Genomic DNA, 56,341 nt, shown 5'->3' with positions numbered 1-56,341 from the left:
ACCACAAGGGCGGGCAGACCGGACGGTTACCTATTTAGCTTTGATCAAGCTTTCCTATCGCTAGAACTCAACAGTCTCGATTCCGTCATCTTGTGATAAAACTGTTTGGGGCGCTTCTAGACTTGAGAAGTGCGACTGAAGCCATTCACCAATCAGAGCGTACAAGGTTTCGCGCTGTCTTTCCCTCATGAATGTATGATCACAATCTCTGAGAAAGTGGAGGCTTATTCGATTCCCAAATTGCACCTTGGGCAAGGCATGCAAAATCTGTTCACGATAATTATGCTGATAGTCTGGCCCAGCCGTAAAAACGGCAAGCAGGTGAGCATCATTGTCGAGTGCTCCCTGATATACACCCTCCAAGAAAGCGATAGCCTCGGGACTTTCCAGATCAGGACGTGAAAACGGTTCAGATTGTATTCCCGCCTCAGCATCTTTGCCTAGTGCCCGCCCCATTCGAGACCAGAAACGACCGCGACCAGACAAAAGATTGGTCCAGACCTTTAGGTTTGTGACTCGGCGATAGAAATCGATCATGTGGTAGCGTTTGGTGCGGGGAACGGAGGGGTCTAACAAGACCACGCCTTTAACGCGCGCATCACTACTCGCGTATATAATAGACTGATCCGCACCTGAACAAAGTCCTACCATCGCAAAGCGGTGTATCGCAAATGTACGTTCAACCCAGTCTACGACCAACCTTATCGCGGCAAGATTCGTTTCGAGGAGTGTGGCGTCACCGGAAATCGCAGAGCTATCTCCTAATCCAGGAAAATCAAATCGCAAGACGGTATGGCCAGCTTTGGCGAGACGGCGTGACAGAGAGACGAATTTACGATGATGTCCGACCCTATGCACAACACCAGTATTCAGAATTACTATTGCTGGTAGTGCTGTCTCTACGACTGGTCGCGTAACAATAGCTGCGATGGATTCGTCGTAGCCGAGCCGTACTGCCCTTTCGGAAATCTGTGCGTTTAGCGCATCCATGACAATATCCGATTCAACACCGACACCGGGATAACTCCTGCATTATCGGGCCAGTCTTCATGCCACGCAGCATGATCCTCTATACGCTCGAAAGTGGACTGGCCGTTGGTCCCGTCCACATAAGCTTTCAGCCCCTTCTGGCCGGAACTCGCACATGTGACAATGACTAGGGTTTCGTTGGGCAGACCCGACAAGGTCGTTGTCAACTTGACCCCAGAAATCTCGGAAGCCACGCGAGCTGTCAACGGAAGTCCCATGACCTCTCGGCCGCCCCCATCCTCAACAGAAAACACTCCCGCAGATCCGACGCCTGGAATATTCAAGGAGTCATCGAGGTCATACAACTCTTCCATATATCTCACGCCATCAATGACGGGGTCCCACAGGACCAGGCGGTCGACCATTGATGGCATGTCTCGTGTCGTCATCACCGCTAGCGCAGCGCCAAGCCGCAAGCCAATAATTGACACTGTTTCGACTCCACTTAGCTCCCTCAACTCTCCAATTGCCCTTGCGATGTCCTCCCTTGCGCCACTCAAGTCAGCGTCTCGATCTTCCCCCGCAGAGTCACCGGTACCGTAATAATCGAAACGAAGGGCGTGATACCCAGCTTGGGATAGCAAATTGGCAAGCCGGACCATGGATCGGTGCGCATTTGCGTATTCAAAGCCCCAAGGATAGCAAAGCAAGACAGCACGATTACCTCCTCCGCCCTGCGCGGGATGGTAGGCGCCGAATAGTCGGCGGTCCGTCGAGCCAAAATAGAAGGAAATCATGCCTGTTCCTCGACAGTGCGGCGAATCTGAGCCGCAACCTGACGAAGATTTTGAAAGAACAATAATCTAGGATCAAGCTTCATTCCAAGCTGCTCTTCTACGCGCGATACTACGCGAAGTGTTAGCAGGGAGTGCCCCCCTAGATCGAAGAAATTATCCTCGGCGCCTATATTCTCTATTTGGAGAACATCGGCCCAGATCTTAGCAAAGTCACTCTCTAGTCCCGGCTCCGTAGGAACCCGGACGACATGTTGCATCGACCTGCTATAAGGATCCGGAAGTGCTTTTCGATCTATCTTGCCATTCGGCGTCATTGGTAAGGCCATGAGGTCAATTATAATGGATGGAACCATATAATTCGGCAGCCGCTCACGCGCGAGTTGCCGTGTCTCACTTGCTGTGCGCTCTTGTCCCGGCTCAAACACGACATAGGCGACCAAACGTAAGTCGTGCTGGCCCGCTTCACTCACGATCACCACGGCCTGGCGGATCGCTGGATCAGACAAAAGTGTCGCCTCAATCTCACCTAACTCAATACGCAGTCCACGGATTTTCACTTGATGGTCCATGCGACCAAGGTGATACAACACCCCTTCAGCCGACCACTTTCCGATATCACCTGTGCGATAATATCGCGGTACGGTCTCGTACGGTGCAGGATTATCACAAAATTCATCTGGTCGAAACCGGAGCTCCGTCTCTTCTGGCATAGCGTGATAACCGACGGCTACGCCTTCTCCAGCAATACAAATCTCGCCACGCATTCCGATAGGCGCCAACTTTCCATTAGCATCCACAACATAGATGCGCGTATTGGCAATGGGCTTACCGATACTAATTGCTGCGCCACCCTGCTCAACAAAACAGCCGGACGAATATACTGTCGTCTCGGTTGGCCCATACCCATTGTAAAGCTTTCCCACACGATCAAGCAACTTATCAGCCAAGTCGCGAGTAAGTGGCTCCCCCCCCGTAATTGCCGTTATGTGTTCACCGCCTTGCCAGTTCGCCTCCACGAGCATGCGCCATGCCGACGGCGTGGCTTGGACTACAGTCGCCTTGCATGCGTTCAGCGCATCGGCCAGCGCAAGCCCATCGGTTACAACTGCGCGCGAAAGAAGTTCAATACGCGCACCAACAGTGAGCGGCACTAATAGCTCGATGGCAGCAATATCGAATGACGCCGTAGTGGTCGCAGCTACGATATCTTCTTGCAGAATACCAGGCTCGTTGCGTATCGCAGCAACTAGGTTTGAAACAGCCTTGTGCTGAATTATCACCCCCTTGGGTCGACCTGTCGATCCTGAGGTGTAGATAAGATGGCTAATGTCTTCTGGAGACGATGCGCGAGCTGGGCGCGTGGCGGGTAAAATTGCCAGACCCTCCCGCTCGGTATTGATATCGAGAACAGCTACATCAGCGGGCAGCGCGAGCGTGCTTGCGAATGCGGCATCGGAAATCAGCGCTATGGCACCACTATCTAACAGTTGATACTTTAAGCGTTCGCTAGGAAAGTCCGGATCAAGAGGCAGATATGCAGCGCCAGCCTTTTGGACACCTAAAATAGCCTCAAGCAGTGCCGGACTGCGGTCTGTACACACGCCGACAATAGCGCCTCGCTTGATGCCAAGCTGTATGAGACGGTGGGCGATCTGATTTGCCCGCGCATCAAGCTCACCATAGCTGGTAGTAATCCCCGCGCAGCTCAAAGCTGGTCGCGATGGCATATGATGCGCAACGCGCTCAACCTGATCGACAATTAAGGAGCGGTCATAAGCGCAAGCTGTGGGATTGAACTCTTCGATTAGGCGTTTTCGTTCTCCCGGTGCGAAAATTGGCACCTCTCCGATAAACTGGTCAGGAGCGGCCAGCGCAGATCGGACGAAAGCTTCCAAGCGACCCAAAATATCCCTAATGGCCTTTTCGGAGTATATATCTGCGCGATATTCGATCGAACCAACCAGCTGGTTTTCCAGCGGTCGTATGAACCATGTGAAATCATGAATTGCACCACCGCCATGAATGGCCTCAGCATGTCCGCTACCAGCATTTTGCATCACAACAGCGGTCTGGAATAGTGGGGATCGATTTACGTTGCGCACTGGCTGCACACGCTTGATAACGGACTCGAATGGGATGTCCGCTCTGGCACTTGTCTCAATGACGGCCTCACGCGCCTGGGTGAGTAATTGACGGAATGTTACAGAAGGACCAGCTTCAAGACGAAGGGTAATCGAATTAACGAAAGGACCAATAATCGTCTCGAATTCCGGTCGTTGGCGGGCGCCAACTGCGGATCCGATCAAGATGTCCGCTTGCCCAGTCTGCCGATACAAGAGTGCAGCGCAAGCCGCCACAAGGCACATGTAGACTGATGCACTTTCCGATCTCGCAAAGCGATTGATGTCTGCGGTTAGGGACTCATCCCATACAAACGATACGCTCCCCCCACTGCTCCGCACGTCCGACGAAATGTCAGCATCGAAAGCACACAAATCGGGGGGAGAATTCAGATAGCGTCCCCACCAATCGACACCCTCTACCATTGAAAGTGTACCGTCTACGACGCGAGCCCATCCCGCATAATCCGCATACTGATATGTATCAGAGTATTTCGGGCCGGGAATGCCATCTAGAACTGATGACAATTCATCTCTTAGCAGCGATAAGGACCAATGATCTACGGCTATATGATGCGCAGCGATAAGCAGTGCCGTCCCATCCTCCCCGAGATCGAAAATGACCGCTCGCACTGGCGGTTCGGCGTCGAGAACAAAAGGCCGCGCCACCTGATGCTTTATCTCCCCGTCAATGCGTGATCGTTGAGCATCATGGGACAGCGCAGAAATGTCTTCAACGCTTATCGGAACAACTTCCGGATTAAAAGGCGTGGCCACAAGCATGTCGGAAAGACGTCGGAAGCCAAGATGTAAAATTTCGTGACGCGCGACGACTTCGCGCATTGCATCGACCAACCGATCGGGAGGCACCTCCGGCCCCATCGGCCAGACCGTTACAAGATTATAATCAGTTTGGTCAGGATCCAGCTGCTGGAGAAGCCACATGCGCTCCTGAAAATGCGATAGCGGAAGCGGCACATCGCGCGGTAGACGCGACAGCGGCACATCTCCATCGTTAGAATCTTTCAGAAGATCCAACAGTTCAGCCTTAAGCACTGTGATCTTATCACGCAGATCCGCCGTAAGCGTTCCCGCAGGTGCATTGACGACCAGCTTATCTTTCCTGCGCCGCACTTCAATGCCAGCAGCGCCGAGTTGGGAAAGGAGATCTGAGGCGTTCAAATCACAAACTCCTCTCGCTCGCCGTTTCCTTCTTCATCAGCTGTCGTGCGTTTTTCTATGACACAGTCTGCGAGTTCCCCGATTGTGGGCGCATCAAATACATCCCGAAGCGTAAGCTTGACACCCGCGACGCTGTTTAAGCGCGAGAGAACCCGAGTTGCCATGAGCGAGTGACCACCTCTTTCGAAGAAATTCTCATGCGCGCCCTCCATTTCGCCCCCAATTAACTCCTCCCAGATTGCAGCGATAACGCGCTCTTCTTCGCGAGCGAACCGGCTAGAAATATTGTCAGAAATAGGAATCGAAGTTCCGAACGAAGCGTCGCTTGGTAAACTACCGTTGAGGACCGTATCTAAGCCACGTTTCCATATCTCCTGACGCTGCCTCCCCGCAACCTGGGGGAGATTGTAAGGCGTAACAGCGACCTGATTTATATCCGATCCCAGAAGTCTAGCGAAAATCTCCGCCCCCGCTTCTGGTGTAATCGCCTTCTCAAGAAATCTAGCTCTTTCTGCACGGTGATTCTCGGCGACTTCAATTCGCGTAGCCATTCCCACATCGCGCCAAGCGTCCCAGTTGAAAACCATGACTCGCTTCCAACTGTCTGGCCGTATTGCCGAGTTTGGGAATGCATCAAGATACGCATTTGCAGAACTATATGCCGCATTCCCTGGTGCCGCCAAGATTCCGTTGATACTGCTCATGACGGCAATAAAGTCTAGCGGAGTATCACGAAGAAGTTCGGCCATAATGTTCAATCCGTCGACCTTCGACGACAGTGTAAGAGATACTTCGTCTGGATCATCCATGACGAAGAGCTTTCCAGCCCCGGGTGATCCAGCAGCGTGGATAATGCCATCTATCTGACCCCACTTTTGCAGCATACGATCAATAACACCGCGCATAGCATCGCGATCAGTCACATCCGCGCATTCCACGGAGACTTCTCCGCCTGCCGCCTGAATCTCCAGAATCCCTTTGATTATTTGCGAGGTCGCGTCACCATCCTTGTCGCTGGCAACAATATTGTCCCACTCGTCCCGTGGTGGCAGCGGCTTGCGCGACGTCAAAACGATCCGGGTAGATGCATTACGAGCAAGCCAAAGAGCAAGCGTTCGGCCAATTCCACCTGTGCCGCCGGTTATCAGATACACTCCCCTCTCCTTGAGAGAAGCGGGGAGTTGTTGAGACGGCGGCAACGCAACCGGCTCGAAGCGACGAAGCCAGCGCCGCTCTCGCCAGGCGACTATTGACTCAAATTTCTCTTGCGAAGCTTCAGCAAGAAGTCGACGTATATTCAGATCAGACAAAGCATCGCCATTTGCGCTGAAATCGATGTGCTGAGGCATGAGATTCTCTGACTCAACGGCAAGCATGCTGATTGGGCCGAAGACCAGCGCGGCTTGACTATCCGAAACGGGTTCGTCGAAGACAGGAATTCCTCCCCTCGTTACAACCAGTATCCTGATAGCTTCAACGCTCGAAAGTTCCGGCATTCGTGCCAACGCACCAAGTAAGTCATAACGCTTACGTCCCGGTATATTGTTATCAGTCTCTAAGCCCACAGCGATAATTACCCCACGCAGCCCCCCCGAGAGTTGGCCCGCAAAGTCTGATAGCTGGCTCTCGAAGCTTACAGAGGCTGGGTCCTTATCAACAAGTGCAAGCAATGCGCTCGCACCGCTGGCTTCAAAGCCCTTAACGAGCCTTTCTCCAGATATTGGGTTGTCAGCAACTATTAGCCAGTTGCCTGACAATGATGGTTGTATGCTGGTATTAATCGGTACGGAAGCCCAGGTCGTGGAATGCAAGTACTGCCCGAGATCTTCTAGAGGCGCGGAAGGCTCAGGCATCGGCTCTACATTAGTACGCAATAGCCCCCCACCGAGCTTAGGATCAACCCAATATCGTTTACGTTCGAACGGGTAAGTAGGTAATGGTCGACGACAAGGCGGACTGTCTCCACCATGCAATGCCTCCCAATCCAACGGGACTCCTGCGACCCACATGGCACCAGCAGCGGAGAGGACCGTGCGCATGTCGTGCTGATCATCTCTTGGGTGAGGCAGCGATGATGCTATGCGATGCCGTTCGCCATCAAGTGAAATACCCGCAAGTGCAGAGAGCGTAACACCCGGGCCCACTTCGAGCAGAAAGATGCTCGGATCCTGCGCAAGTAGTTGGAGACCTGCCTCGAACAGTACAGCTTGGCGCAAATGCTGCGCGTAGTAATCCGGTGATGTCGCCTGCTCGTCGGTAATCCACGTCCCTGTGACGTTAGAAACATAAGGAATTTTAGGCACTTGGAGCAAAAGTTTACTGGCAAACTCACGAAATGGAGCCAGGGCCGGCTCCATCATCGCGGAATGGAATGCATGCGATGTGTGAAGCCGCCTTACACCAACTCCCTCTGATTCAAGGTCGCTCAGAAAAGCTTCAACAGCTTGTTTAGTGCCGGAAATCACACTCAGATCGGGGCCATTTTCGGCCGCAATTTCAATACCATCTCGTAGACGCGCACGAAGCCGTTTGGCACTCAACTCGACAGCCGCCATTGCGCCGGCCGGCATCGACTGCATCAGACGCCCACGTTCGGCGACAAGACGCAGCGCCTCTTCCAGGGTCATAACGCCCGCGATATGGGCCGCAACGTATTCTCCAATGCTGTGACCAAGCATGGCAGCCGGCTCAACGCCCCAGCTTTTCCATAACTCAGCCATGGCGTATTCTGTCGCGAACAAAGCGGGTTGCGCAATCCAAGTTTCCGACAGCTCAACATCAGTGCCGTCGCTTAAAATCCCGAGAAGGTCGATCTCTATGGTAGACTTCAGGATATCAGCGCAACGGTCTATTGCCTCGCGATAAACCGGCTCATCAGCATAAAGATCTTGCCCCATACCAGCATGCTGGCTGCCTTGACCACTAAAAAGGAATGCAACACGCCGCGAACCACCATCATGCTGACGTGGGACGAATGGTTTGGCGAGCAATGTCGCCGCCTCTTCGCCACTTTCAGCCACAACAAAACGTCGAATCGGGAAATTCGTTCGTCCATTCTGTAACGTCCAAGCCACGTCAGCCAGCGACTCAGATCGCGCATCGTTGATGTGCGAACTCAGTCTGACCGAAGCCTCCGAAAGTGCCGTTCGCGTTTGAGCTGAAACAACTAATAGCTGGTGTTTGCGTCGAGGAGCATCCAGTTCACGAACTGGTGCCTGCTCCAACACCGCATGAGCGTTCGTGCCACCAATCCCGAAAGAACTTATTGCAGCTCGACGGGGGGTATCTGTTGCAGGCCAATGCGATGAATCTGCGCTTGCAGTGAAGGGACTGGTTTCCAGCGCGAGTCTCGGATTCGGACTTTTGAAATTGACAAGCGGGGGAATGATACCTTCGCGCAGAACTAGAACTGCTTTTATAAGGCCCGCAACACCTGCAGCCGCATCCAAATGCCCTACGTTCGCTTTCAGCGAGCCCAAGCGGCAGAATCCGATATCATCCGTTTCTTCACGGAATACTTGTGTCAGTGCGGCAATCTCGATCGGATCGCCAAGCGGAGTAGCTGTGCCGTGCGCTTCCATGTACCCAATCGTACGCGGCGATATTCCAGCCAAGGCGTGCGCCATTGCGACAACCTCAGCTTGTCCATCAATTGAGGGGGCGGTGTAACCTGCCTTCGCCCCGCCGTCATTGTTGACGGCAATACCGCGAATTACCGCATGAATTGTGTCGCCGTCTCGCTGAGCATCTGCAAGGCGCTTCAGTGTCACTACGCCGGCGCCCGCACCCGCTCGTGTGCCCTGAGCGTCAACGTCGAAAGGACGACAATGACCGTCTGGGGAGAAAATCATGCCCTCTTGGTAGAGATACCCTGCCTTGTCGGGAAAGCCGATTGAGACACCGCCAGCAAGCGCCATATCACATTCGCCACGCGACAGAGCCCTACAAGCCATTTCTACTGCAACGAGAGAAGTTGAACAGGCCGTTTGAACGGTCGCACTAGGTCCACGCAAATCCAGTTTGTAGCTAACCCGTGTGCACAAGAAATCCTTGTCATTACCAAGCATCAACTGGTAACCGCCGGCAGCCTCTACCGTTGCGGGGTCCGAAAGTATGTGCGTCAACAGGTACGTGTTCATTCCTGTACCAGCAAATACGCCAACTGGATCATCAACCTGGTTCGGCGCATAGCCCGCATGCTCCATGGCCTGCCATGCGCATTCGAGAAAAACCCTGTGTTGGGGATCGATTATGCGGGCTTCACCGGCCGACAGCCCGAAGAACTCGGCATCGAACATGTCGACATCATCCAGAGGCGAGCCCTTAGCCACAAAGTCAGGATGATCCTGCGTTGCAGTTGGTACGCCCGCACTTTTGAGGGTCTCAGCATCAAATGTCCTCAGAGACTCTTTTCCTGCAAGAATATTGCGCCAGAAAGTATCAATGTCCGGCGCATCAGGAAATCTGCCTGCCATACCTACAATGGCAATGGCATGCGGAGAAAGATCGGCGGAATTCTCCTTATTGACCATCTCGGAAGCGCTCCGCTCGTTTTTTTGCCCGCGCCAGGCGGTCTGATTGGTTCGGTAACGCGGCAGGTAAAGCAGAATTATCCCGGGCCGACTCCCATTTCGTACCGCCTGGAATAGCTGCAGCCTGTTGCGCAACGGTTGTGCGTTGGAAAAGTTCTATCAATGCAATTGTCGCACCAAGCTCATTGCGGAGTCGTTCATGCAAACGAACCAAAAGCATAGAATGCCCACCAATATCGAAGAAATTATCGTCAAGTCCGACTTGAGTGCGACCCAGCACATCGCACCATATCTCAGCCACGCCTCGTTCAGTGGGCGACATAACGAGATTGCCAACGGCCGCGCTTGGAGCCTGCTCGATTTGGGGTGCCGGGAGCGCCTTTCGATCGACTTTCAAATTTGGCGTCAGTGGCAGTGCGCCGAGCACAACAACATGCGCTGGCACCATGTAATTCGGCAGCTTGGCACGAAGTAGCGCGCGCAGAGAGCCCGGCTCAACGGTTTTGCCAGCGGCTGGCACGACATAAGCGACGAGTTCAAGATCGCCCTTGACCCGCTCATGGGCAACAACGGCGCACTCAGCGACATTCTCCAATGCACCTATTTCACTCTCGATTTCACCTAGCTCTATCCGGAATCCTCGGATCTTGACCTGGAAGTCGCGGCGCCCGAGATAAACGAGCCGTCCATCGACCGTTTCCCGCACATAATCTCCGGTGCGGTATACGCGTTCTTTCTCGCGGCCAGGGAGGTCTAGCACTTGGAATCGCTCATCTGTCAGATCCTGACGCCCCCGGTATCCGCGAGAAACCCCTTCCCCGCCGATACAAAGTTCTCCGACCGCGCCCGGAGGCACCGGTGCGCCTTGGTCATCCAGTATATATGTGCGCGTGTTCGCTATGGGCTTACCAATGCTGAGAGCGTCATCCGCATTCTCGATATGCTGCACTGACGACCAAATCGTCGTCTCGGTGGGACCATACATATTCCATAGGTCGCAACCGCGCTCCAAAAGCGATTCAGCCAGCGCCAGAGGCAACGCCTCGCCACCACAAAGCGCCTTCAGACCTTTGCGCCCCCGCCAGCCCGTCTCAATCAGCACATTCCAGGTCGCAGGTGTAGCCTGAAGGATATCCACGCCCTCCGACTCCATGAGGTCTGCAAGCGCGCGCCCATCCAGCGCTACTTCGCGTGACGCAACAACTATCCGCGCTTTCGAAGCAAGCGGTAGCCAAGCTTCCAGACCAAATATGTCAAAGGATGGCGTCGTAACAGAAAGAAGCGTTTGTGCCTCGCGGATGCCAGGAGTGTCCTTCATCGCCACGAGGAATGCTGCAAGATTGCGGTGTTCAACTTCAACGCCTTTAGGGCGCCCGGTCGAGCCAGATGTATAGATTACATAGGCGAGATCCTCCGGTGCCGTTTCACGGTCCGGCGCAGAAACAGGCATCAATTCGAGACTGCTCGCCAACTTATCAAGCACCAGCACGACATGGTCATCAGCGAATTGTCCCGCAGCGGCCTCCTCTGTCAAAATAAGATCAACATCCGCATCGCCAACAATGCCCTGGATGCGTTCCTGCGGATGTTTAGGATCCAAAGGCAAATAGCTTGCGCCCGCTTTCCATACTGCAAGGAGCGCCATCGGAAGATTGACGTTTCGCTCAAGGCTCACGGCGACAAGACTACCACGCCTGACGCCATTCTCGCGCAGCAAGTGTGCCAAGCGATTGGCCCGGATATCTAACTCGGCATAAGTAAGCGTTGTATGCGAATCCGTTACAGCCCTCAGATTCGGTACCTCCCGAACGCAAGCCTCAATCATATCCAAAGCTGTCGCCCTGCGATCAAAGTCCTTGGCCGTCCGCTCGTTTGATGTGGCAATAATTGCAACATCATCGGCGGTCAGCATCTGAAGTGCTTTGACAGGCGTTGAAGGGTCGCTAATTGCTCCGCGAAGCAGGGCCTCGTAATGTCGGTGCAATCTCGCAATGGTTTCGACGTCAAACAAATCAGTCGCAAATTCGTATTGCGTAATAAGCTCACCGCCAAACTCAACGCAGTCCAGCGACAAATCATAGCGTGAGTATCCGGTGCCCGACATCATTGGATCAACTTCGGTACCTTTGAAGCCATGCTCGATTTTCGGAAAAGTCATCAAGCTAAACAGGGCTTGAAAAATCGGGGCGTGACTGGGACTGCGCTCAGGATTTATAGTGTCGACCAGAAGGTCAAACGGAAGCTCGCCGTGCTCAAGTGAGTCGAGCACCGTACTCCGCACATTTGCAAGATATTGGCTGAAGCTCAAGTCGCCATTAATGCGGCATCGAACGACAATGTTGTTGATCAAGCAACCGACCATGCCCTCCTGGCCATCATTATTTCGGTTGGCATTGGGAGAGCCCAAAACAATATCCGACTGACCACTATAGCGGTAGAGTGTTGCTGCCCAGCCGGCCATTAAAAGCATGTATAGAGTTACGCCCTCGGATCGGGCGAGCGCACTCAGGTCAGCCAGTAATTTTACGTCGAACCGTTGAGTGAAATGTCCGCCGTTGAATGTCTGGTTCGCTGGACGCCTATGGTCATTTGGCAGTTCGATTACTGCGGGCGCATCCTTCAGTTCTGTGCGCCAGAAATCGATATGTGATGCCCATTCGGGCGAGACAGCCATGCGACGCTCCCTACGGGCATGCTCTGTGGCCTGCGCCTTGACCTCGGGCAAGCGTGCCTCGCGGCGCTCGGTCAAGGCATCGTAGATTTCGACAAGCTCACGGTGCATGACGGCCATCGACCAACCATCAACAATGATATGATGCGCGAGAAGCAGAGATGCATACTCGCCTTCTGATAAGCGCACTAGTGTGTAGCCAAAAAGCGGGCCTGTAGCGAGATCAAAAGGTTGTCGCAAGCGCTCGCCCATTATGCGCTCGACTTCCTGCTTACGGCGCTCTGGAGCAACGTGCTCAACTTCAAGGTATTCAAAATAGGGCATCAAGTCGTCAACCGATTCCGCAACCGGATTCCCATCACGCTCCACAAACCGCATACGTAACGCGTCATGACGCTTTGCAAGGAGCTTGAACGCCTCGTGGATGAGCGCCGGCTCAAGGGCACCATACATCCAGGCGCCAGCCGCAACATTGAAAGCCGTGCTGGTCGGATCAAGCCGATTCAGAAACCAAAGGCGTTGCTGAGCATAGGAAAGTGGAAGATTGGTCTTCTTGCCCATACCCGCTCTAGTGGCGGCCGCGTCCGACTTGAGCATCTCCATAACAGCTGGCTTGATTGCGATTAGTTCCTCACGCAGTGAGTTGTCGATTGCTCCTTTGGGGGCATTAATGCGCAACTGATCGCCATCAAGCGACAAAGCAACTCCTCTTTCAGCCAACCTGCCGAATAGCTCATGCACATCCATGTCGGATTTCCCTTGCTCACGAACCAGCCCCTGCAAAGGTCTTGCCGCTTTCTTGGTCCGCACAGAAATCGATGAATCCCTCGAAAATTCTGCAATCAGCTCCTCAAAAATGCTTGCGAATTCCTCAATGGTCGACCTGTCGAAAAGATCAGTGTCAAAGCTCCAGCTTCCCGTCAGACCGCCATCTATCTCCTCGAAACGCAAAGAAAGGTCGAATTGCCCCTCCATCTGCGAAAACAAATATAGCTCATCAGGAAAAATAGCGCGGGTTTTTGCGTCGCTGGATGTTTGCATCCCTGCATTAACATGGTCGAAAGATAGAAAGGTGAACAGGACGTCAAAAAAAGGCATCCGTGTGGCATCGCGGGGAGGGTTCAGCGCGTCCACAATTCTCAGAAGCGGCATGTCCTGATTGTCCAGCGCGTCGAGCAATCGCTCGCGCGCCTCCATCATCAGGTCGTTAAATGAACACTCCTGCGATACGGTTAGACGTATTGGAAGAGGGTTTGCGAAATGCCCGACCGTCGTTTCAAATCGGTCATTCTCGCGCCCATAAAATGGGGTTCCGATAATAATATCGTCTTGTTCACTGATACGTCCTAGCAGCACCGCCATCAGCGCTATCAATACTGCAGATCTAGTTGCGCGCGCGCGTGTGGCCATGGCATCAAGCGATGCTATTTGCGCTGAGGACAGAACCCTCTGCAAAGTGTCACCACGGAACTGCCGGTTGAAGGGTCGTGGTCTGTTAGTCGGAAGGGCAAGCGTTGGAAGGGGAGGCTTGAGCCGCTCCTGCCAGTGCGCCAACAGCGCTTTGCCCCTGGGCCCCGAAAGGCTGGCTCTCTGCCAATCGACAAAGTCGGGAAAGTCCGCAGCTTGGCGCGATAGTTCTGCCGTTTCACCCGCCGCAGCTTCAATATAGAATTGTTTAAGATCATGGCAGGCTGTTGCTGCACCCGTTGCATCACATACAATGTGATGCGCCCCGAAAAGAATGATATGATCTTGGGGCGCTAAACAGACCAAGGCCAATCTGCAAACAGGGCCCGTGGCGAGGTTAAATGGGCGTTTGTGCACACTCTGTACATGCGCCAGCGCATCCGCCTCCCCCGGCCCTTGCAACCTGTAGCATTCGAGGTGAACTTTCTGGCGAGGCGGAATTCTCTGCACGGGATTGTTTGCGACGACCGGAAAGCTCGCACGCAAAGCACTATGGCGATCTACCAGCTTTTGAAAAGCCACCTCCAATAAACCAGCGTCAATAGGTGCGCGCACCCGCATGGCCGTTCCAAGATTGTAGGTTGGGCTGAGAGGAGCTTGACGATGCACGAACCAAAGAGATCGTTGCCCATCGGTAAGCGGGAGATCACGTATTACGTCCTGATTTGTTAGAAATTCCACAATTGCCGAATGATTTTCGCGTATCGTGATTTTGTCTATTTCGCTTAGAGCTCCCTTGGGACCCCGAAAACGAATAGCGCCGTCGACCACCCAGAGTGCGACGCCAATATTGGAGAGACCTTCTATAAAACTGCCGACGTCCATGCTACTTAAACAATCGCAATCGACTTAGCTGGAACGAAATGATTTCAAGTTGCGCCCCCCCGCCTCACTGCAATCCGAATCCCTTTACACTACACTCAAAGACAAGCATCCAAATTTCAACCGCTGAGAGCCCCGCAGTTCCAGTACAATTAATTGCTCTAACGCGAACCCGCTGCGCCCCACAGCACGGCAGCCTATCCGATGCAGTGCCACATCGCGTCTAAATGAGTCAACGATACGAAAGCCTAATTCGTGACCGCAGAAATTTCCCAAACGTGAAACAGTCCCATAGTGATACAGATTTGCCCGCATTCAAAACCATTTCGATGTCACAGCTTGTCGAATCTGCACTGGAAGCGCCCGGCGATAAACCTTCATGGCGCCCAAAACGCGACGAATTGCATCTCTGGCTGTTTAACATAGCGCGACCGCCTCTGAGCACCGAAGAACTTATTGATGTATTGAGCGCAGATGAGGTGCTGCGCGCCAAACGTTTTCATTTTGCGGACCACAGGTCACAATTCATCGCGGCACATGGCTTAATGCGCCTGATACTAAGTGTATGTGGAAGCGGGTTAGCAAAAAGCCTGGCTTTTAGTGTCGGCGAGAACGACAAACCCAGCTTGGTCGCAACAGAACAAACGCAACCACTAAGCTTTAATCTGTCTCATTCAGGCTGTTGGGGGCTACTGGCAATTGCAGCAACGGGCGATATCGGTGTGGATATCGAAGAAATCCGAAGCTTGGATGGCATGGAAACACTGGCCGCAGATACCTTTACGCCCAGCGAGGTTGCTGAACTTGCAAAACTTCCTGTGACAAGGCGCCTGGACGGTTTTTTTGCCTGCTGGACGCGCAAGGAAGCCTTGATCAAGGCTGACGGTCGAGGGCTAGAAATTTCACTAGATAGTTTTGAGGTGAGCGCGGATCCTGACGCGCCCGCCGCACTATTAAGAGCTGACGGCGCCGCCAAGGCGATTAGCAAATTCGGAATTTGGGATCTGCCAATTATTCAAGGCTATCGTGCTGCTGTGGCCGCCCCTCTCGCTCTATACGATTTCAAATACTATTGCATAATCTAACGATGCGGCATGTACTTTGCTTGTCACACAGCCCTGTGTGTGCCTTGTCCTGACCGGCGCTGAAACAACATTTCATTTAGCCGGGTGAGCCTCATGGATAAAGTCAGGACCGCCGTGATTATCGCCACGGCAGACAAATATGTCTCCACTGCGATTACGCTAGTTACAACAGCGATTATCGCACGCCTTATAAATCCCGCTGAATTTGGTGTTACGGTACTCGGCGGGGCCGTACTCCTGATGGCGAATACGCTGCGCGACGTTGGCACCTCCTCCTACATCATTCAGGCGCAGGAACTGACGCTTCCTAAGCTTCGCGCCGCATTTACGCTAAATCTTTTCCTGACCCTCACCATTCTTCCATGCTTGGTTTTCGCTGCCCCGGCATTGGCGAGCCTGCTGAACTCTCCCGGCCTGGATATCTATCTTAAAATTTGCGCCATTCCTTTCGCAGTGGGTGCCATTGTCTACCCACTGCATGCGCTACTCGCGCGCGACTTCGCATTTGGGAAGCTTGCGATAATCAATATCACCTCCACAATTTTCAATTCCACTGCACTTATCTGCGCGGCAATCGCTGGCGCAAGTTATCTGAGCTTTGCATTCGCGCAAGTTGTCTCGGCGCTTGTCGGAACAGCGCTGCTCATCTACTTCCGCCCCAGCTTTGAAATCTTTCGGCCGTCGTTCAGCGCATGGAAGACGGTACTTTCATTCAGCCTGTTCAGCGCCTTTACCGGAATCGTGCAGCGGGCGACCGAAGTCTTGTCCGTTGTGGCAGTCGGTGCGTTCATGCCCCCAGCCATGGTCGGGCTTCTCAGCCGCGCCTCAATGATCGCGCAATTTCCCGAACGAACTGTAATGGCAGGCGTCACCGCTGCGGCCTTGCCCGCATTCTCCGAAGCGGCCCGCGAAAAAGGTGATCTCAGGAAATATTACCTAGCTGCCTTAGAACGTATAAGCGGACTGATATGGCCCTGCCTCGCATTGATGATTGTACTTGCTAACCCGCTGATCCGTCTTTTTCTGGGAAATGACTGGCTCGAAACCATTCCGCTGGTCCAAATCATCGCCGGCGCACTGCTGCTCAATTTTCCACCCGGCCTCAACTATCCAATATTGCTGGCTGTCGGCGCAGTACGACCCGCATTGTTGTTGGCAGTCCTGCAGGCGAGCGTCGTGCTCCCAGTGATTACCATCAGTGCGCAATACGGAATCCAAGCTGTGGCATGGGCCACATGGCCTATCGTGGCGATCAACGTGGTGATGTCGACATGGTTTGTGCAAGCTTATGTAATCAGATTTAGCTGGCTCGACATCGGGCGCGCGCTTTCCCGGAGCACAATTGCGACCATAGCAACAGTTGCCGGTCCTATTACAATTGTGTATCTCGCAGGCGGTAGCGCGAGTATCGGTCTTAAAGAGAGTGTACTTGCGACAGGCGTAGGTGGGGTCAGCTGGATTGGCTCTCTATATCTGCTCAAGCATCCAATATACGCGGAATTTGCCCGCATTCTGAAGGCAGTTCGCCGAAAGATCTTAAGAATATTGCTACCGCCATTCGAGACTTCCTGAGAAAGTAGCGTAACGCCAGCGAGATAATGAGGCAGTCGCTATAAAATTTTGCAAAAGTTAAAGCACTTAAACAACGACAGTATTGTAGCGTTCCCACAAGCTTATTTTGACCGTAACAGTTTCAATGGCAAAGTGCATTTCAAGATGATACCCGGTCGGGCATTCCCTAATGCACTTTGGGCTGGGAATTCGGTGTGGGACATAGTAGAATTATGAGTATTCGAAACATAGCTACTCAACGTGGCACACAGCCAGGCGCAAGCTGGTTTTTTCGTTCTTCGCTTACAGCTGAAATGCGCATCCGCTTGTTCTGTTTTCCATGCGCAGGCTATGGGGCCGCTATGTACCGCTCATGGCAATCCCAAGCGCCTTCGTGGTTGGAAATCGTGCCAGTTCAACCTCCTGGCCGCGCCAACCGGCTCAGAGAACCCGCGCTGGACAGCTTTCCAGAGCTGGTTCAGTCAATCCTTCCAGAATTCTCCACGCTACTAGATCGCCCCTACGCTTTTTTTGGGCATAGTATGGGGTCTGTTTTTGCTTCTGAGCTTGCCGCTGAGGTCGTAAGGCGGGAAATGCGCTCACCGCTTCACCTCTTTCTTTCCGCAAGACAGCCGCCCAACTTACCTAGTCCCGTTGGACCTCTCTCACATCTCGACGACATGGCGTTTGTTGAAGAGGTGAACAAGCGATATGGGGGCATTCCGCGCGAGATCATTGAGGCACCAGAAGTTCTGGAAATGCTTCTGCCAACCTTGAAGGCAGATATTCGTACGCTTGAAAAGATCGAATGTACTGCACCAAAGCCGTTACCAATCTCCATCAGTGCTCTAGGCGGCAAGAGCGACAGACTAGTTCCTGAAAACCTTCTTGCTGGATGGGAATCCTGGACAGAAACCGACTTCCGTCTTCAGTTATTTGAGGGAGGACATTTTTACTTGGACGAGCAGCGATCGGCACTGATTTTGCACATTCAGGACGTTTTGGAAGCAAAGTCGCGTGCAATCATACCGACCCAAAATCTATGAGCGTCAGCTCAGCATTGTAGAGGGTGAAAGCGATGGCGCTTGAAGTAACTCGATCTGTTGCAATCATCGGGATGGCATGTCGCTTTCCTGGCGGCGCGAATACGCCTGATGCCTTCTGGCAGATGCTATATGAAGGCCGCGATGCTGTTGGTGAAATTCCTTCAAGCCGTATGGATGTGAAGCAGCTTTATTCAGACACACCTGCAACGCCCGGTCGCATCATGACGCGCTTCGGTGGCTACTTGGATGGAATCGAACAATTCGATGCTGGCTTTTTTCATATATCTCCTCGTGAAGCTGAGCGCATGGATCCGCAGCAACGCCTGCTTCTCGAGACAGCGTGGGAAGCTATTGAAGACGCTGGCATAGACGCGCGCACATTGGCGGGACGGCCTGTAGGCGTCTATGTTGGCCAATGGCTGAGCGATTTCGAAATGCGAATGCTCAGCGACCCAACCGCAACAGATTTCGAAATGACGACAGGCAGCGGCAGATATACGGCGTCCGGTCGCGTGTCTCACTTCCTTAACCTGATGGGCCCAAGCCTGACACTGGACACCGCCTGCTCCTCGTCACTCACCGCAGTGCATCTTGCCATGCAGAGCCTGCGATCTGGAGAGTCTGAGCTTGCATTTGCTGCGGGCGTAAATGTGATCCTGAGTCCACATATCACTGTAGGATACTCGCAGAGCCGTATGATGGCGCCTGACGGACACTGCAAGTTTGGTGATGCCTCGGGTGATGGTTACGTGCGTAGTGAGGGTGCCGGTATCGTCTTGCTAAAGAGACTTGACCGCGCGCTGGAGGATGGAGATCAAATCCATGCTGTCATTCGCGGTAGCGCCGTCAATAATGATGGTAACTCAGGCAGCTCTTTCGGCACACCCAGTCGCAGTGGACAAGAAGCCCTACTCCGTCGCGCATTGATTGATGCAGACCTGCCAGCCGCTTCTGTAGGCTATATTGAAGCACATGGAACAGGCACGCGCTCTGGCGACCCTGTCGAGCTGGGCGCGCTAAGTGCAGTTTTTGGAGGCGACCGAGAAGAGGCTCTGCGGGTAGGGTCGGTCAAAACCAATATTGGGCACACTGAGGGCGCCGCCGGCATGGCCGGATTGCTCAAGGCGGCGCTTGCCGTAAAAAAACGCCAAGTCCCGGCCAGCCTCCACTTCAATACCCCAAACCCGGACGTCGACTGGCTATCTGCACCCCTCGAGATAGTGCGTGAACGCCAAACTTGGAATAATCCAGATAGGATCGCAGGGGTCAGCGGATTTGGGATTGCCGGCTCAAATGCTCACTTGCTGATACAGAACCCTCCAGCAATGACCGAAAGTTCAGTAGCGAAAACTCTATGTGCTCGACCGGTCATCCTGCCAATCTCGGCTGAGAGCGTTGTCGCGCTTCGCCAACTGGCGGGCTTATATGCAGAAATAATCCGCTCAAAGACGGAATTATCTATTGATGAAATCTGTGCGGCCGCCGGCAGCAACAGAACACGCCTCAGCCATCGAGCTGCCTTTGTTGGTCATGACCGTAATGAATTGATTTCATCACTTGAAAAATTTAGGGACGGCGGTGATGATGCCATCCAGGGGCAATCCTGGACGGACAAACCGGCGGTCACGGCTTTTGTCGCCCCGGGACAAGGTGGTCAATGGATTGGAATGGCTAGGTCGCTAATCGAAAGCGAACCTGTTTTTCGTCAATCTATTGATGCGTGCGAACAGGCGCTGGCACCACTCGTGGCATGGTCCCTAAAGGAACAGCTTCAGCTTGAGTCTGATGATGACGGATATCAGCTCGACGAAATTGAAGTAATTCAACCTGTCCTCGTCGCGCTTGCCTTCAGCTATGCGCAGCTGTGGAACTCCTTTGGCGTAAAGCCGATGATGACGATCGGCCACAGCATGGGCGAGGTGTCTGCAGCAGCCATATCGGGCACACTGAGCCTGCAAGACGCTATGCGCGTCGTCGTTGCCCGCAGCACCCTTATGGCTCGCACGAGCGGCGAAGGCGGAATGGCATTGGTTGAGTTGACTAAAGCCGACCTTGAAAAGCGCCTGAAGCCTTACCTCGGAAAATTATGTGTGGCCGCAATAAATAGCCCACGCGCGTGCGTGATATCTGGCGAAGTGGTTTCTCTGGAATCGGCCCTTGAGGAATTATCAGCCGACGGCGTTTTTTGCCGTAAAGTCAAAGTGGACGTTGCATCGCATGGTCCACAAATGGCAACGCTAGCACCTGAACTTGAAGCAATGCTAGACGACATTGCGCCATCCGATTCCGCTGTACCTATGCTCTCAACCGTAATCGGAACCGCGATTCCTGGTACAAAATATGATGGGCGCTACTGGGCGAGAAACCTGAGCGAGCCTGTCCGTTTCCTTGACGCTGTTGAGGCCTCGCTTGAGGCTGGCGCAACCGCATTTCTTGAGCTTGGTCCCAATCCAGTTTTGCTAACGTCCATCGAACAGACGCTCAGCCACCATAATGTGGATGCCGTACTTGCCGCAAGCGAACGCCGCGACAGTCCTGCAATGAATATAATTGCCGAAGGAATCGCCAAGCTCTGGACACATGGCGCAGAAATAGACTGGCGCGCCTATTCAGGAACCGCTCGTCACGACGTGCCGCTTCCACATTATCCTTGGCAACGATCACGACATTGGCATGAAGCCGCAGAAATGATGCCCGCCCAAAGCAGTCATAAACGTCCGCGTCTGAACAACGACACCCGCAGTATGTTACACGAGATTGCGTGGAGAAAAGCGCCAGCGCCCGATGTCGTCAGCGCGCAAGGGCAGACTTGTTTAATAATCGGCTCCGATAATGCAGACTCAAACTCGCTGACGGCAGCCATTGAAGAGGCTGGCGCTGACGTCGATTGCATGAGTTTTGAGACCGCACATGGCGTACTCAGCTCCGGACGCTCATATGACTACATTGTATCGATAGCTCCCGATAAGGGCGCGGGGTTTCTACCGATCCAGTTGCTTCAAATTTTGCGCCAGAGCAAAGTACCGTCTCAGCAAGTCGTTATTCTAACGCGAGGCGCCACTATGGCAGGTTCGCCTTCGCAGCGCATGGCTATCGATCAGGCATCACTTGTAGGTGCTATGCGCGTCGTGTCCGATGAACATCCTGAATTCACCTTTCGCTTGATTGATGGCGATCCTGCGACTTCATTCTCTGAACAGTTTAACGCGTTGGTAAATCAAGCTTTGGGGGCCAGCTCGGAACCTGAAATTGCTTATCGGAATAGCGAATGGCTAGTTCCACGACTTCGTCAATATACGGATAATATCGCTTTCGCGAAAAATTTCGAGTTGAAGAAAAATGAAGCCTATTTGATTACCGGAGGTCTAAGCGCGTTGGGCCTGCGTGCCGCCAACGTACTTACGAAAGCGGGAGCGCGTCATATTATTTTAATTTCGCGGCGCCCTCTTCCTCCTCGCCAAGATTGGCGAAGCGTAGCCGAGGGAACCGAAAACTGGGACAGGATTGCCGGCATCCTTGCGCTTGAGGCTGCAGGTGTTCTGGTAGAAATTGCGTCCTTTGACATTGCAGATTGCGACGCACTGCGTTCGTTCCTTTCAGGACGCGAGGCTGAAATGCGCGCCCCAGTGAACGGGGTTATACATTTGGCTACCGCGTATGATACGCGACTGGCAGCTGAAACGAGCCAAGAAAGCTTTGATTTAGCGATTGCGCCGAAACTCAAAGGCGCTCGCGTTCTTGACCGTGAATTCCCAGATGTAGATATGTTTGTGCTGTACTCGTCTACTATGACCTTTTTACCCCATCAGGGTCTGGCTGCCTATGCGGCAGCAAATTGCGGTCTGGACGCCTTGGCCGCGGATCGACATGCACGTGGAAAAGCCGCCACAAGCATCGCATGGGGACCGTGGAAACATCTCGGCCGCGCAGCACTTGACCATGTCGCTGATGAATTTGAGGCCCGCGGTGAGCTCTCATTAGACCCGCTTGAGGGAGATGCGTTGCTTGAGTGGCTCATCTGCCACTCGCCGTCGCTCGTCAGCGCTTTCCGCATGGACTGGCCGGCTTTTTGTCGATCCCGGCAAGGCCGCGCAGACCATCTGTTTGATGAGCTAATCGCCGAAGAGACCGAATCTGCCACCGATGCCTCACCTTTTGAAAGTCTGTCCTTGGACGACCGACGGTCCGCAGCGACGATATTTGTCTCTACGATTATAACGAAAGTTCTGAAATTACGCCCTGAAGACTTTGATCTGAATCGCCCCCTCGGTGACTTGGGACTTAACTCCCTGATGGGTATCGAACTGCGGAATGCACTCGAGAAGTCGGTCGGGCGACCTCTGCCGGCAACGCTAGCCTGGTCATACCCGACAGCTAAAGCCATCATTGAATTTTTATCTGCAAGTCCACATGAGAAACATACTCATGCCGTAGTCCCGGAACCCAAATCCTCAGTTTCGCCAAATGAGCTTGGGACGAGCATTTCAGCTATCGAAGACTTAAGTGATGATGAAGCCCTTGCTGCGCTTCTTGAAGGACGCAAATGAGCAAGATTGAAATAAACACAAACAAAACATCTGCTGTCAAACTTGCCTTGATGGCGCGCAGCGCGCGCGAACAGGTCGGTGCGACGCTGGCGGCTGATCCTATCGCAATTGTCGGTATCGGGTGCAGGTTCCCGGGCGGGGGGAATGATGCCGAGAGCTTTTGGTCCTTTTTGCTTGAAAGCCGCACAACAGTGTCTCCTATTCCACCAGACCGCTGGGACGCTGGAAAATGGTATGGTGAAGGACCTGATGCTGTTGGTTTAAGCACGGCTGCAGGTGCGTCTTTTCTCAACTCCGTCGACATGTTTGACTCAGGATATTTCGGCATCCCCCCACGTGAAGCTGATCAGATGGATCCTCAGCAGAGGATATTCCTTGAAGTAGCAGTGGAAGCGATGGAAGACGCAGGTTTTCGTTTCGAAGATCTGCGGCGCTCCCGCACCGGAGTTTTTGTGGCCAGCTACCATAATGACTATGCGCAGATGCTGTATCGAGACCCTGCAGCGATGGATCAGCGAACTCTGACCGGTACACTACACAGCGTCTTGGCCAATCGGCTGTCATACATTTTCGATCTACGCGGCCCGAGCATTTCAATTGACACAGCCTGCTCGTCTTCGTTGGTGGCCGTACATTTGGCCTGTCAAAGCTTGCGCACTGGCGAAAGCAACCTAGCGCTAGCAGGTGGTGTGTCAGCAATCTTGGCGCCGGAACTTATGGTCAGCATGTCACGGCTCGGATTTCTTGCACCTGATGGCCTTTGCAAGACATTTGACGCTAGCGCCAATGGTTTTGGCCGCGGCGAAGGCTGCGGCGTAATCGCCTTGAAGCGACTTTCCGACGCTTTAGCGGACGGCGACCGAATTTGGTCTGTTATTCGCGGCTCAGCCGTCAATCAGGATGGAGAGTCAACCCTTCTCGCAGCTCCCAACGTTCAGGCACAGGCCGCGCTGGTACGCGAAGCCGTTGCAACCTCCCGCGTCGATGCGAAAGATATCGTTTATATCGAGACCCATGGCACTGGCACCATTCTCGGCGACCCAATTGAAGTTGATGCGTTGGCGGAAACAATTGGTACCAAAGAAGAGGACAGCCCCACCTGTCTGCTGGGGGGCGTGAAGGCTAATATAGGACATCTCGAAGCGGCTGCTGGTGTGGCCGGTGTCATCAAAGCCGCCCTCGTCCTAAATAGGCGTGAAGTACCTGCACAGCCCAGTTTCAAAAAACTGAACCCGCATATCAATCTGGACTCGACACGCTTTGAAGTCGCTTCCAAGCATCAACCATTGCCTAAGTCAGCTGGCGCCCCTCTTGCTGGCGTCAGCTCATTTGGCGTCGGCGGCACAAACGCACACGTTATTCTTGAAGGCGCACCACAATTCAGTACACCAACGATAGAGGCACGAAGCGATGACATCTGGACGTTGCCACTTTCAGCACACACACCGGAAGCATTAAAGCAGAGCGCGGCATCCTGGCAGACTGTACTCGCAAATTCCGCCCCGTCCCTGACCGACTTGTGCTTCACTGCAGCCGAGAAGAGGTCGCACCATGCCCATCGCCTGGCCATAGCAGCTCCAACCCGCGATGCACTTGCCCGGAAATTAAAACATCGCGCGGCCGGAAGCTTTGAATCTCCCTGCCCGAAGATTTGTTTTGTTTTCTGTGGCCAAGGACCACAGCAAGCAGGAATGGGCTTGTCTCTAGCAGCTCGCGAGCCTGTTTTTGCGAAGCATCTGGAGGCGTGCGATGAACTTATACAGCAATATGCTGGCTGGTCGCTTTTGGAGGAGCTTGCACGGGAAGACACAGATAGTAGGCTAAAGGAAACTGCATTTGCGCAACCCGCGCTTACAGCACTGCAAACGGGTCTTGTGGCATTACTGAAGTCCTGGAACCTGGAGGCTAATACCGTCGTGGGCCACAGTGTCGGCGAAATCGCTGCCATGCATTCGGCCGGGCTATTGTCACTCGATGAAGCGATCCGGATCGCCTGTCATAGAGGCAAGATCATGCAGGCCGCAGACGGCACCGGCGCCATGGCATCCGTGCTACTGGATTCTGCAACCGCCGCAGAAGCAATAGCTCCGTTTGGCGCTGCGCTTAGTATCGCTGCAATAAACTCACCCGGCGAAACTGTGATATCGGGAGAAACGGCTGCTCTGGACACACTACTGGAAAATCTCAAGGCCCAAGGTATCGGCCATCATAGATTACCGGTCCGCTACGCTTTTCATAGTGATCAGATGTCGCCGTTCGAAACCCGGCTGGTTGAAACTCTTGGTGAGGTGCCACCACATCGGGCAAACAGTATCCGCGCGATATCCACAGTCACAGGTGAACCTGTAACGCAGGTCGATGCCGCCCATTTTGCATGTGGTATTCGCGCCCCGGTTCTCTTTGCCAAAGCGATGCAGGCAACCGCAACCCACGAGCGCACTGTTTATATCGAGATTGGCCCACACCCAGTTCTATCTTCTTCCATTGCAGCAAGCATGGAGCAGGTGGGAGTGCTGGACAACCCCATTGTTCCAACCCTTCGTCGCGGCCAGGCAGACCGAGAAGCGATGGTCGAGTGTGCAGCAAAGCTCTATGAAACCGGACACTCTCCAAGATGGCCCGCTCTGATTCCATCTGGTGGACGCATTGTATCCCTTCCCAACTATCCTTGGCAGCGTCAACGGCACTGGCGACACGTCAACACATCAACGGATCTACTCGCAGGCATCGCTTCTGGTCATCCTTTACTTGGCTCCCGTCTGAACATTGCATCAGATGATCTTGTGATTTTTGAAGGTAGCCAGACATCAAGTTCCAGCTGGATGCTTGAGCACAGGATTTTTGGCAAAGCCATTGCGCCTGCCACAGCGATTATTGAGCTGCTCGCGGCGGCGGCACAAGCCATAGGCGGCCCTAGTGCCCACATTGATGGCTTTACGCAGTTTGCGCCATTACCACTTGCGAGACCTGGTGAACCTAGCTTGCGTTGGCATGTCGTCGCACAATTTCGTAATGGGGAGTGGGCGCTCAAACTCAACATGTTTGGAGATACGGAAAGTATATACGCGCACAAGACAATTGCTGAGGCCAGTATTTCGACGGATGCCTCTTCATACCAGTCGCAGGAGTATGAAAATCCGCCACTTGCGCGTAATTCTGATTTCAATCGCGACGCAACTTCGGTCGCGAATTCAAAAGTCGCTTCGCATTTTTGCGCGATAGGTGCCGATTTTGGCGCAGCATTCCAGCTGCTTTCAGACGTCAAGATTTCTCAAACGGCAGCAATTGGCCGAGTATCTTTGACTCAAACCATGGCCGAGTCCTCTCACCTCGTTCATCCTGCTGCCCTGGATGCTGGCCTACAACTTTGTGTCATTGCGGCAGCGGGAGATTCATCAACCACCTGGCTACCCGTCGCAGCCAAATCCTTCCAGGTTCTCAATCATTCTTCTTCACTATTTTACGACGCAGAAGCACGCTTAATTACTGACGGCTCCAGCGGCACGCTTATAGCGGATGTCCGTTACCGTGACCCAACAGGATTCCTGGTTGCAGAGATCAAAGGTCTGCGTTTCGCAAAGGCAACACCTCAAACACTTGCCACAAACGCTACACCTCCGGTCAAACTCTATACGACGAGTTGGAAAGCAGAATCCCGTGACGGGGAGTCACCAAACGATCATGCCCAATCATGGCTTGTCATTTCTGACGAAAAGTTAGGCGAAGAGCTCGCCGAAGCGCTCGCAGACATCGCGGTATGTGCGCGCATGGTTCGCTCAGAAGCGGCCCCAAGCGAATTTAACGCCGCTTTGGATTGGCTTGCGGATGCTCCCGAGCCGCGACAGATTATTGATCTAGTCGGCTTGGCGCGCGACCTTGATGCATCAGAGCATGTGATCAGAACACTGAGACACACCCAAGCCATCGCAAAAAGTTCGTTCTCCACGAGCTTGGCCATTCTAACTCAAGGGGCTTTTGCGACCGAAAACGATTTATCGACCCCATCGATATCTGGAGCATCCGTCCAAGGATTTATCGCGACGGTATCTCTAGAGCATCCCGAACTCTCTATCCGCGGCATAGACCTCGACCCGGCAGTAAATAACTATGACGCGAAAGAGCTTGCGCTGGCTTTGTCGGCACAACTCTCGCGCAAAGGTAGCGCAAAGTTAGCGATGAGGGGCACGGAGTGGCTCTCTCCACGGATATCGCCAGCGAACCTTTCAGACGGATCGTCTTATCGAACCCTGCAACGACAGGATTCCGCAGGTATCGATGGAATTAAATTCGAGACGCATAAACGTAGCAAATTGCGGAAAGGCCAAGTTCGTGTGGCGGTCCGATGCGCAGGTTTGAACTTCCGTGACGTGCTGAGCACAATGGGAATGCTTGATGGCGCCTTGCCGCCTCTTGGCGTGGAATGTTCCGGCGAAGTCATTGAGGTTTCCCCAGAGGTTACCGCTTTCAAACTTGGTGATCTTGTTTTTGGGTATGCTCCTGGCGCCCTGTCAGAAGAAATCACCGTTCCCGCAGAATGGCTCATACATAAACCTGATCATGTAACTGATGAGCAAGCAGCGGGCTTCACTGTTGCATTCGGGACAGCGCTCTTTGGCTTGGACCACATTGCAAAACTGACAGCTGGCGAAAGTGTGCTGATTCACGCCGGAGCTGGCGGCGTTGGACTCGCTGCGATTCAGATCGCCCTAGCCCGCGGAGCAAAAGTCTTCACCACAGCGGGATCAGATAGCAAACGCAAGATGTTGCGAAGCATGGGCGTAAACCATGTCTATGACTCACGTACCCTCGATTTTGAAAGAAAGGTTTTAGACGCGACGCATGGACAAGGCGTAGATGTGGTTCTGAACTCATTAGTCGGCGATTTCACTCAAGCCAGCATTCGGTGCCTATCGGCAACCGGCCGCTTTCTTGAGCTAGGCAAACGGGATGTACTGAGCCTAGAGCAATTTTCAGCAATAAAGCCTGAAGCAAATTATCATATTTATGACCTTGGGCAGATTATCGAAGCCGAACCGACACGTCTGCGCCCCTTGCTCAATTCTATCCTCGACGAAATTGCAAACGGTAAACTAACACCACTGCACACTCAGGTATTCGGCATTGAGCAGACACGTGAAGCCATGCGCTTCATGGCGTCCGCCAAGCATATTGGTAAAATTGTCCTGCGCGTCCCGCCGAGGCTGACCGCTCCAGTCCGAACAGATGCGACCTATTGGATCACCGGAGGCCTGGGAGGACTTGGTCTCTATACGGCACAATGGCTTGCCAACAGTGGCGCGCAGCATATTGTTCTGACCGGACGTCGCTCGGCGACGGAGTCAGCCAAGGCGGCAATCGCAGAGATCGAAAAATCCGGCGCAATAGTCCACGTTCTGAAAAATGATGTAGGCGATGATACCTCTAATGCGCAGGTGCTTGCGCTGATCAAAAACACAATGCCACCTTTACGCGGAATCATTCATGCGGCCGGGACTTTGCGCGATGGTCCAGCGCTGACCCGCGAGCCTGAAGATGTTGAATCTGTTTTCCGAGGTAAGTTTCAGGGCGCCTGTTCGTTGGACCGTCAGACACGTGAATTACCGCTCGACTTCTTCGTATGTTATTCGGCAGCAGGCACCATACTTGGTGCGTCCGGCCAAACGCTTTATACTGCTGCAAATACAGCGCTCGACGCTCTGATCGTTAAGCGTGTCCGCGAGGGATATCCAGGCTCAAGTATCGCTTGGGGTGGTTGGAGCGGCGCAGGCATGCTTGCAGGCTTGTCGGCATCCGCACGCGAGGGCTGGGCCGAGAGGGGACTCGTCGACATTACACCGGATAGCGGATTTCCTCAGCTGGAACAGGCCCTTCAGTCCGGTATCCCCAATACCATCGCTGTTGCAGTCGATTGGCGCATGTTTACCGCGACAGCCCCCTCAGGCTTGGACCTTGGCCCTTTCTCAGAGCTTACTCACAGCAGCGCTATTGCAAGCCTGAGTGCTGGTAGAATACCGGAACAGACCCTTGGCGCACAACTGATGACTGCGACGCCATCTGAGCGACGCGCAAAACTTCAACAATGCGTGGAAACAGCCGCAAGAGACATTATCGGGCTGGATTCAGATATGCCTATTGATCCCGATCACCCGCTCAAGGATATGGGGCTGGATTCACTTATGTCAGTAGAGATGCGCAATGAACTCTCGCGAGGAATTGGCCTAAGGCTAACAGCCACTCTTCTGTTCGACTACCCAACAGTGAACCGCCTCATCGAATATTTGGATGCTCAGCTTTGTCCAAGCCAACCTGAGAAAACGGAGAATAGAGGCGCAGAATCGGATGATCTCGATAATCTGTCTGATAAAGAACTCTCTGCACTATTGGACGAAGAATTGGCGGCGTCCACGACAAACCGCAACACAAAACGCGAGCCGCAATCATGACGTCTTCAGCTGAGCAAATTAAGAACGCGCTACTAGAGATACGACGTCTTAAAAGGGAGCTCGAAGACAAGGGAACGTCGGACCACTACGCTGGCCCGATTGCAATTGTTGGGACTGGATTGCGCCTGCCTGGTGGAATTTCGGATCTGGAAGGATTCGAAGCGCTCCTCGATGAGGCCCGGAATGAAATAACGGAGATTCCATCTACTCGCTGGCGCCAAGAAGACACACCACCAGATCTTCCAAAATCGGCTCGGTATGGTGCATTCTTGGAGCACGTCGATATGTTTGATCCTGAGTTTTTCGGGATCTCCGGCACCGAGGCTGCGAGCATGGACCCGCAGCAGAGGCTGGTCCTGGAAACAGGCTGGGAAGCACTTGAGAATGCCGGACACGCGCCTAACAGTTTTGCCAATAAACCGCTCGGCATATATCTTGGCATGGCTAATAGCGATTATGGGCGCAGCCTGTTATCCGACATACCCGCAATCGATCCCTACTTCACTTCGGGCTCTTCTTTTTCGGTGGCCAGCGGGCGACTGGCATATTTTCTAGGCTCCAAAGGCCCAGCTATATCACTGGACACCGCTTGTTCATCGTCTCTTGTTGCGGTGCAACTGGCATGTCACGCACTTCAGTCCGGCGAGTGTGACATTGCCCTTGCAGGCGGCGCCAACCTCATTCTTTCCCCCGAAGTTCATGTGAACTTTTCACGCGCAAACATGCTGGCGAACGATGGACTATGCAAAACTTTCGATGACGGCGCTGACGGATACGTCCGCGGGGAAGGGTGTGTCCTGTTTGTGCTTCGCCGGCTGGAAGACGCTCAAGCGGACGGCGATATCATTCTGGCGGTCATTCGCGGCAGCGCCGTCAATCAAGATGGCCGCAGCAATGGCCTGACCGCACCCAACGGCCCTGCTCAAGAGGCCGTTATCAAATCCGCTCTAAAGAACGCCAACGTGAATGCGGATACAGTTGGATATATAGAAGCACACGGCACAGGCACGCCTCTGGGTGACCCCATTGAGATGAATGCGCTGGCGAGCGCATACGGACGAGACAAGGAGGGTGCCCCTCCCCTGTTCGTCGGCTCTGTAAAAACCAATATCGGCCATCTTGAATCGGCAGCCGGGGCGGTTGGGATACTCAAATGTATTGTTGCGCTTCAAAGCGGCCGGATACCTGCACATCTTAACTTCAAAACACCCAACACTCATATCGAATGGCCATCGTATTCTGTGCAGGTACCGGTTGATGCCGAACCTTGGCCAGATCTAGACGGCCCGCGGCGAGCTGGGGTGAGCTCCTTCGGTTTTAGTGGCACCAATGCGCATCTGATTCTTGAACAGGCCCCGCAAGCAAAGCATGCGGTGACAGAGGGTTCACTATCTTGCGAGGTCTTCTCTCTTTCCGCCCGAACCCCCGAAGCGGCCTCGGAGCTGGCGCGCCGAACCGCGATAGCAATAGATAAAGCCCACGGGTCATTGGCAGATCTTTGCTTTACAGCAGCTGAAGGCAGAGCACATTTTCAGTATCGCTTTGCCGTTGCTGCGCGGGACAAGACGGAGCTTTCAGCTGCACTGCGAAGCGCTGCAAGCAGTCAACATCACCCCAGCCTTGTTACAGGGCGCGCTATATCTGGCATTCGTCCAAAGGTAGCCTTTCTTTTTACGGGACAAGGCGCGCAGCATCCTGGCATGGGTCGCTCTCTTTATGAGACACAACCGGTTTACAGGAACGCGATTGATGAATGCGATGAATTGCTTGGCAACTCCGTTCCGGGAGGCCTTTTGTCAATTCTCCATGCGGAAAAAGGTGACACCCGCGTAAACGAGCCGAGCGTTGCGCAGCCTGCGCTTTTCGCGTTGGAATATGCGCTAGCCAAACTCTGGATATCTTTTGGCATCACACCTGACGCTTTATGCGGACACAGCCTTGGGGAATTTGTTGCTGCGACAATCGCAGGCATCTTGCCTCTTCAGGATGCCCTATTGCTCGTTGCAGAGCGTGGCAGATTATCCGCCGAGGCCGCCGCGGATGGTATGATGGCAAGTGTATTCTCCGACGTAGACTCAATTTCCGCTCTCATTGAAAATACAAACTCCGTTGAAATTGCAGCCTACAATGGGCCAAACAATCATGTTCTTAGCGGTCACTCAAATGAACTCGAGCCATTGCTCTCTCGGTTCACTGAAATGGGCATTCGCGCCGAACCTTTGAGGATTGCTTTTGCAGCGCATTGCGCGCTTGTCGATCCGGTCTTGAATCGTTTCGCAGCCGCTGCAGAAAAAGTTCGGTTCCAGAGCGGCACAATTCCAATTGTTTCAAATCTAACAGGACACATTGCAGAAGACACCGAGTTCGCGACACCCTCTCATTGGGTCAATCATCTACGGCGACCTGTGCGATTTACTGATAGTATTCAAAATTTGTGCGATCTGGGCATAACACATTTTATAGAAATTGGTCCGCATCCGGTTCTTTCTGCAATGGCTGCAGAGACCGTTGAAAAGCTTGGCCTGACCGATAAAACTGTATTTTTGTCTTCACTGCGCCGTGACGGCGAACCGGGCTTGGAACTCGCAACAAGTCTGTCGCGTGCTTATGTTGATGGCCTCACAATGAGGCCTCCTTGGCTTTCAAAGGGCAAGGGCAATCGTCGCTTGTCGCTTCCGACATATCCCTTTGAGCGCACTCGACATTGGCATCCAAGCGCACCACAGGCCGGGATCCGCAATGCCCTGCAAACTGATGCTGTATGGAAGAGGCTCACGACAAGTCTCGATAGGCAATCTGAACGTGGTCCACTCGGCTTCGACGCGGCAGCCTACCCGCAGAAGTGGCAAGCGCTCGCCGATCTTCGTTGCGCACTCGTCATCTCACTTCTGCGGGAAGATGGTCTATTCACTGAAGACGGTGAGGAAAGGTCATTTTCAGATGTAAACAAGCAAATGCATGTGACCGAAGGACTGGTTCCGCTTGTAAGGCGCTGGCTGGGCGCACTCGCCGATAGAGGGGATCTCGTCATCGAGAACGACCGGATAACTGCCCCACATAAATTAGCAGATCCGGAGCTTCCATCAGCCATATCCCGCGTCAAAACAATGCTAAGCGATAACTTGCCGCTGTGTGATTACGTTCTCCACTGCGCGAACCTTCTCGGGCCGGTCGTAAAGGGAACAGCAAGTCCACTTGAAACGCTCTTCCCCGGCGGTGACTTTTCGCTTGCGCTCGGATTATACGAACGATCCACGACCATGCGATATATGAATGATCTCGCGGCCACAGCCATTGAGTCGCTCGCAGCGACCAAGCCCAACCTCGCTATTCTTGAAGCGGGTGCAGGCACTGGGGGGACGACGGCAGCTGTCCTTGACGCACTCGATTGCAGTCAATGTGCTTATACATTTACGGACGTTTCTGACTTATTCCTTGATCGTGCCCGAGAGCGGTTTTCTGATCACAAAAACATCAAATATGCGCGATTTGACCTGGAAAGCTCACCAATCGAACAAGGGTTCGCTCCTTCGAGCTTTGATATTGTTCTGGCTTCCAACGCCGCTCATGCCGTTCGAAACCTGCCAGAGACGCTTAATTATCTTCGTAGTCTACTTCGTCCTTCCGGCGTGTTGATACTTGTCGAGTCGACGACACATTTCGCTTGGTTTGACGTGACGACTGGGCTCATCGAAGGCTGGCGGCATGCTGAGGATGAACTTCGCGACGATCTGGCGCTCATTGACAAAAACAAATGGCAAGGTGCGCTGTTGAATGCAGGTTTCAAGACCGTGGAAAGCTGGCCGCGAACTGGGTCCGCTGCGGAATCGGTTGGTCAGCATTTGATCGTCGCGAGAGCACCGTCAGATGTGCCATCTGGCTCCACCACCGATGCAATCCTCCCTATACCTCAGTTTATCGAAGCGCCTCGCCTCGAAGCTGCTCCCGAAATTTCTGCAGCGCTTAAAGTGATAGCAAATGCTCTACCTGGCGAGCGCACCAAGGCGATAAGCGAGCTCGTTCGCCTGCGCGTTGTCATGCTGCTTCGTCGTAGAACAGACCGTCCACCTAGCGATGACGAGAGACTTCGCGACATCGGCCTTGACTCTCTTATGGCAGTTCAACTTCGAAATGCCCTGGCCCACGATCTCGAAATTGATGCAGGACTGCCAATGTCTCTTGTATTCGACTATCCCACCATAGGCACGATGGCCGAATTTCTAGCGGCGGCAAATAACTTGGGCACCTCTACAAAGATAGATGCCGTGCCATCCTATCGGACAGAAGAAAACACTGCCACAGACCTTACAAACATGACCGATGAAGAGGTGGAAGCCCTGCTGCTGGAGCGCCTCAAGCGATGACTTCTCAACCCCCTCCTAAAGAAGCAAACATGTCTGAACTTTCGCCGTTGAAGCGGGCATTCTTGGCATTGGAAGAAGCGGAAGCGCGCGCAAAACGGCTTGAAGAAGCATCACGCGCGCCCATTGCGATCATCGGACAAAGCTGCCGTGTTCCGGGCGCTGATAGTCCTGAAGCTTTCTGGCAACTATTGGAAACTGGCACTGACGCAACGGGCACAATACCTGCCGACCGCTGGGATCATGGCAAATACTACACAACTGACCCTGACCAACCTGGTGGCATTGCAACAAACCGCGGGGGGTTTCTGGATACAGTTGACCGTTTCGATGCAAACCTATTCGGCATTGCACCTCGCGAAGCGCGCAGCATGGACCCTCAACAGCGACTATTTCTTGAAACCGCCTGGGAGGCATTGGAAAATGCTGGGGTTGCTCCGGATAGTTTATCCGGCACAAAAACCGGCGTCTTTTGTGGAGTCACCGGCTCCGACTATGCCTACATGCAACTTGCGTTGCAGGACCCAGAAACTTTGGATGCCCATTTCACTTCAGGAATAGCTCATAGCATCGTCTCCGGTCGGTTATCGTACCTCCTCGGCCTCCAAGGCCCGAGCATCACGCTTGACACTGCTTGTTCGTCTTCGCTTGTGGCGATTCACGAGGCTGTTCAGTCTCTGCGGCGCGGTGAAACCAGGATGGCGCTCGCTGGCGGGGTCAACAAAATCCTTGCCCCGGAAATATTCGTCGCGCTGTCTCGTGCACACATGCTCGCGCCAGATGGTCGATGCAAAACATTCGACGCAAGCGCTGATGGTTTCGCCCGAGGAGAAGGCTGTGGCGTCATTGTTTTGAAGCGGCTGAAGGACGCTCAGGCAGATGGTGATCGGGTGCTGGCAATTATTCGTGGCAGCGCAATCAATCAAGATGGTCCCTCCAGCGGATTGACCGCACCAAATGGTCCGGCGCAAGAAGCGGTCATAAAGGCGGCCCTCGTGGATGCCGGTATCGAGACATCTGATCTTGGTTATCTTGAAGCGCACGGTACGGGTACGTCGCTGGGTGACCCTCAGGAAATGCGAGCAATCGGCAATGTCTTTACGTCAGATCGCGCGGCACCCTTGATTGTGGGTTCCGTCAAGACCAATATCGGGCACCTCGAAGCGGCCGCTGGCGTCACGGGCGTGATTAAACTTGTGCTAATGCTGAATGCGAAGCGCATCCCCCCACACCTCCACTTTAACACCCCGAGCCCGCATATACCTTGGCACAATCTTCCTGTTCGCATACCGACGCGAGCCGAACCATGGGAGACAGTCAACGGGCGCAGGATTGCGTCGGTGAGTTCGTTCGGATTCAGCGGAACGAATGCACATGTTGTCTTAGAAGAGGCAGCACCTCACGACATATCTGAAGCGTGTAACGAGCCCTCGATAATAGTAGTTTCTGCGGCCTCAGAGGAATCCTTGCGTGAACTCGCATTGCGTCACGCTGAAACACTCGCCGCACCGAAGACATCGCCTGTAAGAGACATCTGCCGTACCGCAAACGCCGGACGTGCGCAGCTATCGTATCGCGCAGTCGTGTCAGGGAGCACGCAAACGGAATTGCGGGCAGGATTTTTGCAACTCGCGGATAGTGATGATCTAATTACCGGGCCCGTACGGTCCAAGCCCAAAGTGGCATTCCTGTTTACAGGACAGGGCGCCCAGTTCATCGGAATGGGACGCGATCTCTACACCCGTATTCCCGTTTTCAAAGCAACGCTGGACGCGGCTTCTGAACGCCTAAAAGGTCAGCTGGAAGTACCGCTTCTAGATGTTATATTTGGCTCGAGCCAAAATGACAGTCTGCTTGATCAGACACGCTATACACAGCCCGCCCTCTTTGCCATTGAATACGCGCTTTACCGCATGTGGCAATCATGGGGCATTGAGCCTGATCTGGTCATTGGTCATTCCATTGGCGAATACACTGCGGCATGCGTTGCAGGTATCTTGAGCTTCGAGGATGGCCTCGACCTGGTGGCTGAACGCGGGCGGCTGATGAATGCTCTGCCGTCAGGCGGAGGCATGATGTCTGTAAATGCGTCAGAAAACCTTGTTCGGTCCTACCTGCCGTCCACCGTGAATATCGCTGCTGTGAATGGGCCTGAGCAAACCGTGGTCGCCGGCCCTACGGATGCACTTGCAGCAGTCGAAAAACAGCTGGCATTGGATGGAATTCACTATCGCACATTGCCCGTGTCGCACGCATTTCACTCTTCCTTGATGGATCCAGTGCTTGATGCATTTGAGAAACGGGCAGGTGAAGTATCGTTTTCGTCTCCATCCATTCGGTTGATCTCCAATATTACAGGTACAACTGCCGATCCAAATACGATCTGCACACCCGCATATTGGCGCCAGCACATACGAGAGTCTGTTCGCTTTTCCGATGGCGTCGCTGCTCTAGCAGAGCACGGGGCGCAGATCTATGTGGAGATCGGACCACAGCCCGTTTTGACCGCACTTTCCAGAGAAACGCTGGAGACTCGCACCCTTAGCGAGCCCGCAAGCTTCCTGACATCGATGCGCCGTGGTCGTAATGAATGGGAGCAGGTTCAGTCAGCTCTAGGTTCGCTGTGGCAGCAGGGAGTACCCATTAACTGGCCCGCTGTCGAAAAAATCCGTGGCGGCGTCATCACTGATGTACCAACTTACCCATTCGCTCGCGAGCGCCACTGGATCCCTGCAAAGAAGAACCTTCAGATTGAAGCGGCATCATCGGGCTCCTTGATTGGACACTCCATCCCCACTGCCGCCTCGGATAAAATATGGCAAGGTCGAGTTTCCACACGATCACACTTATGGCTCAGTGATCACGTGGTGGGCGACAATCTCATTGTGCCGGGTGCAGCAATGCTCAGCATGATGGCGGCCGCAGGGTTAGCTGTGTCAAAATCCACTGGTCCTGTTTCTCTGGAAGATATCATCATTGAAACTCCGCTTTCCATTTCGGGAGACGGAGGAGCGACCCAGCTACAAACATTATGCCAATCGACCGATGGCAACCTTTCGGTAAATAGTCTCTGTCCGGATTCAAAAGACACATGGACCCGGCATGCGTCTGCGCATCTCATGGGTGGGCGCTCAGATTCGCCGGCTGCGCTTCATCCGGATAGCATGACTAAATCAGATGAATCCGAGATCGACACTGAACACTTCTATGCAGATTTGCAAAAACGCGGGATAGAACTCGGCAAATACTTCAGAGTCCTAAGCCAAATTCATGCGCACAAAGAGTGCGCATCGGCTTATGTTACATTGCCGGAACAGACTTTGGTGGATGCAGACCTTCCGGTCCACCCACTTATTCTCGACGGTTGCTTGCAAGTTGCGGCTGCCACACATCCCGTGCAGTCAGCCGACCAGCAGGCGTTTCTTCCATTCGCAATAGACCGATTTTCCATCTTCTCGACACCAGGTCGCCGGGTATGGGCTCAAGCGACGGTCCGCGTCGAAGGGCCTGACATGTTGAGCGCTGACATAACTGGCTATGCCGAGGACGGCACGGTAGTCATGGAACTTTCAGGCGTTCGTTTTCGAAAGCTTGATCCTGTCTTGTCGTTAACAGCTGCGGGGCAGCCTCTAAGCACAGCGCTCTATGAACTAGGTTGGCTTCCACAACTACCACTCCAAACAGTGCAGGACTTATCAAACATTGCCGCACAGCACGCTGGAGCCCTCGCCAAAGAAGCAGGTCTCGAAGATTACGACCCCTTCGTACGTCGACTGGAAGAGGTGTGTATCGATTTTGTCCGGAATACTTTTGGGTCGCTCGGCTGGAAGCCATCTGTAGGTGAGAGCTTTGATGCAGCGGCGCTTGCTAATGAGTTGCACATTCTGCCTCGTCACCATCGCCTGTTCAACCGTATGCTTGAAATACTGGCAGAAGCCGGCGATATGCAGCGGACGGTCGAGGGGTGGCTAGTTAAACGCGCGCTCAGGCAAACCGAATTTAGTGAACTAGCAAACTCCTTGAGGAAATCGTCCCCTCCAAAAGCCGCACCTGAACTGGACATTGTCCTGAGGGCGCAGTCCGGGTTCACACAGGCACTTGTGGGTGAATGCGATCCATTGGAACTTTTGTTCCCGTCCGGCAGCACCGAAGCAAATGAAGCGCTTTATCGCGACGTGCCCACTTCGATCTATTTCAATGGATTGATCGCCGATATGGTTGCTGATCTTGCTTCGCAGGGACGCTTGCCGCGGATTCTGGAAATCGGTGGCGGCACGGGTGGAACAACTGCACGCATTGTTAAAAAAATCGATCCTGAGACTGACTACACATTCACAGACATTGGCCAGAGTTTCGTTGATCGAGCTCGCAACCGTTTTGGGCATAGACCTGGGATGCATTTCAAGACCGTTGATCTTGAACGCGATCTCACAGAGCAAGGCATTGAACCTAGTTCTATTGACGTGGTGATTGGTGCCAACGTTATCCATGCGACCAAAAATCTAGGAGAAACACTACAGCGGCTAAAGAAAGTCATGTCGTCAACCGGAAAGCTGATCATGCTGGAAGTTACCAAACCGCAACGCTGGTTTGATCTGACTGTTGGCCTGACACCAGGTTGGTGGGCGTATGAGGATACTGATCTTCGAAGCAATACGCCGCTGCTCGAAAAATCTGCCTGGATTGAACTTCTCAAACATACAGGTTTCAGCGACGTCGCTGCAATTGACGGCGATCCAGGCACGCCAGGTTGCCGGGGATCACAAGCCATCTTGGTTGCATCGGCCAGCAAGCGCTCTGCGCGCTGGGCCATCGCCTCTTCAAACCGATCGCTCGCAAATGCACTAGCAGAAGGGCTGGTTATTGGCGGTCAATCTGCGTCTGTATTCCTAAGAACGTCCGTCGCAGACTTCGAGGCATTCCTGAAAGAGAATCAAGCCTTTGACGAGATCGTTATTGTAGATGATGCCGCCTCAACGAATATAAGCGATAGATTCGCGTCAACGCTGACGGCGGTTCAAACAGCATTGAAGGCAAGTCCAACCAGCGGCCTGACCTTGCTAACGCGAGGCGGAGAAGACGTCACTGGCGTCGAATCAAAACTTAATCCAGCAGGTGCTGCGACGGGCGGCTTGGCTAGGAGCGTTCCCTTGGAAATGCCCGAACTTCAATGTCGTCGCATCGACTATGATCCGGATTCTGAAGACAGCGGTATGATTGTCGCGGCGCTCCTTGGCCAAGATAAAGAGCCCGACGTCGCAATCAGGGACGGAAATCGCTACGTTGCAAGGCTGCAGCCTTGGCGCCCGAAAACTTTCACAAAAGAAAGCTCCAATTCTTGGCAGCTTGTAAATAGTGCACCCGGGACCCTGGACCAACTTGAACGCCAGCCCATGCAGCGGCGAGAACCCGGCCCAGGTGAAATCGAGGTCGCGGTCGAAGCAACAGGGTTGAATTTCCGCGATGTCCTAAACGCACTTGGGGAATATCCAGGTTCTCCGCCTCTGGGTGGAGAATGCGCAGGTCGTGTTGTTGCAATCGGAGAGGGCGTGAATGGCTTTCAGCTCGACGATTCTGTTGTCGCGCTGACGAGCGGCGCCTTTGCCTCACATGTGACCCTGCCCGCCGCCTTGGCGGCTCACCTTCCCGACGAATTCAACATGTTCGATGGGGCCGCATTTGCGATTCCGTTTGTTACGGCCGAATACTGCCTCCGTGAACTTGGACAAATTAAAGCTGGTGATCGCGTTCTTATCCATGCTGCCGCTGGGGGTGTGGGTATGGCCGCAATGCAAATAGCGCGCATTGCAGGAGCTGAAATTTTTGCGACGGCAGGCAACCCGGAAAAGCGCGCACTGGTGAGCCGATTAGGCGCCAAATTGGTTATGGATTCTCGAAGTCCTGACTTTGCCGATGAAGTGCTGAAAGCAACCGACGGGTTGGGTGTTGATGTGGTTCTCAATGCGCTGACTGGCGAGCTGATAGATGCCAGTATGCGCGTCTTGGTCAAGGGTGGACGCTTCATTGAGCTAGGCGTTCGCGATGTGCGGCACGAAGGATCACCCGCATATAAGAAAAGCGAATTTCAATATCATCCTGTGAATTGGGGCCATATCGCCGATAATGACCCAACCTACATAGGCGGAATCCTGCAGAGAGTGGTTGCTGGCTTCAATAAAGGAACATTTACTTCTCTGCCTCAGCACAATTTTGGTCCGGATCGGCTCATAGACGCGTTCAGACTGATGGCTCAAGCAGGGCACATTGGTAAGATAGTCATTGGCGCGCAAGAAATGCCGCGTACGTCTATCCGAACCACTGGCACTTATCTTGTTACCGGTGGCCTCTCGGGCATCGGGTTGGACACAGTTCGTAGGCTGGCTGAGGAAGGTGCCGGACGGATTATTGCCACTGCTCGCAGCGAGCCTTCCTCCGAGGCGGAAGCGGAGTTGGAGAAACTTCGTAGCAAAGGCGCACGCGTAGAAAGTCACAGTGTCGATGTAACTTGCGAATCCGCAATGGAGCGCCTCTTCGCAAGAATTCGTGAGGATGGGCCTCCACTTCGTGGAATTATTCATTCGGCCGGTCTGCTGGCCGACGCGGGCATACAGCAGCAAAGCGCCGAAACCGTTCGCACAGTCATGGCTCCAAAAGTCGATGGGACTTATATCCTTGAAAAACTGAGCCGGGGCGATCCTATTGATATTTTTTGTGCGTACTCATCGCTTGCTGCCGTCCTGGGTTCGCCCACACAGTCGAACCATTCTGGCGCAAATGCAGCGTTAGGCAGCATTATGCGGGAAAGGAACAGACGCGGTTTGCCGGGACTTGCAATTGACTGGGGACCGTGGAGCGACATCGGCGCTGCCGCCGGCAACACTACCCTGGACCGACTTTCCGAGCAGGGTATTGCAGCACTGACGCCAGCCGAAGGACGCGCAGCGAGCGCCTATTTGATGAATGTCGCTAGCGGGCAAGTCGCCGTGGCTCCTATAAATTGGCAAAAACTGTCTGAATGGCGCGGTGATAAAGCCAACCCGGTATTCTCACATTTGATTAAAAGGGATCATTCGGCCTCCAATACCAATGCAGCAAGCGTTAGCAGCACTGGCGCACGAGGCCGAACGGTTGATGAAAGCGCACAGGTCGATCTTGTTGATCTCATTACCAGTGCAGCAAATGATCAGAAAAGAAAGGTTCTCGATAAGTTCGTCGAAGACATGCTACGCACAACTTTTGCGCTGCCAGCTGATCGAAAAATTGACCCAGATATGCCATTCGGAGAGATGGGGCTTGATTCACTTTTGGCGATTGAATTGCGCAACCGGCTAGGACGTGCACTTGGACGTAAACTGCCCGCCACCCTTCTATTCGAGAGCCCCACGATCAACACATTAGGCGATACTTTAATCGCTGAATTTATTGAACCAACAACGGGCCTAACTGTTGCACTATCGTCGCAAAGCGCTGGCGTAAGCGTATTTGATGGTATTGAGGATCTTAGCGACGAAGAGCTGGATATAATGCTGGGGCTTAATGCCGGGGATGACAAATGAGCGAGTTTCTTGAGCGCATTCAGAAGCTTTCTCCAAAGCAAATTGCTGTTCTTGCTCTCCGGCTAAATACGGAACTGGAACAAGTAAAAGCGGCACAGTCTGCGCCAATTGCTATTGTCGGCATGGGGTGCCGCTTCCCTGGAAACATAGACGGTCCAGACGCATATTGGCGTTTCTTGGTGGAAGGCAATGAAGCCATACGCGATGTGCCTGCAGATCGCTGGAATGCCGATGAGTGGTTCAACTCGGATCCAGAAGCAAAGGGCAGGATGTCCGCCAAGCGCGGAGGCTTCCTCGATAATATAACAGATTTTGACCCAGCAAGTTTCGGTATCACGCCGCGCGAAGCGGCAACAATGGATCCACAACAACGCTTGTTACTTGAGGTCGCATGGGAAACCCTTGAGCATGCAGGCATAGCACCAAACAGTCTTTCCGGAAGCCCGACCGGAGTATTTGTGGGTATCTGCAACAGCGACCATTTCCAACGCGCGCTGCACCGCGGTCCCGAGCAAATTGATGCCTATATTGCATCTGGTAACGCCTCCAGTGTGGCGGCAGGACGAATATCCTACACATTAGGATTGAGTGGGCCCGCGATCTCGATTGATACCGCATGCTCCTCCTCGCTGGTAGCGTTGCATCAGGCAATTACATCGCTTCGTACGAGCGAGTGTTCGCTGGCACTCGCAGGCGGAGTAAACATAATCAGCGAGCCTGAAACCATGGTATCGTTGTCAAAGGCAGGCATGCTCGCACCGGATGGCCGTTGCAAAGCATTTGATGCGGCTGCAGATGGATTCTCGCGTGGTGAGGGTTGCGGGCTTGTCGCACTCAAACGACTTTCTGATGCCGAGCGCGACAATGATCGAGTTTATGCGGTCATTCGCGGCTCTGCATTGAACCAGGATGGACGAAGTGCTGGTCTTACGGTTCCAAGCCGGAGCGCACAGGAGGCTCTCATAAAAGCGGCGCTGGCTAATGCTGGAGTCTCCCCACAGGATATTAGCTACGTCGAAGCACATGGCACAGGCACACGCCTTGGTGACCCGATCGAAATACGAGCCATTTCAGCGGCTCTGACATTGGGGCGCGATCCTGATCAGCCACTCATCGTTGGTTCGGCAAAAACAAATTTTGGTCACTTGGAAAGTGCAGCAGGCATAGCCGGCGTCATAAAGACAGCGTTGGCTTTGCATCACGGGGTGATCCCCCCACACCTGCATTACAAGGAGGGCAATCCAGAAATCGACTGGGACAATGCCGGAATAGTCATTCCAACCAAGGCGCAAGACTGGACAACGCGTAATGGGCGTCGGCTGGCAGGCGTAAGCTCTTTCGGCTTCAGCGGCACGAATGCTCACATTGTCCTTGAATCCATTCAGCAGGCCGCTGAAACGGCTGCCCAAGGCCAGCTTCCTTACTATTGCCTTCCCATATCCGCTCGCAACCCTGCCGCGCTCCTGGCCCAAGCCAAGCGAATGAGCACCGCTCTCTTGGAAAGTGATGCCGATCTCGGTTCCATAGCGGGGACACTTGCCACCGGCCGGGCTCATCTGTCCGAGAGATTGGCTGTAACTGCGTCAACCGTCAAAGATGCATCTGATGCGTTAGACGATTATGTTAACGGAAAAGAATTGCAGCGCGTTAACACCGGATGTGTACCACCTGGTCAGTCCTCTGACGTTGTATTCCTTTGTACAGGACAAGGCGCTCAATACCCCGGCATGGCACGCGCCCTGTTCGAGCACTCTGCCGTATTCCGGGACATAGTTGAGCGATGTGATGCGGCGCTCGGGAAACAACCAGATGGGCGCACGCTGATTGATGTCATGAATTCTGAAGGAGGGCCTGATGCCGCTCTTCACCAAACTCAATGGACACAACCGGCGCTATTCGCTGTTGAATGTGGGCTCGCTGCAGTATGGCGCTCTTGGGGTATCGAACCATCGGCAGTAATTGGTCATTCAGCGGGCGAATTCGCAGCAGCAACAATTGCAGGAGTCTTTACACTTGAAGATGGGCTAAAGCTCGTTGCAGCACGTGGCAAGCTTCTGTCCGCACTACCCTCGGGCGGCGCAATGGCCGCCCTGTTCCTGAGCGAGGCAGACGTTAGAGATTTGATCTCCCCCTATGCAGGAGAGGTCTCCATCGCCGCCGTGAATGCACACGATAGCGTGGTAATTTCAGGAAGCGTTGCTGGCATCGAAGCTGTTTTGTCCCAACTCGAAAAACAGGGCATGCGTGGACATCGTCTACATATTTCATTTGCAGCTCATTCGCCATTGGTAGACTCGGCGCTCGACGCAATGGAGGAAGTTGCGGCGAGCGTCATCGCTCATCAGCCAAACATCCCGGTAGCCTGGAACTTGACGGGCGGCATCGCACTTCCAGGCGGAGCGCCCGACGCAACCTACTGGCGGCGTCATTTACGCGAGCCTGTTCAGTTTGCAGCAGGGATGTCGAACCTTCGCAACAGCGGCCATCGCGTTTTCCTCGAACTAGGCCCTCATCCTGTCTTGGCTGCACTGGCAGCGCGAGATGTCGAAGATCTTAATTCCGAAAACATGCCTGTCTTTATCGGCTCCCTTAGACGCGGTCATAATGACTGGGCGGAAATGTCAGACGCATTGGGAAAACTATTCGTGGAAGGCGTTGGAATTAACTGGAAGCAAACCCTTCCGACGCCCCGGCAAAAGACCGTTTCCTTACCGACCTACCCTTTTCAGCGTAGCCGCTTTTGGATTGAAAGCCGCAGCAGGGTGGACTCACCCAGCCTGTTGTCATCCGCAACAAGCTCCATTGCCGGAACACAAACGGAAGCAGAAGGGCTTGTTTTTGAGACCATCCTATCTTCTCAAAGCCATGATTGGCTTGCAGACCATGTCGTACATGGAAGTACGCTCGTAGCGGGGCCGGTATATCTGTCTATGGCTATTGATGCAGCCATAAGAGCTTTGGGCATAGCCGATTGGTCAATTAATAATTTCGCCATTGACCACGCATTGCGATTAGATACTCAGCCGCTGCTTGTTGAAACCCGCTTGGGCAAGGAACCTGATGGCCGTGTAACTTTCACGATTTCCAGCAGATCTCAATCCAGTTCGGACGCAACCTGGACACAACATGCGACAGGAGAGCTCACATCCCACGCTGTAAATTTTGCGGATCACGCCGACGATATCGAAGCCGACGCGACGAAACTTCAACCAATCAACTTGGCTGCGCTCCATCTTTCGAAGCTCGAAAGTCTGGGCATACAACTTGCTGGTCGCTTCCGCACGCTTGATCGCTTGCACATTGAGAATGGGAGCGTCATAGCCCGCCTCACATTACCGGAAGGACTGTTGCCGCTTGCGGTGCCTTTTGCCGACCCAGGTTTGCTTGATGGTGTGCTGCAAGCAGCAGGGGCAAGTCTGCCTCAGAACGAGAACGGAGAAAGCCCACTCTTCTTCCTGACAGGTATCGAACAAGTCGAACTTGCCGTGGCGTTGCCGTCCACAATTTGGTGCCGCGCAAATCTGAGAGCTCCTCAAGGACGCCGCCGCCAGATTGTCGATGCAACAATCTATGACAACAACGGCTGTCAAATTGGCGTCATTACGGGAATCCAGCTCACCCGCGCCGACGGAGACTTGACGAATGTGCCCAATCAGTATGAAATTCAATGGCAATCGGCACCTGCCAGACAATCAGCCGCCGCTTTTTTGCACTCCCCAGAATCTGTAAATGACGCTTTGATTACCGCTTTTTCTGATCTTGCAGCGGAGCATGATTTACGCAGTTACGACGCCACCCTCCCTATACTGGATAAAATTTCCTTCGCTTACGTGAGTAAGGCATTTCGTGATCTTGGTTTTGACGAGACACTAAACCGCCGCTTCAACGCGAAGGAAGAAGCGAACCGCCTTTCAGTTGCACAGGGCCAAGCTCCACTTTTTGGCAGACTCCTCCAGATTCTGGTGGATGAAAATGTTCTTTCCACTGATGGAGATGAGTTCTGGCCTGTAAGCCAGTGCCCACGGCGCGATCCTGCGAATATGTGTCAGGACGCGTTAGAGAGCTTGGGAGGCAACTGCACCGAGCTTTCGATTCTTCAGCGCTGCGGTAACGATCTTGCCGGTGTGCTGAGAGGCCAGAAAGATGCGCTGGATCTTCTCTTTCCCGGCGGCTCTCTTAAAGAAGCCCGACAGTTATATGTCGAGGCGCCTTTCGCTCGTACATTCAATGGGGCACTCGCCGAGTTGCTCCGGCAAGTTACGAAGACCGTCCCAGATCACCACCGTATTCGCATACTTGAGATAGGCGCTGGCACAGGCGGAAGCACCGGGTCAATACTGAGCGCTCTCGCAGGCAGAGAAATAGACTACGTTTTTACCGACGTGACCCCCCATTTCCTTGACGCAGCAGCTAAGACCTTCAGCGACGTTGCTGGTTTCTCAACAGACATTTTAAACATAGAAAATGATCCTGCCTCCCAGGGCCAGGAGTTGGGGTCCTTTGATATTGTCGTCGCCGCCAACGTGCTCCATGCAACTGAAGACTTGTCAAAAAGTCTTCAGCACGCCCAATCTCTTCTCGCTCCCGGAGGCGAACTGCTTCTCTTGGAAGGCGTCGCCCCCGAGCGCTGGGTGGATCTGACATTTGGAATGACACCAGGTTGGTGGAAATTCACCGACACATCCCTGCGCCCTAATTATCCCCTTATATCCACAAACGCTTGGTTACAGCTGGTAGATCAGTCAGGATTGACGCAAGTCGCCCATGTTGGAGGTGATGTCGAACTTGGAAGAGCCAGCTCACAGCAAATGCTACTCGCAGCGCGCAAGCCAATTAACAAGCGTCACTTAGTCATTGCCGGAGATGCTGGAAACTTTCGGGGCGCCCTATGTGATGCATTCGAGCAGCGCGGCTTCGAAGTCCTTCCTAAATTGGAAGCGATCTCTGACGAACCTTGCGATATTCTCTACATTGGCGCATTGACGCATGCCGATCCTGAGATGAGCCCCGATGCGTCCGTCTTGACTGCGCTTGAAGAGGCCACTTTCGTTACGCCTCTCCGGCATCTCCTTCATCTTGCCAGCAAGAACGATGGCTCCCGTCTCTGGATCGCCACCCAAGGTGTCCACGCATGTGATGGATCTCAGCCCTCGCCCGTATCAAGATGGCAGGCGCCTGTACTCGGCTTTGGCCGAACTGCCGCGCTTGAGGCGTCGTCAAACTGGGGAGGAATGATCGATCTTGACGGTGATGTTGAACTGACCGAGCAGGCCGATGCTGTCGTCGATTCAGTCCTGACGCGCGATAGCGAGGATGAATGTGCGTGGCGAAATGGACACCGTTTCGTCCCACGCCTTTCGGAAGTGCCCCCGCTTAACAACGGCATTGTGCGCTTTGACCCGAATGGAACTTATCTTGTCACAGGTGGATTCGGCGGACTCGGTACGATTGTAGCAAAATGGCTCGCTGACAATGGCGCAGGGCGCGTAGCGCTTCTCGGTCGGAACCCTGATCTTGATGGACCTGCAATGAATGCTGTGCGCGAAGCAGGCGCGCAAGCCGTAGCCATACAGGCAGACATAGCAGACTGCGTCTCGCTTGAAGCCGCCCTCGACAGCCTTCTGCAGTCAGGTCCGCCGCTTCGTGGCGCATTCCATGCGGCAGCACACCTCGAAGCTGTTGCCATGAGCGATCTGACACTTTCGCAAGTTGATGCAATGCTGCGACCGAAGATCGCTGGAACACTTGCGCTGGAGGCCGCGCTGTCCAAACGAGGTGCCGAATTCCTGGCGCTCTTTTCATCCACAACGGCAGTGCTCGGTGCACCTGGATTCGCTCATTATGGAGCCGCAAACGCCTTTCTCGACGCCAGCGTACACAATCCCGGACATAGCTTGAATGTAATTTCAGTCGGGTGGGGAACATGGGACACGATGCGTTTGGCATCCGATGAAACCCAGCGCACATATGGTGAGCACGGCCTTCAGCCGATGAATGCAGAGGGGGCACTGGATGCGCTCGGCGGCCTCATCCGCGCATCACGTTCCTGCCACAGACTCGTTGCCAACATTGATTGGGATCGCCTCAAGGCACTCCATGAAACCCGTCGTTCGAGGCCACTGCTCTCAAGGCTTGGTCAGGCCGCGCAATTAGCGTCCGATAGTCGTAATAATTCTGTGGCTCAAGGCGACAATTCTTCCGCGGAAAATGACCTGCAAAGCAAGCTCGCAAACGCCCATGAGTCAGCGCGCATCGAAATTTTAGCTGAGTTCGTGGCTGCAGAAGCTGCCATCGTCATGGGAGAATCTTCGGGGGAGCTTATTCCCCCTGACCGGGGATTATTTGAAATGGGCATGGACAGCCTCATGTCTGTTGAGCTGCGCCGAAGGCTAGAGCAAGGTACGGGTTTGAAATTGCCGTCCACGCTCACCTTTAATTATCCCAACGTGAATGCGTTGGCAGATTTTCTGAATTCACGCTTCGGAATTCAAACAGCTCCAACGAAAATGGAAGTGACGGAAACACCATCCCCCGCCACACCACTCGACGACTACGATTCCATAAGCGAGGAAGACTTGGCAGCCCGACTTAGGGCGCAATTGGACCTGCTTGAATGACGGCATCTTATCGCCCCATTTTCCTGATGCTCGGCTTCGTCATTACCTGGACTGCAACAGAAACGATTGTTGGGACACTTCTGAATCGATACCCAACGTTTCAGGTTGTGTGGCTGCACTATCTGACATTGCTCATGATGTGGGTGGCAATCATCGCTATTCGGGCACCAGGTACTCTGGTGCGTACGCAAAAGCCTGTTACGCAAATCTTTCGAGCCGTCTTCCTGCTCTTGATGCCGGTATCCTGGGCATTCGCCGTAAGGTCCGGATTTGGACACACCGTAAACGCCGCCTTCTGGGCCGCCCCCATTTTGGTAATCTTGTTCTCAGCCTTGCTGCTCAAAGAACGGCCTGGCGTTGTGACTTTTCTGGCCGCTACCGTCGGCAGCATTGCGGCCATCCTCATTTACGCCCATGGGCCTATCCCAGTTGGGCTCATGTGGTTTGCGGTCTTGGCGATGCCCGTCTCATTCAGCTTATTTCTGGTCCTGTCCCGCTCACTTCGAAGCGAAACAATTATGGCCAACCTATTCTACCTGACAGCAGGAATTGTGATCATTCTTTCGCCATTCATTCCGTTCATATGGGTGGCATTGGAATTGCAGCATATTCTTCATTTCGCAATAACGGGAGTGTTGGGTTTGGTGGCTCTGTCATTACTAAATAGAGCCGCTTTCGAGGCATCTCTCGTCCCAACCGCACCGCTTTTACTCGTCCCGGTTCCGCTGGCAATATTGGTCGGCTGGCTTACAAGCAATGGAAGATACAATTCATATAGTTTTCTCCTATTGGCGATAATTTGCGTTGCATGCGCCATTCCTCTCCTCACTGCGCTGAATGCAAGCCTGAAAAGAAATAATCCATGACCACTTCCCGTAATATGCTGAAAGAGGCCTTGGTCGCGATCGAGCGCCTCCAGGCAAAACTTGCTGACGCAAAAAAAGCCCAGATGGAACCTATCGCCATTGTTGGCTGCGGCATGCGTTATCCAGGAGGCGTCAATTCTCTGGACGATATGCAAGCCTTGCTGTCAGGCAAAGTGAATGCAGTCCGGACCGTACCCGCTGATCGCTGGGATGCAGAAGCCTACTACTCCCCCGACCAGGAAGCAGCCGGCAAGATTGTGACAAAGAAGGGCGGATTTCTGGACCGGATTGATCAATTCGACCCGCAATTCTTTGGCATCTCTCCGCGAGAGGCAAAATCACTCGATCCACAGCAACGTCTGCTTTTGGAAACAGCCCATGAAGCGATGGAATCGGCTGGCATAGCCACTGACCAACTTGAAGGAAGTTCAACTGGCGTGTTCGTCGGTATCTCGACGACCGAGTATGGACGCCTGATGTGGGCGAGTGGTGCGGAACAATCAGACGTTTATTCAGCCACTGGCGGCGCCATGAACTCTGCCCCGGGCCGCATTTCATTTACGTATGGGTTTCTCGGCCCCAGTGCAGCCGTCGATACGGCCTGCTCCTCATCATTGAACGCTATCCATCTTGCCTGCCAAAGCCTCCGCAATGGCGAGAGCGATCTCGCTCTTGCCGGAGGCGTGGCAATTATCGCAATGCCCGACGCAATGGCCATGTTTTCAAGATGGGGAATGCTTTCTCCCGATGGTGCCTGCAAGACGTTTGACGCATCGGCCAATGGCTTCGCTCGCGGAGAAGGCTGCGCCATGATTGCGTTGAAGCGGCTTTCCGACGCGGAAAAGGACGGTAACCCAATCTTGGGTCTGGTCGTTGGCTCGGCAACAAACTCGGACGGCCGGTCAAGCGGAATGACCGTCCCCAGTGGCCCCGCGCAGGAACACATGCTGAGAACTGCCTTGGCAAGCGCACAACTGGGACCCCTGGACATCGATTATATCGAGGCACATGGCACGGGGACCCCTATTGGTGATCCGATCGAAGCTGGAGCGCTTGGTGCCGTGTTGTGTGCGGGGCGCGCGCCTTCCGAACCGCTTCGTATTGGCTCGATCAAGACAAACCTCGGCCATACGGAGGCCGCATCGGGTATTGCCGGTCTACTGAAAGTACTCGCATGTTTCCGCGCGGAATCCATTTTTCCGCAACTGCACTTCATAAGCCCTAACCCGGGCATAGATTGGGCCGATCTTCCGCTCGAAGTTGTCACTGAGGCAGCACCTTGGCCACGCCGGGATACACCTAGACGAGCTGGCGTAAGCGCCTTTGGCTTCAGCGGCACAAACGTCCATGCAATATTGGCCGACGCCCCCCGATACAAACGCTCTAACAGCGGAAGCGACCGCACGAGCATCATCCCGCTATCTGCGGAGACACCGACCGCACTTCGTCAACTCGCTGCGCGTTATCGTGACTTTGTCTCAAGCGATAATTCACCTGCGCTCAGCGATGTTGCAAAGACCCTTTCCGTGGGAAGGTCACACCGCACACATCGCGCCGCGCTGGTCGTGTCCGACACTCAAGATCTCCGCGAAAAGCTAACTGCCCTTGCGAACGGAGAACAGGTTCCAGGGATTTCAAGCGGTCGTGCTGGCGGCGGTCGTTTGCCACGTATTGCGTTTCTCTGCACGGGCCAAGGCGCCCAATACCCTGGAATGACGCGTGGGCTCTATGAGTCTGAGCCTGTGTTCGCTGCTTCAATCGATGAGTCAGCCCGCATTCTAAAAGATGTGATTGAGCTGCCGCTTCAGGATGTTCTCTACCCAAAGGATGACGCCACAAGTCTCATATCGGAAACCGCCTATACTCAACCTGCACTGTTCGCAGTGGAATACGCGATGGCGGAGCTATGGCGCTCATGGGGCATTGAGCCATCCATTGTAGTGGGTCACAGCATCGGGGAATACGTTGCGGCCTGCTTGGCCGGAGTGATGAGCCACGAGGATGCATTGCGACTGGTCGCAGAACGCGGCCGTCTGATGCAGCACCTTCCGACAGGTGGCGCCATGGCGGCCATCTTCGCGCCGGAGGATCAGGTTGCGCCGATGCTCGCAGGGATCGAGAGCGAGATCGCCATTGCGGGTGTAAACGGGTCAGAAGAGACAGTTATTTCCGGCACGCTGGCTGCCGTAGATACAGTGCTAAAAGCCGTGGAAAACAAGGGTATCATGGCGCGCCGTCTGACGGTTAGCCATGCATTTCATTCGCCGCTTCTGGATCCAATGCTGGGCGCCTTTGAGGAAGCTGCGAGCAAATTTATCTACCGGCCTGCCCGTATCCAGCTTATCTCTAATCTCACCGGTTCTGCATTTGCGACAGGCACCCAACCCGATGCCGCCTACTGGCGCGCTCACGCCAGAAATGCTGTTCGTTTCGGCGACTGTGTTACGGCGCTGGAACAAGCGGGCGCCGATATCCTTATCGAACTCGGTCCGCAACCGGCCCTGCTGGGGCTTACGGCGCGAGCGCGCCCAGAGGCAAAGTGGAAAACCATTCCAAGTCTACGCAGAGGACAGGACGACGCATATACGGCGCTCAGTGCGTTGGCCGAGGCTTATTCGGCAGGCGTAAAAGTTAACTGGAAAAGCGCCTATAAGCACCGCAGCGGACATCTCGTGCCCGCACCAACCTATCCCTTTCAGCATGATCGCTACTGGTTTGACGCGCAGCCCAATACCAAGCGCCTGGACGTCAATCTTTTCCATCCCATCTTGGGAGAGGTCCAGCAAGTTCCTCCGCCGCGCAAGGCCTTTATCTCGACGATTAATGCACAAGCCCCGTCTTTCCTTGCAGATCACAAAATCCTCGGGCGGGTTATTTTCCCCGCAACGGGATATGTGGAGATGGCACTTGCTGCGGGCGAAGCGCTTCTCGGCAAAGGTCCCCTGACACTCTCGGATCTTTCAATCGAGGCCCCCCTCGAACTGCATACGACTTCACCTTGCAGCATTCATACTGAAGTAGAGCCATCAGGTAAGGACCGTTTTGTCCTTACTATTCGCGAAGTATTGGAGGATGCTGCCCTTCCTTGGCGGACGCTTGTTCACGCCAAACTGTCGCGTCAGCCCATCACAGGTAATTTTTCCGTGCCGTGCGCCAAGCAGGCAAAACGCGAATGCGCCGAAACGCTTGATGTCGCGGCCCACTATAGCCGTCTGGAAACTTTGGGATTGAATTATGGCCCAATATTCCGCGGACTTGAGAGCCTGCAAAAAGGCGATGGGATCGCGGTAGGTATCGCTGTACTCCCGGATGAAGAAAAGGACATAGCCAACTACCGGTTTCACCCGGCCCTGCTCGACAACCTTTTTCACGCTGTTAGCGCACTTGTGCCAAATGACGGAGATGATCAGCTCTACCTTCCCACAGGAATAGACAACATACATTGGGAGCGGGAAGCCCCACGGCGGGTCGTCGTGACTGCCAAACTCCGTAAGGAAAGTTCCAACAAGACTGAGCTCACGGCTGACCTGGTAATGGAAACCGAAGCGGGAGAGTTCATTGCCCGTTTTGAAGGCCTTCGGGCACGGGCCGTTTCGGCCGCCGGACTTTCGAAAGTTCTTGGTGCAAGCAAGACGTCACTGAGTGAGCTTGAACTATCTTGGGAGAAAATCCCCCGTCCGGATGCACCCGTATCGGAGGATTTGTTGATTATAGATCGTGGGTGCGATTTTGCCGCGTCTCTTGCGCAAACAGCAGGAGCAGCAATCATTGCCCCAAGCGATCTATCAGATACGCTCAAAACCGTTACGCCCAAATGGATTGTGTTCTGCGCTCCGTTCGACACCGTTAGCGGAATCGAATCCGAACTATTTGCAGATTTGCTGTCTACAGTGCAGGTCCTCGAATCCGAAAAGCCAATGTGCGGTATATGCGTTCTGACAAAAGGCGCGAAAGCTGTTGCGGCTGGCGACTCTCCAATTCTCGCCTTGAGCGCACTGACCGGATTAAGCCGTACAGTTGATGCAGAATGCCCAGCGACACCGATCCTGCAACTTGATCTGGATCCACATCGAGCAGCGGAGACTAAAGATGTCTTCGATGCACTAGCCCTGGCCGAGAGCGAACCTGAACTAGCCCTCCGCAACGGCGACTTTTTTGCCGCGCGTCTGACTCCCATAACAAAGGCACCATCCACGAAAGAGGATCACAGAGCCGTCATTCGTATTGAAGAGCGGGGAGATCTTGATCGTCTGCAACTCATTGAGGAGCCGCGAACCGCTCCGGGACCAGACGAAGTTGAAATTCTCGTCCGCGCGGCCGGATTGAACTTTCGCGACGTACTGAATGCATTGGGAATGTATCCCGGTGATGCCGGCAAGCTGGGAAGTGAGTGCGCAGGCACTATTACGCGCGTTGGTAAAAACGTCACCAAACTCAAAGAAGGTGATGCAGTCGTTGCGCTCGCGGGCGACAGCATTGCGAGCCACGTTACTGTCAGTCAGAGTTTCGTCTTCCCGAAACCTGACAGTGTAACCTTCGCCGATGCTGTAACACTCCCCAATGCATATCTGACCGCAGCACTATGCTTCTCAATGGCTGGAGGCATCAAGCCAAAGCAGCGCGTTCTCGTGCATGCTGCTGCTGGCGGCGTGGGCCTTGCGGCCATGCGGCTGGCGCTGAATGCTGGTGCTGAAGTTATCGCAACAGCCGGCTCTGATGAAAAGCGCGCATTCGCGCTGAGCGAAGGTGCAACACATGTCTTCGATTCCCGGTCCGACAGTTTCGGTGATGCCATCGAAAAAATAACGGACGGCGAGGGTGTCGACCTTGTTGTAAACGCTTTGTCAGGCGACATGATTTTCGCGGGCATGCGGGTGACGCGCGCGGGCGGCGCTTTCCTGGAAATCGGCAAGAACAATATCTGGACGCCGGAAGAGGCTGCCGAGCGGGCGCCTGGAGTCAACTATCACATCGTCGATCTCGGCGAGCAGATTATCGCCGACCCGGACGAGGTTCGCGCATCGTTCCAGACCATTCTCGAAGCGATAGATAAAGCTGATCTTGCTCCACTTCCCGTGCAAGCCTTCTCGTTGGCTGAGGCAAAAGATGCTTTCAGGTTCATGGCGAATGCACGCCATATGGGGAAGGTTGTGATCCTGCCCGATCCAGAGCCAACACAGGACATGACTGTTCGCTCTGACGGAGCCTATATCGTCACCGGCGGCTTAGCTGGCTTGGGGCTGGCCGTTGCAGAGCGGCTCGCTAAACGAGGGGCTGGAGAACTCATTCTCATCAGCCGCTCCGGCGACAGCGCCGAATCCCAAGCCAAAGCAGCAGATCTGTCAGAACGATACGGTTGCGTCGTTAAAGCAGTTGCGTGTGACCTCGGCAATTCGAAATCATTCGCTGAAATCTGGAATAACCACGTATCCTCTGGCATGCCTTTGCGCGGCATCATACATGCCGCTGGCGTGCTTGATGACGCGCCTGTGGGCGAACAAACCCTTGAGCGGTTCCGAACAGTGGCCAGCCCCAAAATAGGCGGTGCAAAGAACCTGTTGAAAGCCAGCAGGCACGCACCTCTTGACTGGTTTGTACTCTTCTCATCAAGCTCGGCAATGTTTGGTGGCCCCGGCCAAGCCAATTACGCGGGCGCAAATGCCTGGCTTGATGGTCTGGCTTCGTACGGTCGCGCAGCAGGGAAGCCTATCACCAGCATTGGCTGGGGTGCTTGGGGAGAAGTCGGCATGGCAGCGCGCCTCTCCGATTCTGTTCGGGAGCGCTGGGAGCGCATTGGCCTGGGTCAAATTGCTCCGGAAGAAGGTCTGGACGCTATGGAGCGAGTGGTCGGAAAGGGTGCGACCTATGCGGCCATCCTCAATGCCAATACAGCTTTGCTTGCAGCTCAGAGTACACCACGTATACGCGCGCTTTTTGGCTTGGGTGGTCTCGAAACTCAGACTCAAGAAGACACCACCGTCTCACTGGATCACGACATAATCGCGGCGCCTGCCGAGGAACGATCAGCGCTCATAGAGGGCTTCCTCAGGAGTCATGTGGGACGTGCGCTCGGCTATAGCGCGTCGACGATCGACGTAGATAAACCTCTATCCGACCTTGGCTTTGATTCCCTCATGGCTGTGCAGGTACGGAACGCTATCAAGGCGGCGCTTCATGTTGATATTGGTTTGAGAGACTTGCTGAGCGGTCTGACGATCAGCGAAGTGGCAGAAAATCTCGAACACAACCTGAGCCTGTCCGAAACAGAACCAACGGCTGTCGGAGACGAGATGGAATGGGAAGAAGGTACTCTCTAGGTTGGATACCAGAATACTTAGTGGATGCCCGCTACCGAGAATTGCCTGCCGATTGTGCCCATCTTCTCAATCGGCTCGCCGGGCGGGGGTCCATCATTCGTAGAGAACCAGAATATTCTCAGGCGACCTCCTGCGCCATGACATGGCATATGGGCCCAGGTTCAACGCACTGGCGCAATTTAAACCTTCGCATGAGACGAAGAACGTCCCTTTCGGGACGCCACGAAAACAGCTTGTTTTATCGGAGAATTCTGGAGCGGGCGAAGCGCTCCCTGCAATTTTTTTTATTGTTTTATTTCAACGCCTTAAATGCTTGTCGCCTTCCAATTGTAGGTCGTTTTGTAGGTCGTTTTGTAGGAATTTCCGGCACCTCCTTTTTTAACTTCACTAAGGCAGATTCGAACCAGGGATTCCCTCGACAGTGCTTTCGTGCGTGCATGTTCGCCCCCGAGATTTGCCTCTGGAATTCACCGTAACAGATGAGCCCGGATTTCGAGCGGCGCTCATGCCCCTCCCCCAATCGCTTGACGCGAGCCTGTCGGATGCTGTGCTTCGTTCAAATTGCGCGGGGTTCACACGCGGGCATCGATACTGACATCCGGTCAGATCAATGCCGGGTCTGCGCCCCTGGCCCGACATCATAAGGAAAAGTGAACGCCTGCGCCCGGACGTCACATAGTTTCGGTCCGCGAAATGCAGAACCGTAACACGCTTGATCTCAGTCAGGATGCCAAGCTGGCCTGCCCCTCAGTAGTGGTCCACCAGATTTACTAGCCCGGCGGTTTCAAGGCAGCAGCGTTCATGCTGCCACCTCCTCATAGTAAGGCGGCATGAACGCTGCGGGCAAGATGGCTTTTGGGGCAGGTGGTTTGTAGCCGAGAGATGAGTGTGGCCTCGCGGTGTTGTAGTGCTGCCGCCACGCTTCGATCAGGATCTTTGCCTCGCGCAGATCGAAGAAGATTTCCCTCGCCAGCAACTCGTCGCGCAGCTTGCTGTTGAAGCTTTCGCAGTAGCCGTTTTCCCAAGGGCTGCCAGGCTCGATGTAAAGCGTCTTCACACCCACCCTTTCGAGCCAGTCTCGCAAGGCTGTCGCGATAAACTCGGGGCCGTTATCGGATCGTATGTGCTCGGGTGCCCCGTGACGAACGAACAGCTCGCCCAGCGTGTCGAGGACATCCCGGGAGTTCAGCTTCCTCTCAACCCGGATGGCGAGACATTCCCGTGTAAACTCGTCGATCACACACAGCATGCGGAACACACGTCCATCATGGGTGCGGTCCTGCACGAAGTCATAGGACCATACATGGCCTTTGTGTGCCGGCCTTAGCCGCACGCAAGATCCGTCATTTAGCCAGAGACGGCCGCGTTTTGGTTGTTTCATCGGCACTTTCA

The 56,341-nt window shown here is 53.9% G+C and carries 16 protein-coding genes; 10 read left to right on the top strand and 6 right to left on the bottom strand.

The features are described 5' to 3' along the window. Positions 1–60 precede the first annotated feature (60 nt). From HOC_RS21870 to HOC_RS15505, 5 genes are read right to left on the bottom strand one after another with little or no spacing between them, the layout of a single operon-like run. Positions 61–990, bottom strand: a complete 930-nt coding sequence (locus HOC_RS21870; protein WP_084146372.1) for an alpha/beta fold hydrolase — start codon at positions 988–990, stop codon at positions 61–63. Then, entirely contained in the window at positions 978–1,766 is a 789-nt protein-coding gene (locus HOC_RS21465) for a serine aminopeptidase domain-containing protein (RefSeq protein WP_051624980.1), read from the bottom strand. The genes HOC_RS21870 and HOC_RS21465 overlap by 13 nt, the downstream gene beginning before the upstream one ends. Then, positions 1,763–5,068: a non-ribosomal peptide synthetase gene (locus HOC_RS15515; RefSeq protein WP_035540264.1), complete on the bottom strand. Its 3,306-nt coding sequence runs from the start codon at positions 5,066–5,068 to the stop codon at positions 1,763–1,765. The genes HOC_RS21465 and HOC_RS15515 overlap by 4 nt, the downstream gene beginning before the upstream one ends. Beyond that, complete coding sequence (locus HOC_RS15510) at positions 5,065–9,600, bottom strand: type I polyketide synthase (RefSeq protein WP_051624979.1); 4,536 nt, start codon at positions 9,598–9,600, stop codon at positions 5,065–5,067. Before HOC_RS15510 ends, HOC_RS15515 begins: the two co-directional genes overlap by 4 nt. After that, positions 9,590–14,563: a non-ribosomal peptide synthetase gene (locus tag HOC_RS15505; RefSeq protein ID WP_051624978.1), complete on the bottom strand. Its 4,974-nt coding sequence runs from the start codon at positions 14,561–14,563 to the stop codon at positions 9,590–9,592. The genes HOC_RS15510 and HOC_RS15505 overlap by 11 nt, the downstream gene beginning before the upstream one ends. Positions 14,564–14,838: 275 nt before the next feature. On the opposite strand from HOC_RS15505, the gene HOC_RS15500 reads away from it, so the two are divergent. From HOC_RS15500 to HOC_RS15450, 10 genes are all read left to right on the top strand, one after another. Continuing rightward, positions 14,839–15,645: a 4'-phosphopantetheinyl transferase family protein gene (locus HOC_RS15500; RefSeq protein ID WP_162174873.1), complete on the top strand. Its 807-nt coding sequence runs from the start codon at positions 14,839–14,841 to the stop codon at positions 15,643–15,645. Between the two features lie 93 nt (positions 15,646–15,738). Further along, positions 15,739–17,217, top strand: coding sequence for an oligosaccharide flippase family protein (locus HOC_RS15495; RefSeq protein ID WP_035540257.1), 1,479 nt, complete (start codon positions 15,739–15,741; stop codon positions 17,215–17,217). Positions 17,218–17,429: 212 nt separating this feature from the next. Then, positions 17,430–18,242, top strand: a complete 813-nt coding sequence (locus HOC_RS21865; protein ID WP_084146370.1) for a thioesterase domain-containing protein — start codon at positions 17,430–17,432, stop codon at positions 18,240–18,242. Positions 18,243–18,274: 32 nt separating this feature from the next. After that, positions 18,275–22,789, top strand: a complete 4,515-nt coding sequence (locus HOC_RS21455; RefSeq protein ID WP_084146369.1) for a type I polyketide synthase — start codon at positions 18,275–18,277, stop codon at positions 22,787–22,789. Next, positions 22,786–29,232 (top strand): type I polyketide synthase, encoded by a 6,447-nt coding sequence (locus HOC_RS15480; RefSeq protein ID WP_035540254.1) that lies wholly within the window; start codon positions 22,786–22,788, stop codon positions 29,230–29,232. The genes HOC_RS21455 and HOC_RS15480 overlap by 4 nt, the downstream gene beginning before the upstream one ends. Next, a complete protein-coding gene (locus HOC_RS21450; protein WP_051624974.1) occupies positions 29,229–33,596 on the top strand; it encodes a type I polyketide synthase in 4,368 nt (1,455 codons plus the stop codon). The genes HOC_RS15480 and HOC_RS21450 overlap by 4 nt, the downstream gene beginning before the upstream one ends. Positions 33,597–33,625: 29 nt before the next feature. Further along, entirely contained in the window at positions 33,626–41,149 is a 7,524-nt protein-coding gene (locus HOC_RS15470) for a type I polyketide synthase (RefSeq protein WP_156950509.1), read from the top strand. Then, positions 41,146–47,766: a type I polyketide synthase gene (locus HOC_RS21435; protein WP_084146368.1), complete on the top strand. Its 6,621-nt coding sequence runs from the start codon at positions 41,146–41,148 to the stop codon at positions 47,764–47,766. Before HOC_RS15470 ends, HOC_RS21435 begins: the two co-directional genes overlap by 4 nt. After that, entirely contained in the window at positions 47,763–48,632 is an 870-nt protein-coding gene (locus HOC_RS15460) for a DMT family transporter (protein ID WP_035540248.1), read from the top strand. Before HOC_RS21435 ends, HOC_RS15460 begins: the two co-directional genes overlap by 4 nt. Further along, complete coding sequence (locus HOC_RS15450; RefSeq protein ID WP_084146367.1) at positions 48,629–54,949, top strand: type I polyketide synthase; 6,321 nt, start codon at positions 48,629–48,631, stop codon at positions 54,947–54,949. The genes HOC_RS15460 and HOC_RS15450 overlap by 4 nt, the downstream gene beginning before the upstream one ends. A 799-nt stretch (positions 54,950–55,748) precedes the next feature. On the opposite strand, the gene HOC_RS15445 is transcribed toward HOC_RS15450, so the two are convergent. Further along, the coding region (locus HOC_RS15445; protein ID WP_035540241.1) for an IS3 family transposase at positions 55,749–56,341 on the bottom strand (593 nt) is incomplete at its 5' end.

The sequence above is a fragment of the Hyphomonas oceanitis SCH89 genome (assembly GCF_000685295.1).
Taxonomy (GTDB): Bacteria; Pseudomonadota; Alphaproteobacteria; order Caulobacterales; family Hyphomonadaceae; genus Hyphomonas; species Hyphomonas oceanitis.
This window is presented reverse-complemented; position numbering and strand designations above follow the sequence as displayed.

Excerpts from the sequence above, each read along its gene's own strand:
- HOC_RS21870 (WP_084146372.1), bottom strand. The coding sequence starts at position 990 with ATGGATGCGCTAAACGCACAGATTTCCGAAAGGGCAGTACGGCTCGGC.
- HOC_RS21465 (WP_051624980.1), bottom strand. The coding sequence starts at position 1,766 with ATGATTTCCTTCTATTTTGGCTCGACGGACCGCCGACTATTCGGCGCC.
- HOC_RS15510 (WP_051624979.1), bottom strand. The coding sequence starts at position 9,600 with ATGGTCAATAAGGAGAATTCCGCCGATCTTTCTCCGCATGCCATTGCC.
- HOC_RS15505 (WP_051624978.1), bottom strand. The coding sequence starts at position 14,563 with ATGGACGTCGGCAGTTTTATAGAAGGTCTCTCCAATATTGGCGTCGCA.
- HOC_RS15495 (WP_035540257.1), top strand. The coding sequence starts at position 15,739 with ATGGATAAAGTCAGGACCGCCGTGATTATCGCCACGGCAGACAAATAT.
- HOC_RS21865 (WP_084146370.1), top strand. The coding sequence starts at position 17,430 with ATGAGTATTCGAAACATAGCTACTCAACGTGGCACACAGCCAGGCGCA.
- HOC_RS21455 (WP_084146369.1), top strand. The coding sequence starts at position 18,275 with ATGGCGCTTGAAGTAACTCGATCTGTTGCAATCATCGGGATGGCATGT.
- HOC_RS15480 (WP_035540254.1), top strand. The coding sequence starts at position 22,786 with ATGAGCAAGATTGAAATAAACACAAACAAAACATCTGCTGTCAAACTT.
- HOC_RS21450 (WP_051624974.1), top strand. The coding sequence starts at position 29,229 with ATGACGTCTTCAGCTGAGCAAATTAAGAACGCGCTACTAGAGATACGA.
- HOC_RS15470 (WP_156950509.1), top strand. The coding sequence starts at position 33,626 with ATGTCTGAACTTTCGCCGTTGAAGCGGGCATTCTTGGCATTGGAAGAA.
- HOC_RS21435 (WP_084146368.1), top strand. The coding sequence starts at position 41,146 with ATGAGCGAGTTTCTTGAGCGCATTCAGAAGCTTTCTCCAAAGCAAATT.
- HOC_RS15460 (WP_035540248.1), top strand. The coding sequence starts at position 47,763 with ATGACGGCATCTTATCGCCCCATTTTCCTGATGCTCGGCTTCGTCATT.
- HOC_RS15450 (WP_084146367.1), top strand. The coding sequence starts at position 48,629 with ATGACCACTTCCCGTAATATGCTGAAAGAGGCCTTGGTCGCGATCGAG.